Below are 57,671 nucleotides of genomic sequence, written 5' to 3' on the forward strand. Positions count from 1 at the left end.
TTGACCAAAGCCCAGAAATGTTCCAGGTATTGAGGACGTGCATTACGGTAATCGATGTAATATGCGTGCTCCCAAACATCAACAGTCAGAACTGGCTTATCTTCCCCGGTCAATGGGGTGGCTGCATTAGAAGTGTTAGCAATAGCCAAAGTGCCGTCAGCTTTCTTGACTAACCAAGTCCAACCAGAACCAAAGTTTTTCAGGGCTGCGTCAGTGAACTGTTGTTTGAACTCAGCAAAAGAACCGAACGCCTTGTTGATCGCGTCTGCTACTTTTCCGGTTGGTTCTCCGCCGCCATTGGGTGACAGGCTATGCCAGTAGAAAGTATGGTTCCAGATTTGTGCTGCGTTATTGAAGATGCCGCCTTCAGACGTGTTGATAATCTCTTCCAGAGATTTTCCGGCAAATTCAGTATCTTTAATCAGATTATTCAGGTTTACAACATAAGCGTTGTGATGTTTGCCGTGGTGGTATTCTAGCGTTTCTGCGGAAATGTGTGGTTCCAGGGCATCTTTAGCATAAGGTAATGCGGGTAATTCGAAAGACATTGCATGCTCCTTTTTAATATCGGGTTTTTGGCTCTGCAAACCATGACTTAGGTACGCATCATGGGCAGGGCAAATTTAAACTTATTATCGTGTTACTATTTTGATAATTATCTTAACAACATTTCTGCTAAATAACAGGGGAAAAGATGCGGCCAAACTGCGGACTGGTGCAGAACTGAACGGTAACATGGTTGGGTACAGTCAGTTAGCATGAAAATATCGAATGAACATTTGTTGCAGATCATGGTAAAAATTTGCTACATAAAGTTCACGGTAGAAAAATTAGCGTAGAAAGTGGTATTCTGAATCAATCTTTATCTTATGCTGATAAATAGCGCTTGCAGTTTTTAAGGAAGCAAAAATGACGAATATTAATACGAACACTAACACGGTGACTGATACAACGGTTGATGCAGTCATTGAAAAAATCGAACGCCAGCTCAGAGAAAACCCAATCCTGCTGTATATGAAAGGTTCCCCTAAATTGCCAAGCTGTGGCTTTTCTGCACAGGCAGTTCAGGCTTTATCAGCTTGTGGTGAACGTTTTGCTTATGTGGATATTTTGCAAAATCCAGATATCCGTGCCCAATTGCCTAAATATGCAAATTGGCCGACTTTTCCTCAGCTTTGGGTTGATGGTGAATTGGTGGGAGGTTGTGACATTCTTGTTGAAATGTATCAGCGTGGTGAGCTACAAACGCTGATCAAAGAAACCGCCGACAAGTACCGTGATCAGGAATAAGATCAGTCATTCATCTGAATGATGGAGACTTTTTATAGCCCCATACTTTTAATCGGTATGGGGTTAATATTTATGGCGTTAATTAAAGATAATGCTTGCTTTTTAAGACTCGCAATTAGCGGTATCAATAGAGGGTAATGGCCAGCCACCTAGCCGTTTCCAGCGATTAACGAGTTCACAAAAAAGCAGCGCAGTTCGATCAGTATCATAAAGGGCGCTGTGTGCCTGATTGCTGTCAAACGGGATCTCTGCTGTGATGCAGGCTTTGGCTAGAATTGTTTGGCCGAGAACCAAGCCACTAAGTGCCGCGGTATCAAAAGTCGCGAACGGATGGAAAGGATTACGTTTTAAACCCGCACGTTCAGCCGCTCTCATGACAAAACTGTGATCAAAATTGGCATTATGGGCGACCATAATTGCACGGTTACAATTCGCCTCTTTCATGCCCTTACGGATCATTTTGAAAATGGCATGCAAGGCAGTGTATTCACTGACAGCCCCCCGCAAAGGGTTGGTAGGATCAATACCGGTGAAAGCAAGAGCGGCAGGATCAAGGTTAGCCCCTTCAAAAGGCTCGATATGAAAATGCAATGTATCAGCGGGTGTTAGCCAGCCCTCATCATCCATTTTTAAGGTAATTGCAGCAATTTCAAGTAAAGCGTCTGTACGCGCATTAAAACCAGCGGTTTCGACATCAATGACAACGGGATAGTAGCCACGAAAGCGCCCGCTTAGCATATTTTGATCATTTTGATTAGACATCTGATTTTCAGTTCTTAGCTTCAGGATTCTGTTTTTGACTCTGGAATGGTAGATATTATGACAAAATTTGGTGTGTCTTGCAGAAGTAATGCTTATTGAGTGAGGAATTAAAGGGCGATATGCCCTTATGTACGGATATCAATAATTTCTATTTATAACTTGATATCTATTGACAAAGTTAGTTGCCTAATGCACTGCTGGCATCTGAATTTTCGATGAGTTCAATCTTATAGCCATCAGGATCTTCAACGAATGCAATCACCGTTGTGCCACCTTTAACCGGCCCTGCTTCACGAACGACTTTTCCGCCAGCAAGTTTGATGCGATCACACGTTGCCGCAACATCATCAACACCTAAAGCAATATGCCCAAAAGCGGTTCCCATTTCGTAGTTTTCAACATCCCAATTATAGGTTAGTTCAATAACTGCGCCCTGACTTTCATCGGTATAACCAACAAAGGCGAGAGAATATTTATACTCTGGATTTTCACTGGTGCGAAGTAAACGCATCCCCATTACCTGAGTATAAAAATCAATTGAGCGTTGCATGTTGCCAACACGGATCATAGTATGGAGTAAACGCATGATTACCTCTTGATATTTATAATCTTATTGAGAAACATAGCTTTATTACAAAACTCTGCTCACATATCTGTATATGCCAGATTAACTATACCGTGTATAGATCAACTAATTCAAATATCCGATTTATTGAGTTTTGGATTGTTACCATTTTGTTTTCAAATGTTATGGTTGAGGTTTATTCTGACCAGAAAATAATTTCACTATGGAAATAATTGGTAAGTCTAAGTGTCTATAGGGGGTCGAGATGGCTGAACAATTAGAATTCTTTGCTATTCCAAACCCTTGTCGAGGAATTTGTGAATCTGATCCCCGTGGTTTTTGCCGGGGGTGTTATCGTAGTAGGGAAGAGCGATTTACCTGGATGAAATTATCGGATAGTGAAAAAAGAAAAATATTGCGGTTATGTCACCAGAGGTATCTAAGAGGATTGAGAAAAAAGGCGATTGAAGAAGGTTTTATGCCAGAACAACCCGATTTATTTTAATTTTATTCTGAATTGTATAAAAATTATCACTTATGTGAGGTGTCGTTTAGGAACGTCGTAAAAATTAGAAATATCACCCGCAATAAAGAGTATATTAAATATGCTATATTTCTTTTATTTGACATAAGTCACTTTAAAATATCACTTATGTTGATTAATTCAGATATTTTAGTAAAAACCTCTTAATAAAGAATTATTTATTGAACAATAAAAGAGCTATTTGGTTATCTTATTGTTTTTTATATTATTTATTTTGATATTATTAATCTCTGTAAGAGAAAAATGATATTAATGTAAAAATATATAGATTAGTATTTGGATGGCGGTTATTCTTATAGAACTTTAACCGAATGGAAATGGATATATTTTGGGGGATTGTACTTTTTTTGTTGATATTTGAGCTTACAATAGTTTAGTTGGAAGATTATGTTATACAGTTTATATCGTTGGTGGATTAATGCGCGATTTTATTCGGTGAGCCGTACAATTTCGCTCTTTAGGGCGACGAAGATGTCAACGCTAAGTAACACGCCAACGCAACACTAATTAGGTAATTAGCGAAATTGCTGACCCTGCTAATGTAAGCATGATATAGAGTGCGTATCTATTATTCATATGAATAAACTGATTGGATAATTCATTAAGGTTATATGAGTCTCTAATTATAAGGAGGGGTAATTGGAATTGACATTGGGATCAGACCTGGCACGTTTAGTCCGTATTTGGCGCGCATTAATTGATCATCGTTTGAAACCGTTGAAATTAACTCAGACACATTGGGTTACTCTATACAATATTAGTCAACTGCCACCAGAGCAGTCACAGATACAGCTCGCAAAAGCGATTGGTATTGAGCAACCCTCTTTGGTGAGAACGCTTGATCAATTAGAAGAAAAGAGATTGATTACACGCCATACATGCGCCAATGATCGACGTGCAAAAAGAATCAAATTAACCACAGAATCGGAAAAATTTATTAAAGAAGTAGATAGTGTTATTGATTCGACAAGGAAAGAAATTTTGCAGGGAATTACTCATGATGAGTTAATTCTGCTTGCTTCTGTAATAAAGAAAATTGAAAAAAATATTAACCAATTGCACAAACAGGTAATATAAAAATTAAATTATAAAATCGCGGTCCAGATCTCATTACTGGTAAACCGCGATTTTTTTTGTGTTGTATTATTTGAACATGTTAGAGAGGTGATACAGTCAAAGAGTCTCCGCTGTTTGCAATTCTGACACGTTGCCCTTTGTTGAATACGAGGCTGTCTAACTTTTGTACTACGATGATGTTTCTTCCGCTATCCATACGAATTTCCAACTCAACACCTTTCGTTTGGTCTATAGCACCTTCGATTTTTTGGCCAGCCAGACCGCCAGCAAGAGCACCTGCGGCTGTGGCAAGCCTTTGACCAGAACCATCACCAACCGTATTACCTAGCAGGCCTCCCAAAACGGCACCACCAATGAGACCTAACATATTAGGATCGCCAGATTGTTTGCCTTTAATCGTGACAGGCCGTACAGACAAAATGGTGCCATAGGTTACAGTTTGGGCTTGTTTGGCTTGACCAACAGAGTAAGTATCACCAGAAAGTGCTCCCATGTCTGCACAGCCAGACAACGTGGTTACGACAACTGCGCCAACCAGGAAACGTTTTAACATAGTCACTCCTATTTTTAATGCCTGATAGGAAAGCCTGATAATAAACTTATAACCAAGCGTTCAGCTACTATTGTGAGCAGCAGATACTATTGCTAGTGGCAGAACCCATTAATTTGCCTGCCACCAATGATGCATCTCTACATAATATAATAAATGCTTACGGAGAACTCCGAAAGGAATAATTCCTGACCGAAAGCTTAGCATGTTTTGTGAAGAACTTTCCAAAACTCAGATTTTGTCACTGATAATGATCGTTAAAGATATATAGTCCAAATAGATGTGTTTTATAGTTTACGCAAGATTGAATGTAATCCACATGTTAAATGTAATCCATTAGTTAATAGGGGAGTGTTTATGAAGTCAGGACGTTATATTGGTGTGATGTCTGGCACCAGCATGGATGGGGTTGATGTTATTTTGGCGCAGATTAGTGATAACGCTGTGATTCAACAAGAGAGTTATAGCCACCCTTTTCCGTCAGATCTTAAGCAAAAATTACTTTCCATTTGTCAAGGGCAGCAGACGACATTATCAATGGTCGGGAGATTTGACTACGAGCTGGGTACGCTTTTTGCACAAGCTGTTCAAGGGTTGCTGAATAAAGCCGGGCTGACTGCAAAAGAAATTATAGCCATCGGCTGTCATGGGCAGACCGTATGGCATGAGCCGGATGGTGAAAAACCTTTTACCATGCAAATTGGTGACAATAACCGTGTAGCCGCATTGACCAATATTACAACAGTCGGTGATTTCAGACGGCGTGACATGGCTTATGGTGGTCAGGGTGCCCCTTTGGTGCCAGCATTCCATATGGCAGTGTTGGGGCATCCTACAGAAAGACGCATCATTTTAAACATTGGTGGAATAGCCAATATCTCCGCACTTCTGCCTAATTCTACCGTTAAAGGATATGATACCGGGCCAGGTAACATGCTGATGGATGCCTGGACATGGCGGCATAAGCAGTTGCCTTACGACAAAGATGCCCTGTGGGCCAGTGAAGGTGCTGTTGATGGATCTTTGTTACAAAAAATGCTTTCTGATCCCTATTTCGCACGTACTGCACCGAAGAGTACAGGGCGTGAATATTTTAATCTGGCATGGCTGGAAAAGCAGTTGGCGGATTTTCCAGATATTGCCCCAGTTGATGTTCAAGCAACATTGGCTGAATTAACGGCTGTGAGCATTGCCCAGCAAGTTATGTTAAATGATGGGTGTGATCGTCTTCTGGTCTGTGGCGGTGGGGCGCGTAATCCACTCGTGATGAGCCGGTTATCAGATTTATTGCCAGGTACTGAAGTCGCTACAACAGACAAATATGGACTGAGTGGTGACGATATGGAAGCGCTGGCATTTGCCTGGCTGGCATTTAGAACAATGTCTGGATTATCTGGTAATTTGCCATCAGTGACTGGTGCAGATAGGGAAACGATTTTAGGGGCAATTTACCCGGTCGTCAGATAATTGGTGGGATAATGGTCAATTAACAGATGATCATGATTAGAAGACAATTAGCTAACAGATAACAATGGTATGCTAATACTCATTAGAAAATCGAGAATTAGAAATGTCAGAAAATAATGAAACGGCTATCGCAGAGCTGCGCCGCGAATATATACGTGGTGGGTTAAGGCGAAAAGATCTTACTGAAGAACCGATTGAACTTTTTGAGCGTTGGTTAAAACAAGCCTGTGAAGCTAAGCTCAGCGATCCAACGGCAATGTGTATTGCGACAGTCGATGAACACGGGCAACCTTATCAGCGTATCGTTCTGTTAAAGCATTTTGATGCTGACAACCTGGTATTCTACACCAATCTTGGCAGTCGTAAGGCGAAACATCTGGCCCAGAATAATCGGATCAGTCTCCACTTTCCCTGGTATCAATTGGAACGTCAGGTTAGTTTTCTTGGCAAAGCTGAACGTTTGTCCCCACTTGAGGTTGTGAAATATTTTCATAGCCGTCCGAGGGACAGCCAAATCGCAGCCTGGGCCTCTGAGCAATCCGCAAAAATTTCTGCCAGAAGTATTTTGGAAGGGAAGTTTTTGGAATTGAAACAGAAATTCCAGAATGGTGAAGTTCCTCTCCCCAGTTTTTGGGGCGGATTCAAAGTTAAATTTGATTCAGTTGAATTTTGGCAGGGTGGTGCCCATCGTCTTCATGATCGTTTCCTGTATCAACGTGAAGGTGATAAGTGGCATGTTGACCGCTTAGCCCCTTAACAAAATGCTTAATACTTAGAGCCTCAAATTAGCAGAATCTAATCACTTGCAAATTACTACCAGTAGGCGGTGATTTGCAAAGTGAAGGGGATAATTACTGTTTTTAATACTGGCACTTATATTACCGGCGTTTTATGCTATAGCACTTGATTTATAACGAGATGCTTATATACCCAATAGGCTTCAAGTTGCAACGTAGCTAAGCAGCTAACAAAACAGCAACTTGCAAGAAGGGCATAGATATATAAGCAAAATATACAAACCGATGGAGTCATTAATGTCTAGCAATAACCTGATTAAACAACTGCAAGAGCGGGGCCTTGTTGCCCAGGTAACGGATGAAGAGGCGTTAGCGGAGAGACTGGCGCAAGGTCCGGTTTCTCTCTATTGTGGCTTCGATCCTACCGCTGACAGCTTGCATTTGGGCCATCTGGTTCCCTTGCTGTGTTTAAAACGATTCCAACTTGCTGGACATAAACCTATTGCGTTGGTTGGCGGAGCGACAGGTTTGATTGGCGATCCAAGTTTTAAAGCAACTGAGCGCAAATTGAACACAGAAGAAACTGTCAATGAGTGGGTTGAGAAAATTCGTAACCAGGTTTCACCGTTCCTTAGCTTTGAGGGGGAAAATGGTGCAGAGTTAGCCAATAACTACGAGTGGTTTGGTCAAATGGATGTGCTGACTTTCCTGCGTGATATTGGTAAACATTTCTCTGTCAATCAGATGATCAACAAAGAAGCGGTAAAACAGCGCCTTAACCGCGATGATGTTGGTATTTCATACACTGAGTTTTCTTATAACTTATTGCAGTCTTATGATTTTACAAACCTGAACAGAAAACAGGGTGTCGAATTGCAGATTGGCGGTTCCGACCAATGGGGCAACATTACTTCAGGTATTGATTTGACACGTCGCTTAAATCAGCAACAAGTGTTTGGCATGACTGTACCGCTGATCACCAAGTCAGATGGAACTAAATTTGGTAAGACCGAAGGTGGGGCAGTTTGGTTGGATCCGAAGAAAACCAGCCCGTACAAATTTTACCAGTTCTGGATTAACACAGCCGATGCAGATGTTTATCGTTTCCTGAAATTCTTTACTTTCATGAGCCTTGAAGAAATTGATGCATTGGAAGAAGAAGATAAGAACAGCGGTAAAGCCCCACGTGCTCAATATGTTTTGGCAGAACAAGTCACTGGTCTGGTGCATGGCGAAGAAGGTCTTGCCGCAGCGAAGCGTATCACCGAAAGTTTATTTTCAGGGGCTATTGCTGATTTGACCGAAGAAGATTTCGCCCAATTGGCGCAAGATGGAATGCCGGCCATTGAACTTGAAAAAGGCACAGATCTGCAACAAGCATTGGTCACGGCTGAATTTGTTCCTTCCCGTGGACAGGCTCGAACCATGATAAGCTCTAATGCAGTTTCTATTAACGGTGAAAAACAGTCCGAACCTATGTATGTATTTACGGATAGCGATCATTTGTTTGGCCGTTATAGCTTATTACGTCGTGGTAAGAAACATTATTGCCTTATTAATTGGAAGTAATTAACTAATGTTATTATTAAGGGCAACAAAAATGTTGCCCTTAATGTATCTGGTGTTTTTATAAATATTATCTATTCATAAATCAAAAAATAATAAACTAGGCCAAATCATGAATAACGTTCTTTCAATTCAGTCTCATGTTGTCTTTGGGCATGCAGGAAATAGTGCGGCTGTTTTTCCAATGCGTCGTATGGGAGTGAACGTATGGGCATTAAATACAGTTCAGTTTTCAAACCATACCCAATATCCTCAATGGCGTGGTTGTGTCATGCCGCCAGAACATTTGTCTGAAATCGTGCAGGGAATTGGTGAAATTAATAAACTGGCATCCTGTAATGCCATCCTGAGTGGTTATATTGGTTCCGCCGAGCAGGGTAATTATATTCTTGATATCGTCAAGCAGGTTAAAAAAGCTAACCCTGAAGCCTGGTATTTTTGTGACCCTGTCATGGGGCACCCGGAAAAAGGTTGTATCGTTGCGCCTGGGGTTGCTGAATTTTTATGTAATAACGCATTACCTGCTAGTGATATTATTGCACCTAATTTATTGGAGCTTGAAACATTGGCTATGCGGAAAATTGGTAGTGTAGAACAGGCAATCTCCGCAGCGCGTGAGTTATGTGAAAAAGGCCCTAAGATTGTATTGGTTAAACATTTGAGCCGTGCAGGTTATCAGGCAGATTGTTTTGAAATGCTTTTGGTGACGAAAGAGCATAGTTGGCACGTCAGTCGCCCATTAATTGATACAGGGGTGCGTCAACCGGTTGGTGTTGGTGACTTAACTAGCGGCCTGTTTCTCGCCAATTTATTAAAAAGCCCCTCCTTGACAAATGAAACATTGCAAGCTGCTTTAGAACATGTTGCGGCCGCAGTCTACGAAGTGATGCTGGAAACGCAAAAGCGTGAGGAATATGAATTACAAATTGTTGCAGCCCAAGATAAGATAGCCACGCCAGAACATCAATTTCACGCTGTAAAAATAGACTGACGCTGGAAATTATTTTTCTGGTATGTTAACCGCTACAGACTGACACAGTGTATTACCGGAAGGGATGCTTTGGTGACTTGGTCTAGCTTTAAACAAAAAAGCCCCTTCCATAATTTTATGGAAGGGGCTTTTTTTAACGTATTGGTGCGCGATTACTTTAATTCTAACTCATTCATGGCAGCAATGCTGAAACCGCCATCAACATGTAAGATCTCGCCAGTAATACCACCAGACAGATCTGAGCACAGGAAGGCAGCAGCATTACCGACATCTTCTGTTGTCACGGTGCGGCGAATAGGTGTCACTGCTTCACAGTGTGCCAGCATCTTACGGAAGTCTTTGATACCAGAAGCCGCCAGAGTACGGATTGGGCCAGCAGAGATACCATTAACACGAATGCCTTCCACACCCATTGCATTTGCCATATAACGCACGTTGGCTTCCAGAGAGGCTTTCGCCAAACCCATTACGTTATAGTTAGGAATTGCACGCTCGGCACCCAGATAGCTTAAGGTGAGCAGGGCGGAACCAGGATTTAGCATATTACGGCAGACTTTCGCCATTGCGACAAAGCTGTATGCGCTGATGTCATGTGCAATTTTGAAACCTTCGCGGCTGACAGCATTAACGTAATCACCATCAAGTTGGTCAGCCGGCGCATAACCGATAGAGTGAACAAAACCATCGAATTTAGGCCATACTTTGCCTAATTCAACGAACAATGCGTCGATACTTTCGTCTTCAGCCACATCACATGGCAGGACGATATCTGAATTCAGTGATGCAGCGAATTCTTCGACACGAGGTTTCAACTTGTCATTTTGGTAGGTAAAAGCCAGCTCTGCTCCTTGATCGTGCATTGCCTTGGCAATTCCATAAGCGATAGACAGTTTGCTGGCGACGCCAGTAATGAGAATGCGCTTGCCGGTCATGAAACCCATAGCAGTATCCTTATTGTTCTTTGTGATCAAAATTGTTCTTTGTGATCAAACACCAAAAGCCATGGGGAATAAACCTCTCACCATGACTACGGCATTTAGGGTGAATAAACGGGGATGATTCTACCACGCCAGAGGGACATTGTGGTGAGTTTCCCATTCTGTTCCGATCAGTGCTCAAAATACATCCAACCCCAACACATTAGTTAATGTCCTGTCGCCATGCTTCCGCAGACAGGGCTTCACCAAAGTGGCTGGCGATTAATTTGCGTGTAATATCATGCAGCGGAGAAGCCAGAACCTCCGCCGTATTGCCACGCTCGACAACTTCCCCTTGATGCATGACCAGTACTTGATCACTGATATGTTTCATCATACCGAGATGCTGGGTGACATAGATATACGAAATACCGTGTTTTTCCTGTAATTCCAGCATCAAGTTGATGATTTGGGAACGCATCGACATATCAAGAGAAGCCAGTGCCTCGTCTGCCACAATGATTTGTGGTTGCAATATTAAAGCCCGTGCTAACGCCACACGCTGCTTTTGTCCTGATGCAAGCATATGTGGATAATAATTGGCATGATCTGGCAATAAACCCACTTGCCGCAATGTTTGGTTGATACGTTTTTCCCGTTCAGGGGGGGATAACTCCGTATTCAAGATTAACGGCATATCCAGGATCTGGCCAATGCGCTGACGGGGATTCAGGGATGTACTGGGATCTTGGAAAATCATGCGAATGCGCTGGCTGCGATAGCTGTAATCCCCGTAAGACAGCTTATGGCTGTTAATCAGAATCTCACCTGATGTCGGTTCAATCACCCCTGATAACATTCTCGCTAATGTGGATTTACCGGAACCATTTGCACCAAGAATGGCGAGTGTTTTTTTCGGTTGCAAAGTAAAACTCACCGGTTTTACAGCGTCAAGCTGATGATGGCGGAATAGCCCAGTTCGATAGCGAAATGTTTTAGTCAGGTTTTTAACTTCCAGTAATGTCTCAACCAATTACGATTCCTCTATATTCAAAGGGAAATGACAGGCGAATGCATGGTTCTTAATCACCCGTAACCGTGGGGTTGCAATACAGGTTTTTTGTGCATAAGGACAACGTGGCCCCAAACGGCAACCTACCGGTAGATGTTCCAGTGAGGGGATCGCGCCAGATAGCGTATTTAACCGACCTTTATGTGGTAGCGGACTGCCAAAATCAGGAATTGAACGGATCAGTGCCTGAGTATAGGGATGATAAGGCTTCACCAGTAATTCGTCCGGTGTCGCACTTTCCACTGTCTGACCGCAATACAGCACATTGATACGTTTGACCAGCTTACTCATCATTTGCAGGTCATGGCTAATTAACAGGATAGTCATGTTGTTATTCTGATTGAGGCTTGATAGCAAACGGAATATTTGTGCTTGTGTCGTTGGCTCCATCGCATTGGTGGGTTCATCGGCAATCAACAATCGTGGCTGGTTGGCAAGCGCAATGGCGATCATCACTTTTTGACATTCACCTTCTGTCAATTCATAAGGGTAACTGTGCATGATGTCATCATGATCTTTAATGCCAACACGGTGCAGCAGCTCAATGGCACGACGTTTTCGCCAATGAAATCTTTGCCACCAACGACCCTTATACGTCCACCCAGGAATAGATTGAATAATCTGTTTGCCAATATTTTCGGATGGATCGAGACATGACTGTGGCTCCTGAAAAATCATTGAAATATTGTGGCCAATCACCTTACGACGTTGCCGTGGCGTCAGGCGCAATAAATCAATATCGTTAAAGCGGAAACGATCTGCGGTGACGTTGAGGTTATCTTTTGTCACGCCACAAATCGCTTTGGCAATCAAACTTTTACCTGAACCTGATTCGCCGGCTAAACCCAATATTTCACCCTCAGTCAGTGAAATACTCATGCGATCAACGGCTTTGACAGGGCCTTCTGCCGTCATAAATTCAATGGTGAGGTTTCGAATATCAAGTAATGGCATTATTCGACTCCTGCGTTAATAGCGCGGTGCAGGCCGTCACCCAATAAGTTAACCAGCAAGACGCTGAGCATAATTGCGGCTCCAGGTAACATAACAGTCCACGGTGCAGCATAGATCAACTCTAATGAATCGCCTAACATGGCTCCCCATTCAGGAGACGCCAGTTGTGCACCAAGATTGAGAAATCCCAGCGCGGCAATATCAAGAATAGCGATAGAGAGTGCGCGGGTTAGTTCACTGACTATCACCGCAGTGATATTGGGGAAAACGGCATAACGTAAAATATGGTAGCTTGACGCACCATCTAAACGCGCGGCGATAATGTATTCTTTATCCAGTTCATCATGTACAGCGCTATAAACGGTACGTACTATTCTTGGTAGCAATACCAGTGCAACGGCGATCATGGCGTGTTGCAGGCTGGCGCCAACAAAAGCAACCACAATGATAGCCAGTAGCAATGAAGGAATAGAGAGCAAGGTATCAAGAATATGGTTCAAAACCGCCGATCTCAAGCCATGCGTCATGCCGGCAAGGCTACCGATGATTAACCCTACAATGGCCGCTACCGCAGTGGCAACCAATGCGCTGCCAAAGGTGGAAGACGTGCCAATCAATAGACGGCTGAAAATATCACGGCCGAGATCGTCAGTTCCAAGGAAAAAAGCGACATTGCCGTAATGCGACCAGGAAGGTGGCATCAACTGGGCCGTAAATTGTTGATCAAGCCGATATGGGGAGAGATGATCGCCTAACAGGCTGAGTGCAATTAAAATTAATACCCCATAAAAACCCGTCATTGCCAAGATATCAGCAGAGAAAAATCGCCAGATAACCCTCAATGGCGAGGGCATTTTCTTTTCTTGGTAAAAATTATCTAAGGGCATACCATTCCTTATGCTTCAGGGGGTTAGCCATTGCCCCAATAATATCTGTCAGAATATTCACTGAAATAACCAGCGTGCCTATCACCATGACGCCCGCCGAAATGGCGGAATAATCCTGCTGGCGGATGGCACTAATGAGCCAACGCCCTAAACCTGGCCAGTTAAAGACTTGCTCTGTCACCATCGCCAATGTGAGCATGGTTGAAAATTGTAACCCCAACTTAGGAATGATGGGAGGCAAGGCATTATGCAATAAGTGGCGACGGATGATCGTTAGCCGTGATAAACCCCGTGTTGCTGCTGATTTGATGTAATTTGCACCTGAGACTTCTTCTGTACTATTGCGCATCAGACGGATAACTTCGGTAGTCGGGGCGACGGCCAACGTGATAACGGGCAAAATCATATGCAGAATAACGCTCATGATTATTTCATTGCGATAGGGAGCCTTTGACAGCCAGGCATCAATCAACGCAGAGCCGGTGACAGGCTCCATCCGATAGAGTAAATCAAACCGTCCTGAAACAGGCAGCCAACCCAAATAAAGTGAAAAAAACAGGATCAGCAGTAAAGCCAGCCAGAAAACGGGAATGGAAAAACCACACAAGGCAAAGGTGCTGATAATGATATCCGCTTTTTTGTTGCGCCAGACACCCGCAATAATCCCAAGAGGGATACCGATTAACAATGCCATAGAGAAAGAAAGGAGACAAAGTTCCATCGTGGCAGGGAGAACGGCATACAGTTGGTCAATAATCCGTTCCCCATTAATTCTGGAAATACCAAAATCCCACTGGAGCAGGCTACGGAAGTAGTAAACATAGGCGTCTGACAGTGATGCGCCACTCAATGCCCCCTGAGGGGTGAAATACATCAGGCTGAAACTGATTAATGAAAGAAAAAACAACGTCACAACCAGAAGCAGTAAACGACGCAAGATATAAATAATCATTTGCTTCCTTTTTTATTTTCCCCAGGAACGCGGGCGTCCTGTTCGCGGTAAACCGTGTCAAAGGCGCTATTGCCAAACGGACTCAGCACCAATCCCTTAATGTTATAACGGGAGATTTGCAAACGCATTGAATAGGCCAGTGGCAATACAGGTAATTGTTGCGCAAGAATTTCTTGTACGACATGATAATTTTTAATGCGTGAAGCAAGTTGTTGATTTAATAAGGCCTGATGCAGTGCTTCATCAAACGCTGAATGACACCAACGGCTTAGATTCGTTTGGGATGCAATGGCGGCACAACTCAATAATGGGCGGAAAAAACTATCGGGATCGTTGCTATCAGTAGACCAGCCTGCCAGCGTCATATCGTGGGTTTTATCCATGAGCTGGCTTTCCTGAAAACGGCCTTCGACGGGACGAATAGACATCTTGATACCCACTTGTGCCAAATCTGCCTGAATGAGCTCCGCCATTTTCAGCGGGCTTGGATTATAGGATTGTGAAGCGGTTGGAACCCATAAGGTTAATTCCAGTCCACTTAATCCCAGCTTGTTTAACATCTTCCGGGATTTTTCAGGATTGTATTCGGTGACTTCAGCACGATTATCATACGCCCATGATGCACGAGGCAAAATAGATGCCGCCGTCTCTGCCGTGCCATAGTAAATGGATTTCATCAGGCGTTGGTTATTGATGGCGTAAGCGATGGCTTGACGGACGGCTAGCTGATCCAGCGGCGGTTTACTGGTATTAAAAGCCAGATAGGCGATATTCATGCCTGAACGTAATGTCTGCCGCAGATTGGGATCATCATGCAAAATGTTCCATTGATTTGCATCGGGATAAGCCAGTACATCACATTCACCTGTGAGCAGTTTTGAGATCCTGCCTGTGCCGCCAGCGCCAGTATCGATAACGACCTGTTCCATGCGCGGTTTACCTTTCCAATAGTTATCATGGCGCACAAGGCGGATAAATTGGTCCATTTGATAATCTTCCAGCATGAAGGGACCTGTTCCGACAGGCTTCCAATCTATTTGCCCTTGTCGGTTTATTTTCTGCAATTTTTCCGCATATTCCTCAGACAATACAGGTGCATAGTGGGTTGCCAGGTGCCAGAGAAAAGAAGCATCGGGAGCATTGAGGCGAAATTCGACAGTATATTGGTTGATTTTCCGAATATCCTTGACTGAATCACCGAATTGCAAACTATCAAAATAGGGATAAGAGCCGCCGTTAACATCATGATAATAATGTGTTTTGTCAAAAACACGGCGGAAGCTGAAAACAACATCATCCGCGTCCATCGTGCGGGTTGGTGTAAACCACTCAGTTGTTTGGAAAGCAACATTATGGCGCAGGTAAAAGCGATAAGTTGCCCCGTTATCCCGAACTTCCCAGTTTGTAGCCAGTTCAGGAACCAAACGATAGGTAAAGGGATCAACACCCAACAGGCGATTATAAATCTGCGCAGCAAGCGTATCCACGGTCAGGCCGCTGATAGCCATTTGGGGATTAAAGGTATTCAAATTGCCATTAACGCAATAAATAAAGCCGTTGTGCCGTAAGCTTGTTGAAATATGGGACAGGCTTTCCGACGTGTTGTTCTGGCTCGATTTGGCCGGTTCTGGAATGGAAACCGCAACCGTTTCTGGCGTAGCGTCCTTGGCCGCCAGAGTCGGGGCAGAAGTCAATAATATAATCCAGTAAATCAAATAACGCATATAAAATGTCATTCATAAAAAGGAGTTTGGCTATTGTAACTTAATTAACGCTTTTTGCTCAAAAACAACGGCCAGATCACGATGGTGAGAAAAATGCGTAATAAAACACTTTACAAGTGAAATTGATAAGTATTATCATTCGCATGTGCTTTCAGGGAGACACCCTTGTAGTATCAAGTAGGTATCTCATAAAAGGCACGACATTGCTCACATTGCTTCCAGTATTTTTTATTAGCCGGCTCGGGTGCCGGCTATTTTTTTGTCTATCTACTCTATCTTGTCAGTCACATTGATACGATGTTTTTTGATTAACCCGCGGAGCTGGTGGTAAGTCAAGTTAAGTTTGTCCGCGGCCTTTCTCTGGTTAAATTGACTTTCTGTTAGAGCCTGTATGATTAAACGCTTTTCGCTGTCGTTTTGCCACTGCCTTAAATCGAGAGGTAATTGGGGAAGGGAAGAGTGACTCATGTCACACTCAATGGATGGTGGGGCAGATGGCTGGGATGGTGGAAAAGGGTTGATGGTGATCGTATTTAATTCATTTTCACTATTACCATGCCGGTAAATGGAGCGTTCGATGACATTCTTTAATTCGCGTACATTGCCGGGCCAGTGATAAGAAAGTAACTGGCGTCTGGCTTTCTCAGTAAATCCGGGGAAAAAGGGCAAATCCAACTCACGACACATCTGAATCGCAAAATTCTGTGCCAGTAGCATAATATCCTGTTGTCGTTGACGTAGTGGGGGAATGTGAACCACATCGAACGCGAGCCTGTCGAGCAAATCAGCCCTGAATTTCCCGCGCGCGGCCATAGCCGGCAAATCTTCGTTAGTGGCGCAGATCAAACGTACATCGACTTGTAATGACTGAGTGCCGCCTACACGCTCCAGATGACCATATTCAATCACACGCAGTAATTTTTCCTGTACTTGCATGGGCGCAGTGGCCAGTTCATCAAGAAACAAGGTTCCACCATCAGCCCGTTCAAAGCGTCCTTGGTGTTTTGAACGGGCGCCCGTGAATGCACCGGCTTCATGGCCAAACAGTTCTGAATCAAGCAGATTTTCATTGAGTGCAGCACAATTCAGGGAAACAAACGGGCCTTGCCAGCGCGGAGAAAGATAATGGAGTCGGCGGGCAATTAACTCCTTGCCGGTTCCTCGTTCTCCCAGAACTAAAACCGGTTTATTCAATTTTGCCAGCGTGGAAACTTGCTCCAAAACTTCAATAAAACAGTTTGCTTCACCTAATAGGTTATCAATAAACTGAGACATGGTATTTTTCGCCAAAAGTTGGTCAATTTGACCACATTAGCCAATTGCAATGAAAAAGCAAAGAAAAAATTATTTAAGCTATTTCAATTAGATAAGTAAAACAAGAAAGTTGGCATGTATCTTGTATTTAGTTAAGTGCCTTACCGTGTATCTTGTATCCAGATTTAACAATACACAGGCATAACATACATATATTTTAATGAAAGAGGTTTATAACTATGGGTATTTTTTCTCGTTTTGCTGATATCGTGAACGCCAATATCTCTTCTTTGCTGGATAAGGCTGAAGATCCACAGAAAATGGTTCGCTTAATGATCCAGGAAATGGAAGACACGCTGGTGGAAATTCGTTCGACTTCCGCTCGCACATTGGCAGAGAAAAAACAGCTTTCGCGTCGCATTGGCATCGGTGAAAACCAAGTCGATGGCTGGCAAGAAAAAGCGGAATTAGCGCTTAGCAAGGGCAAAGAAGATTTAGCGCGTGCAGCATTGATTGAAAAACAGAAAGTCAGTAGCTTAGTTGAAACGTTATCACACGAATTGTCTATTCTGGATGAAACGCTGGAACGCGTCAAAGGCGAAGTGATTGAACTGGAAAATAAATTGACAGAAGCGCGTGCGCGACAACAATCATTGGCATTGCGTCATCAGGCCGCGGCCTCTTCCCGCCAAGTCCGTCGTCAGTTGGATAGTGGTAAAATCGATGAGGCCATGGCGCGTTTCGAACAGTTTGAACGCCGGATAGACCACATGGAAGCAGAAGCAGAGGCTTTTGGATTGGGTAAACAGAAAACACTCGAACAGCAATTTGTAGAATTGAAAGCCGATGATGAAATCAGTGCCCAACTTGAGGCCTTGAAAGCTAAAATGAATATTAAAGATCCACAATGATGACATCTGTCATACATCACTAAGGAAAGATAATGGGCTATATATTTCTTGGGGTTCCGCTGATCATTTTTGTGCTTTTTGTCTTACCTATCTGGTTGTGGCTGCATTACAGTCACCGGAACGGCAATCGGGATCAGTTAGGGGGCAATGAAATTCAGCGTCTGGAACAGTTGACAGAGAACGCCAGGCGTATGCAAGAACGGATCAAAACGTTAGAAGATATCCTTGATGCAGAGCATCCAAATTGGAGACAGTCATAATGTCAAATCAATACCGCCGGAAACTTTACCGTCTGCCAGAGCAGGGGATGGTCAAAGGAGTTTGTGCTGGGCTGGCAGACTATTTTGACGTACCCGCTCCGCTTATTCGTACCATCACGGTATTATCGCTGTTCTTTGGGTTATTTGGCATAACGGTATTGGCCTATATTATCCTGACCTTTGTCATGGAGCCTGCCCCTGTGGGATATTCGGCAGAGGAAAAAAATAGGGGACCATCAGCACATAAGATGTTGGACGACATAGATGACCAATTGAGGGCAAGCGAAGCACGGTTGCGTCAAATGGAACGCTATGTGACTTCTGAGACTTACAATGTGCGTAGCCGTTTCCGCCAGCTTTAAGCGTGTAACCAGACAGCAAGGGCATAAGATCTGGTCAGTAACAATGAAAATAATATCAAATTTTGCGGGTGTTACTGACCGGATGAAACTGATCCACGCTATTCCCATTTAGGAGAAACATGAAACGGTTGCAAAATGAACTGACAGCGCTTGTTAATCGTGGAATGGACCGCCATTTGCGGCTGGCGGTAACAGGGTTAAGCCGCAGTGGAAAAACCGCCTTTATCACTTCTTTGGTAAACCAACTTCTGCATGTTCACAGTGGAGCCAGATTGCCGCTGTTTTCTGCCGTGCGCGATGGGCGTTTGCTGGGTGTAAAGCGAGTGCCCCAGCGAGATTTCGGGGTGCCGCGTTTTGCCTATGATGAAAACATCGCAGAATTACATGACACTCCTCCTAACTGGCCGACACCAACGCGCGGCGTGAGTGAAATACGTTTAGCATTGCGTTACCGTTGTGAAAATGCCCTGTTTCGTTATCTCAAGGAAACGACCACCCTGTATTTGGAAATTGTCGATTATCCGGGGGAATGGTTACTGGATTTACCCATGCTGGAACAAAATTATCTGGCGTGGTCACGGCATATGCACGGATTGCTGAAAGGGGAAAGGGCGAATTGGGCTAAACCGTGGTTAGCGTTATGCCAACAATGTGATCCATTGGCACCCGCGGATGAAAATTTATTGGGCAGGATCGCCCAGGCTTATACGGATTACCTGCATCAATGTAAACAGCAGGGTTTGCACTTTATCCAACCGGGTCGTTTTATTTTGCCTGGTGATTTGGCGGGAGCGCCTGCGCTGCAATTTTTCCCGTGGCCGGATATTGACAGGATCGGAGAGCCAAAACTGGCAAAGGCGGACAAACATACAAACATCGGCATGTTGCGTGAGCGTTTTGCCTATTATTGTGAGCATATTGTTAAGGCGTTCTATAAAGAGCATTTCCTGCGTTTTGATCGACAAATTGTGCTGGTGGATTGCTTGCAACCCTTAAATAGTGGCCCACAAGCCTTCAATGATATGCGACTTGCATTGGCGCAACTGATGCAGAGTTTTCATTATGGCAAGCGAACCCTGTTTCGTCGTTTATTCTCTCCTTGCATTGATAAATTGATGTTTGCTGCCAGCAAAGCGGATCATATTACAGCAGACCAGCATGCCAACCTGGTTTCCCTGTTACAGCAATTGGTTCAGGAAGCGTGGCAAAATGCGGCGTTTGAAGGGATTAGCATGGATTGCGTGGGGCTTGCCGCTGTTCAGGCAACAGAAAACGGCATCGTCATGCATAAGGGTGAAAAAATCCCGGCGATTAAAGGCAATCGCTTGTCAGACGATAAATTATTGACGTTTTTTCCGGGAGAAGTACCACAACGTTTGCCAAACAGTGAATTTTGGCAAAAACAGGGGTTCAATTTCGAGTCATTCCGGCCAAGGCAAGCCAATACTGATACAGCATTACCGCATATTCGCATGGATAGCGTGATGGAATTTCTATTGGGAGACAAATTAACATGACCGAACCTCTGAAACCGCGAATGGATTTTGACGATCTGGTACAAACCTCGTCCGAGCCACCACTCAGGGCAACAAAAGCATTCACTGGACAAGAAAAAGAATTTTATCCGGTGATGTCAGAGCGGGAAGCGGAAGAGAGGGAAGGGGAATTTGAAGGTGCAATGAATGCTGCACTAAAACCGAAACGCAGTTTTTGGCGAAAAATATTTTCCAGTGCGGTATTGTTGTTGGGGATTAGTGTTGTCGCACAATGTACCCAGTGGATATACCAGGCATGGCAGCAGCATGATTGGATTGCGCTGGGGATCGCGGCGGCGGGTGGCATGATTGTGTTTGCAGGGATAGGCAGCGTGATAAGGGAATGGCGGCGCCTTTCCCATTTGCGCCAGCGTACAGAAGAGCGGGATACGGCGAAAACGCTATTGCAAAGCCACGGCATTGGCAAGGGCAGGCAATTTTGTGAAAAATTGGCGGAACAAGCCGGAATTGGGCAACAACATCCGGCATTGCAGCGTTGGCAGGCCGCGGTGCACGAAACCCAAAACGATCGTGAAATTGTCATGTTATACAGCAAATTGGTTCAGCCGGTCGTGGATGCGCAGGCCAAACAAGCGATCAGCCGCTCTGCGGCGGAATCGGCCTTGATGATCGCTGTCAGCCCATTGGCTATCGTAGATATGGCCTTTATTGCGTGGAGAAACATTCGGCTCATTAATCGCATTGCCGCGCTTTATGGCATTGAGTTAGGTTATTTCAGCCGTATTCGCTTATTTCGGTTAGTATTGCTGAATATTGCTTTTGCAGGTGCATCAGAATTAGTCAGAGAAGTGGGTATAGATTGGTTGTCACAGGACATTGCGGCTCGTCTTTCTGCCCGCGCCGCACAAGGGATCGGTGCCGGGTTACTGACAGCCCGTTTGGGCATTAAGGCAATGGAGCTGTGCCGGCCTTTACCGTGGATTGATGGAGATAAACCGAAGTTAGGGGATTTTCGCCACCAGTTGCTTACCCAGCTTAAAAGCGCGTTACCAGTGAAAAACCAAGGTGCAGATAACAAAAAGTAGCCAGTTAATTCATCACGACTGTCATACCAGCTTGACAGCTTACTTTATTGTAAACTTTTGCTGACAAGGGCTTCATCTATTGGCAAGTAACGGGTAACATTTCAGACGGTTAAGAACATCGTGTCAATAAGGTCAGAAAAATGCGATTGGAAGTTACTTGTCAGGATCGAATTGGGTTAACCCGCGAATTACTTGATTTACTGGTTTTACGAAATATTGACCTGAAAGGAATTGAGATTTCTCCTGCATGTCGTATTTACCTTAATTTTACTCAAGTTGACTTCAATATCTTCCGTGAGTTAATGGCTGAAATTCGCCGTATCAATGGTGTTATTGATGTCAGGACTGTTGCCTTCATGCCATCAGAGAAAGAACACAGGGCAATGTGGACACTGTTGGAATCGGTTCCTGAGACTATCTTTTCTATTGACATGAAAGGTAATATCGAACTGGTCAACTCTGCGGCCTTGGCATTGTTTGGTTGCAGCAAAGAAAAAATACACCCCAAAAACATTGGTCATCTGATCAGCAATTACAATTTCCTTCGCTGGCTTGAAAGCGAGCACCATCAACCCCATTCAGCACAACTATCCATCAAAGGGCAAGCTTATGGGATGGATATTATCCCTATGCAATTAACGGATGAGAATCAAGAAATTCAGTGTGTCGGTGCTGTGATTATGTTGCGCCCTGACAAACATCGTTCAACCGTCCCTATTGAATCGTCACACAAGGCATTAGTCGTCAATGATGACAGTGCTTTTGCACAACTGATTGCTGTCAGCCCTAAAATGGTTCATGTTGTTGAGCAAGCGCGTAAAATGGCAATGCTTGATGCTCCCTTGCTGCTTATCGGTGAAACAGGAACAGGCAAAGATGAATTTGCTAAAGCCTGTCATTTGCGAAGCACCAGAGGACAACAGCCTTTTCTTGGCCTAAATTGTGCTTCCATGCCGGATGATGTGGTTGAAAGCGAATTGTTTGGTTATGCGGCAGGCGCCTATCCCAATGCGTTGGAAGGTAAAAAAGGTTTCTTTGAACAGGCGCATGGCGGTACGGTTCTGTTAGATGAAATTGGTGAAATGTCACCACAGATGCAGATTAAATTACTTCGTTTCTTAAATGATGGAACATTTCGCCGTGTAGGTGAAGAGAATGAAGTGAAAGTGAACGTCCGAATTATTTGTGCCACCCAGAAAAACTTAATTGAGTTGGTACAAAAAGGGGAATTTCGTGAAGATCTCTATTATCGGCTGAATGTTTTAACCATCACATTACCCCCGTTGCGGGAACGTCAGGCGGATATCATGCCCTTGACGGACTATTTTGTAACACGTTTTGCAAAAGAGCAGGGATTGCCTCAACCGAAATTTTCTGCTGACTTAGCGCAGTTTCTGTGTGGTTATCATTGGCCGGGAAATGTCAGGCAGCTTCGCAATGCGATATATCAGGCATTAACGCAACTTAAGGGTAACAAACTCAGCCCGCAGGATATCCAGCTACCTGAACTCGAAGCTGAAGTAACCTTTAATGAAGATATTCTGGTGGGGTCTTTGGATGAAATCAGCAAACGCTTTGAACGCTCGGTATTGACACGCCTTTACCGCCATTATCCCAGTACACGTAAGCTGGCAAAACGGCTTGGTGTTTCTCATACAGCAATAGCCAATAAATTGCGTGAATATGGCTTGAATGGTAAGAAACCGTTAGCTGAACATGAAGATGATGAGTAATCGTTAAGCGATTGCTGCGGTTAAAGAGCCAGCCAGGGGGTGATCCCTGGCTGGCTCTTCGCTATTATCACTGCCTCAATCTGCACAGGAAGTATAGGTTGTTAATCTGTTTGATTGTGTTTCCATCAGCCTATCCGGTAAGGCAATATTTGACCATGATGTGGCAACGGGAATTTTGAACAATGTTGCCAATTGGGCGATAGAGGCTGGGCGCTCTAACGGTGGAATAGCCAAAGCACGGTCAATGGCATGCAGGAAGGGGGCTGAGTAACCGGCCGGTTGGCGTTTGATTAAAGGGTGGTAATGATCCTCAAGATTACGCACAATGCTGACCGGTGGAGGAGAGCCGGTCATCAAAGTATGCAGCGTCGCGCCCAGTGCATAGATATCGGTCCAAGGACCTTGTGGTGTTTTTTCATCAGCAAGGTATTGCTCAATAGGCGTAAAACCCGGCCTGATCGTGATCTCAACATCATCCGACAACTGTTTTGTCATTTTTCGGGTTGAACCCAGATCAAGCAGGATCGGTGCGCCATTCTCCTGGATCAATATATTATCCAAGGCAATATCGCAGTGCAGATATCCGGCCTGGTGGAGGGTATTGATTGCATCAAACAAGGGATGCAGGATGTTACGGAGCCAGCATTCGTTGATGGTTTTCGGCCGGGTTGCCAGCACTGTTTTTAACGTCAGGCCATTGTAAAACGGTGTCGCAATATAAGCCGTGGCGTTTTTTTGCCAGAAACGGAGAAAAAGTGGCAGGCATGGATGGTTGAAACAACTCATAAAATGGGCTTCACGGATAAAATCATTTAGCCCATATTGAAATTTTTTTTTCAACGTTTTCCGGCGTAGCTTTAACTGCAAATTTTCAGCGCGTACCACCAAAGACGCCGGCATATATTCTTTGATGGCAATGCTTCGTTTCAATCGGTGATCCCAGGCTCGATACACAATACCGAATCCACCGTTGCCAATGACTTTTTCTATTTCAAACTCATCAAAGCAGTACCCAATGGGCAATGCACAGGAAGAAAAGAGATTGTTATTACCCGTACTTAGCATGATAGATATTCTCTTAATCGCAAGTTCACTCCATGAACTGGAACTGAAACTCACCTTGTCCGAGAGAGACCTGTAACTGATGATATTGCTGACCATTCGCGTTAGCAGAGAGCAAGAGTTGGCTGATCTGCGGCAGCAAGGAGTTGGTCAGGATAGCATCTACCATACGGCCACCTGATTCAATTTCTGTACATCGGCCAACGATATATTCAACCATAGGATCATCAAATGTGGCGACAATGTCATGGTTTTCCAGTAAACGTTTTTTGATCCTTGCCAATTGCAGATGAACAATGCTGGTCATCACATTATCACTCAATGGATAGTAAGGAATGACAATCAAACGTCCGAGTAAGGCAGCAGGGAAGACATGCAGCAAGGGTTTTCGCAATGCGGTACTCAGCTTTTCTGGCTCTGGAAGATGATCCGGTTGTAAACACAGCGAACTCACCAAATCAGCCCCAATATTGGATGTCAGGATAATAATGGTATTGCGAAAATCAATGTGGCGGCCTTCACCATCTTCCATCCACCCCTTGTCAAAGACTTGAAAAAAAATCTCATGGACATCAGAGTGGGCTTTTTCAATTTCATCCAGTAAGACCACACTGTAGGGACGCCGGCGCACTGCTTCGGTCAAGACTCCCCCTTCACCATAACCCACATACCCTGGCGGTGCCCCTTTTAAGGTGGATACCGTATGGGCTTCCTGAAATTCACTCATATTAATGGTGATCAGATTCTGTTCGCCACCATACAGCGTTTCCGCCAATGCCAGCGCGGTTTCAGTCTTACCGACACCGGAAGGGCCGCATAACATAAACACCCCCACCGGTTTATTGGGGTCATCCAGTTTTGCCCGTGAAGTGCGTACCCGTTTTGCGATCAATTCCAGAGCATGGTACTGCCCGATGACACGTTGGTTGAGTGTATCAGCCAAATGCAATACCGCATCAATTTCGTCTTTTACCATGCGGCTAAGAGGAACCCCCGTCCAGTCGGAGACAACAGTAGAAACAACATTGCTGTCTACCGAAGCAAAGATAAGGGGAATTTCCCCTTGCAACGTTTTTAATTGTTGTTGCAATGCGATCAGTTCTGCATGAAAGGCACTGGAATCATCATCTGGTTGTTGATGAAGGGGGTGTTCATAAAGTTGAGTTTGCAGATGAATAATTCTATTAATCAAGGCGAGTTCTTGCTGCCAGCGGCTTTCCAATTGAATACGTTGTTCTTCCAATAGGGACAGTTCATTGAGGATGATAGTTGACCGTTGCTGATCGCCTATCCCCATTTTTGCTTCTCGTTCAATAATTTCTAGCTCAATCTTTAAGGCATCAATTTTATGTCGGCAATTTTCCAATTGTGGGGGTTCGGCGTGTTGGCTAATGGCAACCCTGGCGCAAGCCGTATCTAACAGAGCCACGGCCTTATCGGGGAGTTGACGAGCGGGAATATAGCGATGGGAAAGACGTATGGCAGCTTCAACGGCCTCATCCAGTAGGAGAACACGGTGATGTTTTTCCAGCGTCCTGACTAAACTACGTAGCATCAAAAGTGCCTTGGTTTCATCGGGTTCATGAATTTGGACGACTTGAAAGCGACGGGTGAGAGCCGGATCTTTTTCAATATATTTCTTGTATTCTGACCAGGTGGTCGCGCCAAGCGTTCGTAACTGACCGCGTGCCAGTACGGGCTTAAGTAAATTGGCCGCATCACCCGTTCCCTGTTGCCCGCCTGCCCCGATTAAGGTATGGATTTCATCAATGAACAAAATGATCGGAATGGGACTGGATTGCACCTCGTCAATCACTTTGCGCAAGCGGGATTCAAATTCGCCTTTGATACCTGCCCCTGCTTGTAACATCCCAATATCCAGTAGCCAAAGTTGCACATTTTGCAGCGGTGGGGGCACTTCATTTGCGGCGATCCGCAGGGCTAACCCTTCAATGATAGCGGTTTTTCCTACCCCAGCTTCACCTGTCAGTAAGGGATTATTTTGGCGGCGGCGCATCAAGATATCGACAATCTGGCGTATCTCTTCATCGCGTCCTGATACGGGGTCAATATCACCATTGCGAGCCAGATCAGTCAGATTTTGCCCATATTGCCGCAGGGCACTTTCAGAGGATTGGGGTTCTGGTGATTGGGAACGATGAGAAGGTAATTCATTCTCCTGTCCTTCACTGCTGTTGCTACAGATAGCGTTGAAATTATCTATCAACGTATCTGCATTGATTTGTTCAAACTGTGGGGAAATGGCTTTCAGGGTATTGTACAGATTGAACGTCTTTAACATACCAATCAGCCAATGCGCCGTGCGGATCTTGTCAACACCAAATTTTAATGAGCCATATACCCAGGCACGCTCTACGGCACTATCAATATGTTCGGAAAGATCAGAAATAGCACTGGCCCCACGTGGCAGGCGATCCAGCGCTGCAATAATATCTTTTACCAGCTTGGTTTCATCTAATGCAAAGTAACGGATAACCGACTGTAAATCACAGTCTTGTTGCTGCATAAGCTGGTGCAGCCAATGGACTAATTCGACATAAGGATTACTGCGTAGTTTGCAGAAAGTTGTTGCATTTTCCAGTGAAGTGAAGAGTACACGATTGAGTTTACCAAAGAGTACAGAACGGCTGATTTCTGACATAAATATAACCCGCAGCAATATTGGAGTTGATGGAGGAATAGGTTTTAATGCGCCTTGCCGGATTTAAAGTTGTAGATTAAGTCATCATAATGGCTTGATTTATTCACCTTGCCCAGCCAGCTATTGAGTCCCAATTTCACCGTTTTTGACAGGCGCATTTCTGTGATGTCTGATTTATCAAGTATCAGCCTAATATCCCAGTCGTACTCAATACCCAAGTATTGGTAAACCCACTCGCGCATTTGCTGAGATTTCGGCTGACCAGGCAGAAACATGTCGTACTCTGCCTGAGTTAATGGCCCTAGCTCAATACGGAATTTATGTTGAATATCGTGTATTGCAATGCCCAAAATTGCGGACTTACCTAAACGGGGGACATGACGCCCTGCGGCCAATCGAGCCTGATCCTGCGTTTCGAGCGGCAACCATTGTGGGATATTTTGGATAACTTTTACGGGAACCCTGAAATAAAAAAGCATTATTTTTCTCAATCCTTCCGCGTTATGCCCCTGACGGGAAAGGTGGCCGGACAAGGCGTAACAGGCATGATTGTTGATAGGGTGACTGATAACGTTATCGTGATTAATCGGATTGGAATTCTGTTGGGCTGACAATCCCATTCCTATCAGGCAAGCCAGATAATGACAAAACTTTTGGTTGTCAGGTCGATCTAATGATGGGGTGGGTTGTGCATTGGCCCAGGCTCGGTAGAACAGGAGTATCAGCCGATGATGAAATAGATTGGTAAAGGCCGCCAATGTGGGATCTTGATAATTATATTCCCGTGAATAGGTATATTCAGTCAGGTGCAGGGGCAATGGGCCATTGGGACCAAATAATCCGAAACTGTAAATAAGTATTTCGTAGAGTTTTGAATTTTTCGGCTTATGGACGTTAGAAATGGTGGAAGGTGCGAATGCCATTGACGCTTTTTGCCCCAAGCGCAAAAGTTCATAGCGTGGTAATGGTGCTGTCCCTAATCGGTAATACCCTCCCGATTGGGCATCAATGCGACGCAGGGTCTGAAACAGATCAAATTGCCAGGGGGCTTGGGTGAGTTGTTGCCAAAAATACGCTGGCAAGCGGCATACACGATGAATGGCAGTAACATCTGTCTTCATATTCATATGGTTGTTATCCCCATCTTCTTGCACATTGTCGCTTTGTGGGCATCACTTATATTAACTTCTTGCTGCCCATGCGGGCCGGCCAAAAGCCAACCTGTCCACGTTGCTGGCTATACAGTGTCATTTCAGTAAAGGCGTTGATGGTGACCAAACGTGAGAATAATTTTTCCAGCACACTGCCTAAAAGCCACGGGCTGGCGCCGGCAAACTCCTGTTCATCGACTTCGAGTTTAATGCTGACACCACGGGCAAAGACGATAGGGCCAGTTTCGGGCACTCTACGATAGACTTCTTTTAATGAGCAGTGGCGTAGGCCATTAATCTGGCGTACGACTGCTGGTTCAGCAAGGTCGGCATAGAGACTTAATAGTTGTCGTAGTGCCTGGGTTCCTTCTTCTTGGTTTTGATCCATAAAATTCATGTAATTAATTTGAAGCTGGCTGATTAATTTCCATGATACCGCCCCCTCTGCCAAGGCCGGGCGAGGGATCGTTGGTCTTTTAATAAACTCAATTTTACTGATAGGGATGGAATCCAGCATGACAAAGCTATTGATATCTTTTTGCCGCATCATTGCGGGTAAATCTCGGTTAGTGCACATAACATCGGCACTCAGATATCTTAACGTATCAGGCCATGGGGAATGATGTTCATCCACAATAGAGATAAATGCTTCTGTTCCGATATAGCTAGTGCGGGTGCCATAATGATGGGCGTGTTCAGACAATATGCGTGGTTCCCGGCGCAATGAGAAATAGGCACCGTAATTACCAGGGTCATCGCTATTGGTTGACCAAAAAGGACGAAATATACATTCTTGTTTATGTTGTGCATCGACGCCGAGTAAGCGTTGCACGGAAAAAATTTCGTAATCCAATGGACGAATGTTATCGACGACCAGATGATATTCATTGGTACTTTGATCAACAGTCACCCGCTCGGTCATTTTGGGGAATAAATTGATCACGGGAGTACAGTTCAATGCCAGATAGGAAGTATCGATCAGACTCTCCAAACTGCTATCGGTCTTGTTTAAGAGCAGAATAAGTTCGAATTCAACGTCTTTTTTCGTCTCCTTGAGCAAAGATTGCATACCACAAATACTGAAAAAACGAAAACGTGCCGGAAAGGCAAAATACTCTTGAACCTGGCGGTATCCACTGAAATTACGTGGATCATTGGGTAAGAGCGCTTGCTCATCATCAAAACCCTCATGATGTGGCGCAATGTCAGGCAGTGCCAGGTATTGTGGGGTATCCCCCAAGGTTTGGCAGACCATCCCAACAGAGTGCTCCATAATCAGTTCCAGCAGTTTCTGGGATTGAATATCTGGCCCTGAAAGAAAAAATGTCAGTTTATTGAGATCCAAATCGTGGAGAAAGAACTTTCCCTTACAGGCAAGGCGGATACTCAATGCACTGACTGCACCATATTGATGAAGGTTTAAACCCACCAGAGGAATATTGGCGGGGATCTTGCCAAGCTCCACTTTTTGTAGTTGCAGCGGTTGTAAGATGACATCCTGAGCCGTGGAATATTGCAACGTAATGCCGTCGTTCTCCAGTGATTGGCAGCGCATAATCGTGCCGTGTGGCACCAGAAAACCGTGGCTGATGTCTCCCTTACTCATGTCGGGTTGGAGTTCTGTAATGGCCATGGAGGGGGTGGGAGACAGATAATTGGGATAGAGCATTTCCAGTAAATGCTGGGAAAAATGCTGAAATTCGGCATCCATTTTTAACTGGATGCGGGAAGTCAAGAAAGCAAACCCTTCCATCAGGCGTTCAACATAGGGATCGGCGATTTCAATGCCGTGCATTCCTAACCGATTGGCAATTTTGGGGTAGCGTTCAGCAAATTCTTTACCCATTTCACGTAAGTACACCAACTCTCGATTATAGTATTCCAGCAGTTTGCTATCCATGATTCTTCTCTCCTGTTTTTTATCCCGCTTCTTTCATGGTGAAATAACCGTGTTCCAGATCGATGTCACTGCGAAACAGGAATTCTATTGGCCAGGGGATACACCACAAAAATCCTTTTATTTCGATGGACAACATATTGTATAGAGATAGTGAATGAATATTGGAAATGCAATTAACTTGCAATTCATTGGGGATAATACGGGGTTCAAAAATATGAATCGCGTTAATAATTTTATTTTGGATATTACTCCATTCAATATCTGACATATTTTTACCCGCCAGGGGGGCTATGCCAAAGTTATAAGTCGAGTTCTGTATTTCAGGGAAGCAAGAAAGATCTTGATTAGATTCTTTATTAATGCTGTTGAGTAACCATTGTAAATCCCGTAATACATTTTGCCGAAAGGTTCTGTGTGATAATAAATAATTGCTCGTGCTTTCTTTTATTTTATCAGGTTCGTTGTCAGTCAGCCTGTCAAGCAAAGAAGACTGCATCCTGTCCCTGACAGTGATGCGCGCAGGAGGTTTTCGAAAATGATAACCGCCATGTAATAAAGTCATATTATCTTTCATTATTAGTTATCTATTAATTGTCGGGTATCTATACCAATCCAACTTCAAGTTGCAGTTTGCAAACCAATGGAAGTGCTTATATCTCCCCGCGCAGCGGGGAGAGACCCGATGCATCTTGAGAGGCGACGGGTATATTCAGTGTCGTAATGGTACGGGTATTATTTTTTATCTTTATTTTTTAATTTATCTTGCGAGTGTTTATATCGAATAATTTCTGACTCATAGGATTGTCGAAAGTGCTCACCGAATACAGAATGATCCTGTTCAATTTTTTCCATGGTTTTCTGATAATGCTTGATGAAATAATCCCATAACGAGGCTTTATAAGTTGATGATAAAGCCAAACGCGGCAGGCTACCGGTTTCTTGTGCTTTTTGTTTAATTATTAAGGGATCAAATCGTTGTAAAATATCCGTCGTAATCGTGCGTAAACCTGCAATCATCCCTAATTGATGAGCTTGTAACTCGATTAAGATATCTCGTGTTGCCTGTTCTGCTGACATAAATCCTGGCATAGGGTCGCCAAGCATTTGGATCAGCACAGCTTGACCCGAAGGAAGAAGTGCAAATGGATTGTTGCCATCCACCAGAACCTGGACGACTTCGGTATCAATTTCATATTTCAACTGCGTGCGTGAAGCATTTAACGCGATAATGCCTTGCGATAACTGGCTAAGTAATTTCCCCAGTTTATACAGGGTATGTTCATCAAATTGTAGGTTTTGGAGATGATTAAGCCCCATGCCGTCCAATAAAGCGGCTAAGAGTTTGCCCTCTAATTTAATCCCCTCTTCGACCTGATCGGGTTGGTGGGGATTAGGGGGATAGGTCATTGGATCGATATTCAAGCGTTCATTGTTGGTATTACTGTGGAAAGGCGGATCTTTGGCATCATATTGATGATCAGAAGTGCCTGTATTATCCAGTGCTACCAAAGATTCAGCATTATCCATCACTAAGTTTAGCGGCTCATCATGCTTAATCCCCCGCAGATGCTTATCGGAGAATAAAATCAGGGGATCAATTTCTTGTTTATCGCGCTGATTGCCCTGCTGCAATAAGGTACTGGGAGTACTGTCATTGAGAATATTTTCTTGCTGGATATCCGTATTTGCATTAAACATCGTGATTGGATCAGTGGCACGGAGTTGCAGGGAATCCAGGTCAATCATGGTTTCCATTTGTTCGAGAGGGTTTATTGGATTACGTTCCTGCTGTGGCTGAGGTTTTATGAGTGGATGATTGTCATTAAGCTCCTTGGCAAATTGTTGGGGAGTTTGAGGCATTCTTTCATCGGGCGTAAAGGTGTTCTCCAATCCATCCCAAATTTCATTAGGGATGTCTTTGCGAATTGTTGCCAACGGTGGCGCATTCGCATTATTCGCACCTTGGTTAATATTAATGACTTGGATTTGGTAGTCGCCGATATTTAATGTATCACCATCGCATATTTCAATCTTCCGGTCGGGCGCGATGGGGATGGTATTTAACAAAATATCAGAGGCCGCGCCCCGATTAGTAATACGACATTCTCCATCGATAGAAACCGATACAGTGGCCTGTAAACGCGCTATAGCCTGCCCTTCATCGGGCAAAACCCAGTGATTATCTGGGGAGCGACCAATTGTGCCACCGGGTGGCATAAAATCATAACTCAATTGTTGCGGCTGGTTTGTACCCATATTTTTAACAATGGTGAATCGCATAATGATAGATGCCTGTTGTCGGTGTAAAATAACCTCCCCGAAGGGAGGTTATTGGTCTTATTATACGAGCAAATAAAATAGGTAATTAATATTATTCGACGACGTTTTGTTCAAGATCCCAGGTCCAACTAACTTCAGCTTGTTTTTGACCTTCATAATCTGCTGGTGTGTAATTGAACTGGATTTTTTGCATTTTTAGGCCAACCGTGATGATATTATCGGAAGGTTGCCCACTACCGATTTCAGAAATATAGGTATTGGTAAGTTCATATTTAGTCCATAATTTGGGTTCGTTATCGCCAGTGAAACGAAGTGTATGAATTTTTGTTGTCTTAATATGTTTGCCGGTGACAGCATATTTTTCCAAGGCGCTTATTGCCTTGTCATAATTAATATGAAGCATGAAATGGCTTAAAACACCTTTACCTGAACCCCAGCTTCCTATATCGGTTGAGCCACTAACAGGGTTAATTATGGCACGGCTAATAAATTGGACACCGATCCATTTTTCATAACCTTTAGTTTTCGTTTCACCTTCAATGCCATCGAATTGAACGTAAGAGAAATTAGTATAATTATTGGTATTTGGAATATCAGACATGGTTACACCTCAAATTCTATTTATTAGAACAACAGTGATCAATAAATAATGTTGAATGCAGAATAATGGCTTTAATTCATGTGGTAACATTTATATATTGATGGGAAATTAAAGATGAAAGGCAATAATATTATGGTCGATAATGTCTCTCCTAATATTAGAGAACTAAGCGCTTTTTAATGAAGGTAATCTTGATACCAGACGTAAAGAAACGGTTAATCCTTCTAATTGATAATGCGGGCGTAGGAAAAATTTAGCGTGATAATATCCTGGATTACTTGGGATTTCTTCTACTTGTACTTCTGCGGCAGCCAACGGTTTTCGTGCTTTGGTTCCTGGGGAAGAGTTTACAGGATCACCGTCAACATAATTTATTATCCAGTCATTGAGCCATCTCTCCATATCATTACGTTCCTGAAATGTCCCGATTTTATCGCGGACAATACATTTTAAATAGTGAGCGAAACGACAGCAGGCGAATAAATAGGGTAGGCGAGCTGAAAGATTTGCATTAGCCGTGGCATCGTGGTCGTAATATTCAGCAGGTTTCTGCAATGATTGTGCCCCAATAAATGCGGCCATATCGGTATTTTTACGATGCAATAGTGGAATAAAGCCATTTTTAGCCAATTCAGCCTCACGGCGATCACTAATGGCGATTTCGGTGGGGCATTTCATATCAACCCCGCCATCATCGGATGGAAAAGTATAGCAAGGCAAATTTTCTACAGTACCCCCGGATTCTACACCCCGGATAGAAGTACACCAGCCATATAATTTGAATGAGCGGTTGATATTAACAGCCATAGCATAAGCCGCATTGGCCCATGTATAGTTGCTGTGGGTAGGGCCTTCGGTATCCTCCTCAAAATTAAAAGCATCGACAGGATTTGTTTTATTACCATAAGGCAGGCGGGAGAGAAAACGTGGCAAAGTCAATCCCAGGTAACGAACATCTTCTGATTCACGCAAACTATGCCAAGGGGCATATTCCGTATTTTGAAAAATTTTGGTGAGATCCCGTGGATTAGATAACTCTTGCCAGCATTCCATTTGCATCACACTCGGCGCTGCCCCCGAAAAAAATGGGCAATGTGCTGCGGCACTAATTTGAGCCATCTCACGTAAGAGTTCAACATCGGGTGCGGTGTGATCGAAATAATAATCCCCGATCATACAGCCATAAGGCTCACCACCAAACTGGCCATATTCCGCTTCATAGATCTTTTTAAAGATAGGGCTTTGATCCCAGCTCACACCTTTGAAACGTTTTAGCGTACCGCCCAGTTCTTTTTTGGAGATACACATAACACGGATTTTTAACATCTCATCGGTTTCCGTGTTATTGACGAGATAATGCAACCCACGCCATGCCCCTTCCAGCGTTTGGAATTCATCATGATGCAGAATATGATTAATTTGTTGTGATAGTTTTTTATCGATTTCAGTAATTAGGGCTTGAATAGTATGGTAGGTATCATTGGAGATGGTGACCGTACTTTCCAGTGCCTGTTGTGCTAATGTTGTCACTGCGCTTTCAACAGCGCTTCGTGCTTGGTCGCTTTGCGGACGAAATTCTTTATTCAGCAATACACTCAATTCATCAGGGGTATATTCTTTCGGGAGTTGCTCTTGCTGAAATTCAGTTTCTTGTTCAGTTGTACTCATGAATTACTCCTTATTTTCAGCCTCGTCTGTGTTGGCCGTACTCTCTGTATCAGCAACACTTTCGGTGGGTTTTGGGGCATCGGCCAGTGATTTCAGCAGGGCAGGATTTTGCAGGATATCGGCGATTAATTGTTCTGCGCCGCTTTTGCCATCCATATAGGATAATAGGTTTGCCAGTTGGGTTCGTGACTCCAGTAGCTTAGCCAGAGGTTCTACTTTTTTAGCAATAGCATCAGGCTGAAAATCTTCCATCTTTTCAAAGATTAATTCGACATTCAGTTTTCCATCATTTGTTAGGGTATTGTCCACCTGAAAAGCAACGCGGGGTTGTGTTGATTTCATGCGCTCATCAAAGTTATCAACATCAATTTCCATGAATTTGCGGTCACTCACTTCCGGTAAGGCTTCTAATGGTTTTCCTGCTAAGTCGCTCATCACCCCCATTACAAACGGCAATTGAATTTTTTGTTCTGAACCGTAAAGCTCGACATCATATTCAATTTGTACGCGTGGAGGACGATTTCGAGCAATAAACTTTTGTCCACTGGATTTCATGACAAATTCTCCATTACTGGCTAATAATTAGCTGATTAAATAGAATATACCCGTCGCCTTTCATGATGCGTCTGATATCTCCTCGCTGCGCGGGGAGATATAAATACTCTCATTGGTTTGCAAACTGCAACTTGAAGTTGGATTGGTATATAAACGACAAATTGTTTGATAGGTTATTGAGAATACGACGATTAATTCGAGTCAAAATTGTCTGGGCGACCAAAAATGATTTCGAGCTGGTTGAGTCCATCTGGAGCAAGGTCATAAACAATGTCAACGAAGTCACGATCAATCAACCGCTGAATGCGAGTGATCATCAGCGGAGCGGGGTGACTGGGTTCATAGATGGCAAAATAGTTTTTAGCCTTTTCTAATAACATACGTGCTTCATCACGGTTGCTGGCTTCAATTGCATGCCAGGAAGCAGATATTTCATGGGTTGAATGTGTCGATGCCGGCGCTTTCTGTTCCGAAAATGCTGTTGATTTAAAAATAGCTTGGTGGTCTGGCTCCTTATCGCTATCCCTTATTTCTGGGGAGTGAGGGCAAAATTCCATCACTTTATTTAATTGTTTTAGTAACAAGGATAATTCAGGAACATAGTCTTCTGAAAATGTCTGGCGAATAATGTCGCGTATTGCAATCAGGTGACCTCGAATACGGATCACGGCCAGAACTTCAGGGCTACTGGCTTGCTGCTTTAACTCTTTTTGTAATCGGGAACGCCCGCCTGTATAGCCGCTGATTTCGCTTATCGTGCCATCCAGTAATGAACAAACTTCCAGCAAGGACAATCCCTTTGACGCGTTTTTCAACAGAGTGGAACATTGCGCTTGCACCGAAAGCGGGGAGTTGTCCTCAATAGCAGCAAGGATGTTGAGGCGAAATAGGGGATCATATTCCTCCTCAAACTCTAATCTCGGCCAAACTTCTTCCCAATAGCGTTCCAGTGTCTGCTGGAGTAAATTCAGGCCGTCTGCGTAGCCACATAACCCTCGCATTTGCAACCATGATAGTGTGAGTGCCATGACGACACGCAGATCTTTGGTACGCCTTAGTAGGCTAATGGCTTGTTTCTCGGCCTGTATCCAGTCAGGTGGCTCTGCTGGAATAGTGATATCACCAAACTGCTGCTCTATTTTTCCGAGCAAAGATTGCTCTAACGTCATAAATTCAGGATCGTATTCCAGATTTTCCCCACACGGAGATTCGATGCTGACGGGTTCGAGTAAGGCTTCGATGTTCATAATATTGTTTACTTTTTCTGATAGTTGAAAGTATTGATGGTTGAATAGGCCATCTATTTTATGAATTAATCAGTTTGGGACAGATGAAATGGGGCAATTGAAACGGGCTAAGAATACTGTTTGGAATAAATTCCAATGAGACATGATGGCCTCTGATATTAAATGTCACACGTTGGTTGGCATGATTATTTGTGGTTGGTTTCCCTGTCGCATCTTTCTCATGATCGATTAAGCGATTTAATGCCCACGGACCGGAAGTGATCAGGCTCGCTGTTGTGCCATCGTCTAAATTTAACTGGATACGCACCTGATTGGCACCATTTGGGCCAGGCCAATTGAGTGACTGTGAAACTTGTGGACCGTGGCTATATTGCAACTGTTGACCATCAACATCCAGTATCATACTTAATATCTCTTTATCCATATTAATTGTGCGGACGATGACCCGAAATGACGGGATAGGCGAGCCGTTGCTGAACAAGGTATCCCGAATGATCTGGGCTTGTTGGAATGGCAGGAGTAACTTGTTACTTTCCGGTAATGCCTTGCTATCCGTCCCCAGTATAAGGCGCCAATTTTCGCGAGACGTATCGACTTTTCCCACCAGGTTTTTCTGGAAAAAGCTATCCATGATCCCCGTTTGCGGCGCAAACATTCGAGCCATATCATCCGGTTTGATATCATCCAGCGCCCACTGCGTCAGCGGATAGCGGTTGGCAATAGCCTGTTGGCAAAAATTTTGGACTTCTGTACTCAGTTGCTTATTGAGATTCTTTACGTTACTGGACTGTGTATCACTGCTGGCTCCCATTGCCAACGAGGAAATGATGCCCTTGAATGGGATCGGCAACCGCTCCGCCGTGGCCTGTAGTTGTGTGATAATTTCATCCGATGGCGCGGGCATTCCCATATTGGCCGCATTTTGTACCGAATCCAGGTATCCATGTAATTTGGCAATTTGGCTGAGAATAGGATCAAAGGGAATTTGCTTATTTTTACCGTCTGGACTGTTTGCCAATGCAATAATTTGTGCAAAATGTTCTTTCAGTTCTTGTTCTGGGGTGGGTTGGTTATCTTCTGGCATGAATTGATGAGGGACGACTTTTGCCAATGAACCTGCCTTATGGCTTACCAACCCACCGATTTTTTTATCAAGTGTGCTATTACTTAACCCCTCAGCCAGATCGACATTCTTACTGATATTAATCAGCAGATTGCGCATGGGAGAAGAATTTGAAGCCAGCAACTGGGCGATATTGGAACGTTGCTCCAGGCTATCAATATTGTTTAGCCGGATGTCGAACAGAAATTTGTCCCACTGTTCAATATAATCATGGACATAAAATTGTCGTACTAAAAAGGCAATCTCTTTTGGGGTTGATGTTTCTGCATACTGGCCGAGTATCCATGCCTTTTGGCTGTATAACTTATCGATAAGGGTAGTCAGGTTTTTACCCGTCCCCATTTGGTATCCTGCCGGCGTAAACATCCCCGCGATATTAAGGGTAATCGGTGTACCGTTGATGCGCGAGAAAACCAATCCAGCTTCTGGGCCAGCAAGCGCGGTTAAGCCGACGGGAGATAAATTGGGATCATCCAATAACCCCTGTTTTAAATGGCTATAAACGAGTCGTGCTGGTGGGATCTTGCTAAGTAATATCTGTTTCTGTTTTATCAGTGGGTTATCACAAACATAAGGAGAAGTAACGACCTGATATTCCAATAATTGGCGCAGATGCCCCTCAATTTGGTGCAATTGTGTCAGTGAAATATTGGGTGGCAAATGTGCCTGTAAATATTGCATCATCCAGAGATGTAAGAACTTACCGTCATAATGTTGGGACTGGCATAACATTTGATACGCTTTCAACGTATTGTAAGTGTCATCGATATTATCGCCGCTGGTTTGGCGCAATTGGGACGTTATTAACAGTGCGACTTGTGGTAGCAATAATGTTTGTAATGTTTTTGTGTACAGTGTCAAACTGGCATCATTGATTTGCTCACCACGATACAACCCCATTTGGTATGACAAAGGGGGATCATCAGGAGAAAAATCTTTACTTTTTCCCAAATCAGCCACTTTATTCAAAATAGGCAGTAGGGCATAAATATCGATATCGTTGCTGCTCTTTTTTAATGCTGTGCTTTGGCTCAGAATAGGAAAAATTTTATTCTGGACTTCCGTCAGGTAATTTTTATTGTTGTTATAACTGGTAAAAAATAAGGTGATTATTAACCCCATGATCGCTGCCAGAATAATATAACCTAACCCCTTTAATAGACGGTTTTTGTACACCCACCAACGATTTTGACCAGCAAGGCCAGCTTCCTGAAAGATCGTTTCCAGCAAATTTTTCAGGAAATACACTTGATGCGTGGACTCTTCCTGTACCCCGCTAGTGAAATAAAGCCCACGTGGTGAATAAGGAATATCAAATCCTGATTTAGCGAATGCAATTTCAAGATGCTGTGCAATCAATGGCCGCAGCGCGGCAAATTCTTGTGGAAACCGGTAACTATCCGCACACTGCTGAAGGTCATTCAGATGCAATAAAATATGGGGTAACTCTGCATCTAATCGTGTTTGCAACAGCCCATATTGTTGTGTAAAAACGTCCTTCAGAACCCAGCTTGTTTTGTTCCACGGAAAGTTGAAACCCCATATTTGATCGCGCTGTGTTTTGTCAAAATGGGCAAAATAAGCCCCAAATCCTTTCAGTAAATCAATCTTGGTAATGATGACGTAGATTGGAAATTGGATCTTGAACTGCGTATGTAATTCTGACAATCGCCTACGTAATAAATAAGCGTGTTGATCACGTACTTTCTTTGAGGGGTTTAATAAATCCTCTACGCTAATGGTAAGAATGACGCCATTGAGTGGCTGGCGTGTGCGATATTTTTTCAGCAAATTGACAAAACATTTCCATTCACGGGCATCTTGTTCGTGCTGTGTGTCCTGAGTGGTATAGCGTCCAGTCGTATCCAGCAAAACAGCATGGTTGGTGAACCACCAGTTACAATTAGCTGTTTCTTTTATTTCGTTCGAGGAAAGTGTTTCGAAATGCTCTGATAATGGAAAGTGCAAGCCAGAATTTGCCAGGATGGTTGTTTTCCCTGAGTTGGGGGCACCAATCAGGACATACCAAGGTAATTGATAGAGATATCGACGATCGAAAAAAGGTTTCCATTTCGGCTTATACTGGCTTTCTGGACCATAAAAATAGGCATCTTTCAATAGTCGTAAAGCATCAGAAAAGTGTTCTGATAATGTTGTATATTGTGAATTTTGTAATTGTTCATTTTCGTCATTGCCCCGGTTTAATTGGGCAGAAAGTTTTTTATTCAGCCAAACCTGATATAAGCGAGACGCTAACTGGATAAAGAACCAGACAAGATATAATACGACCATGATAATTATTCGTACCGTGCTTGATTCAAGCGGTACGGCGTTGCCGATAGAAGTAATAGGACCAATAAACCAGATAATAAAAGAGATGGCGGTTATTCCGAGGAAACTCCAGATTAATCGGCTGGTAAAAATAGCAACAATGGCACTCAACATATTTCCGTATTCTCACGTTGTCTGATTTGTAGGGGAAACCAACAGGATGATTTCAACCCGTCTGTTTTTAGCTCGATGACTTGGCGTGTCGTTTGGAAATAGGGGATCACTTTCTCCTCTTCCTTCTGTTCTTACCCGTTCAGGGTGATCCAGATATTTTTCGAATTCCCTTTTTACTGATTTGGCTCTGGCGAGTGACAAGGCATAATTGGATGAGAAGCTGGGGCTATTAATGGGAACATCATCGGTGTAGCCGATAACTAAAATTCCCCCCTTGATGTTGTTCATTGTCTCAGCAATATGTTTGATGACGGGAAGATAATTGTTTTTAATTTGAGTGGAACCCGTATTGAACAAACCATCGCCTCTTAATGTGACGATACTTTTATCAGCCAAATCCGTTACATTTAATAATCCCGCCGCACTTTCACGTCTGAGCATATCCTGTAGATTTAAAATCGGCGGCAGGAAAGAAGAAACACGATCATTCACTGACACATTGGGCAAATTGACTTGATATATTTTCGTCAATATTGGGCTGGTTATATTATCTAACTGCCAATTCAGCCCGATATACAGAATACACGCAATAAAACAGGTTACAGCGATATAAGACCAAATAGGGAAGGAAGATTGCCAGGGGCTATTTGGTGCTACGATTTTTTGCAATGCAGGTGACAATTCAGGCGGATAATTGCCACGGATTGAATGAATTAATTGGAACAGGCGCTGTTTCAAGGTTTCCAACTGGGATCGCCCATTATCAATGACACGATAACGTCCTTCAAACCCAAGCTGGAGACAAAAGTTAATGAGTTCTAACAACAACAGATTTTTTTGGGGATTTTGGGATAGCGTCGCTAATAATTGGAAAAATTTTTCCCCTCCCCACGTTTCGTTATGAAACGTGACCAGCAATCCACTGCCGGACCAGACACTGCGAATTCCCCAGGGAGTCAGTGCTGCCGCTTCATCCAATGCGGTGCAGAGACAGTAACGTGCACCGATAATGACTTCATAAGGCAATTTGGCATATTGGCATTTCAGTTCAAAGTTGCGAATTTCATCGATCAGTTTTTGCCGTAGATCGGTTGGATTCGGGGGCTCGGTACAATGGCGGATCTGGGGAATGCTATTTAATAGAGGGTTAGCGGCAGTGACTAATGGATTATCCCAAGTGTCGCCAGAAAGCACCGCATGCCTATTTAGGGTGTCTTGAGTCATATGAGTAGTGACCTCTGTTAATTTTGATTTTTGAGGCGTTAACTCTTGGACTGATTTCTGACAGCCCAAAATTCCATGTGCAGACCGGGAAATTCACCCGCCAGGTGTAACGCAAAACCACCGGATTTTTCCATCTGGCTCCAGAGTTCACCCTCTTTTTCTAACTCAAAATAGAGGTAACCGGAATGCCAGGGAATTTGTCTGGGAACAGAGGGCATTGCTCTGATCGGGATGCCTGGCAACTGTAACTGAACCAATTCACGTATGCGGCCAACAGGGGCAATCTTCATCTGTGCCGGAAAACGGGATAAGAATATTTCTTTCGGAGTATCTGTATAAACGGCCAATACAAAGCTGAAGGTATTTAGCATATTGGCGTCAGTTAAGGTAGCCACATTCAGCCCATGAGAATATTCAGTCAAAGGCAACTGGATCGCATGTTCTTCCAGAATGATTGATAACCCCTGGCGCAATAAAAGCATGAGGTGGTTGAAACAGACTTTTAAATTGTCATGGTCATAAATCGGAAGTTTCTCTTCTGGTATGCGTGATTGGGAAAAACTTGCCAGTTCGGTGGCAAATTGCAGCCATTCGCTGAATAACCGTTCTGGATGCAGTAAAGAGATGTTCCGTGTATGGCTCACTTGGCCGCTATAACGATTGACTACTGACAAGAGAAGAAAATACATGATTTCCGAACTATTCTGCTGCCCCAATTGTCGCAAACACTGGCTTATCTGTTGGCGACGTTGCTCCAGCAATCCCTGTAAATCATTAATGAAACCGACAAGTTGTGGATGTGCATGGCAGTTGAGTAAGGGGGGAATAAAGTGCGAATCAAGAAGCAATTTATTATCACGAGTTCTACTAATAACATGCACAATACTGAGTGAAGTCCATTCCGGTGTCAGATCTGATTCCAACATCAGTCGCAGGCGCATTCGCCCAAATTGCACGGTGGTACTTCCGACTGACATGGCATTAAAGTCATTGACCTCAGTGTCAACGCTGACAAAACGCGCCATAGAGTCTTTTCTTTCCTGGAAAATGATCTCTTCTCTTCCTCCGCGTAAGATCGGCAGTGCCAATACGACATTCTCGCCAGTTTGATTTTCCGCAAGTTGCAATGGCACAGGGGCGTGCGCTTCGGTGAAATTAAAGGGGGTTCCGTCAGGAAAAATCCCACTGGCTGATGCAACCATGACCTTACCCTGTTCGAGGAATGATTGATCTAACTTTAACGTTGAAAAACCCCAATAATATGGCCTTTGGGCCATACCCCAATCGCGAACATAAGCCTCCAGGTAGTTTTCGGCCTGTTGAAAGTGGTGAGGACGTAAGAACATGCCTTCTGTCCAGATAACTTTTTCTGATCTGCTCATGTAGTTCCTTCTCTTACGGCATAACGTTAATGGCATTTATCGATGAAATTTAGGCCATTGGCGGTGACTTGAATGCATATGTCTAATGTGTCTGGCGGTGATGCCCAAAACTGATAGAAAGCGGAAGGCTTAAGGGTGGGAACGGGTAATGAAATACGCCATTTTTTCCCATCCAATTGCTTGTATTCAGCAAGAATGCCGATATAGCTGGCTTCTGGTATGTTTTTCTCCAACAAAAAACGTTTGTGTTGAAAGGGCAGTAAAAAAAGTTGTTCAGAGTTAACCAATTGATTACCCAATACAGCCTGGGCATTACCTTGCAGTGAAAAAAAATCAGCAGACATAAACCCTGAAGTCGATTTCAACAAAATAACGTGTATTTTCAGCGGCGCTGAGTCATTCACATTATTGGTGGCATGGAAAATCAATTGATAAGGGGGCGATTTTTTCTGCTCTGATGATGAACACCCTGTCAATACGAGTATGTTAAATACTATGATGTTAAATACTACGACGTGAAGAAACAGTAATGCCAGCATTGCCCACTTGGAACTTAATCGATATCTGATAGAGAATCTATTGCCAATTATCTCGCGAGAAAATGTCTTATCACTGCAAGGTGGGTTTGTGTGGCTGGCACTTTTTGTATTGACCATGATTTCCCCCATCTTTATAAGATGCAGGGGATATCATGCCCCTGAAATATCGACCTTTGTCTGGCTGGGGACGGTACGTGATCCTACAGCATTGGTTGAATTTTGCATGGTAGGGCTTGATAGTCGGGTTGCCGGTGCTCCCTTAATCAAGACGCTATTGGCACCAAGCGTATGGCGGGAGGGTCCCATCACGGTCCCGGACGCGACGCCCAAATTGACCCCCGGATTATCCCCATTCGTCATGGCAATCATTGTCGCCATATTATGGGCTGGACTTCCCATAAAGAGAATATTGGTCGTACTGGCACTAATGCCGCTCGTACCTTGTGCAATATTGGGATAAACCATCGGTACTGGGGCACCTGGAGGACATGGCGTCAGGCAGATATCTGGGGTGGCCAGATCTGTGCCACCGCCTTGGGTATTGGCAAACATAACGTCTCCTTTTTTATTCTTTATCCAATGTGAATCTGTTCAGCATCTATTTTGGTGATTGCTTTGGCGGTTATCACGGTATTTTGGGCATGTAGCCGCATGTAGTTCTCCGCTTGCATATCTAATTGCCCTGCGTGCACTTGTTCTGTTTGCGTCGTATGGCGAAAAAGACGGTGGCTCAACTGGGTTACAGTTTGCCAAACGGATTCAAATTGATTGCCTATCATCTTCGAGACGGAGACCCAGGCAGATAAGGATTCGCCACTGTATTGCATTTCATTGATATGGCAATTTCCATTTTCGGCGGTGATATTCAATCCATTACTGCTCAGGTTCAAGTTCCCCTGAGCAGTGATGGATAAATCGCCTGCCACCTTGATTACAGCCGGATCTTGTTGCTCTGCCCGTTCTAATATCGCCAGTATCCAGAGTTGTTCATCGGCTTCTACAAGTAGCACCCTGTCTCCCACGGCAGGCGCCAATAGGCAACTGGCTGCTTGTCGACAATGCCAACCATGATTTTGGTTTTTAACCATTAACTTGCCGTCCTGAAAAATATTGACGACTTGGCCGACAATCTGTTGCGAGGGTGGTGTATTGGGTTGTTCCGTATACCGTTGTTCCGTAACAAGAGTCGATGAAGAAAGAGCGTAAGAAGATTTCACCATATTGATTCTCCAGCTTAAATCTTACGTTGACGTTGTTGTGTACTCCACTCTTCAGCAGCAAACAGTTCAGGATCATTTTCCAATATGCCCTGACGGTCAGAGAATTGTGCTCCAACCTGTTGAGTACGATGAAAAAGCGTTCTCATAAAATGGGCTGCACGAAAATCGCTGTGATTAATGTTGGCATAAGAGAGATCAGCATAGGTCATATCACAACGAACAAATTGTGCGTTGACAGCCCGTACTTTTTGCATGATGGCTTGTTGTAGTTGACTTTGCCGAAAATCTGTCCACTCAAGGCAAGCGCCAATAAAAATGGCTTCATTAAACAGACTGTTATGGCAGCATGCACGAGTTAAATCGGCATTGATGAATAACGCTTGGGTTGCATTGACATTCGAAAGTTGGGCATCTTGCAGCGAGCTTCCCTTAAAGTTGCACTGGGTCAAATTTGATTGATTAAAATTGACTGCATCCAGTTGATTATCTGTAAATTGACAGGCTTTAAATTGCAATTTTCGATAATCCTGACCGCGCTGATCACATTCAAAAAAAAGGGTTTTAATGAACTGACTGGCATAAAAATCCGTTTTTCTTAAGTCCTGGCGAAAAAAGGTGACCAGAAAAAAGTGACTATTGCGTAATGTTGCGTCATTCAATCCTGAGTTGATAAATGTGACGCGATCAAATTCATTTTCGATAAAATCAGCATATTGCAATTGGCAGGATGAAAACTGGGTACTATTTTGTTTTGTGACTTTAAATTGTGTTTTTTTTAAGACACATTGGTCGAACACACTGGCGCTCAATATGGCCTTATTGAACATAGCGCGTACCATATTACACTGTTCAAACAAGGTCTTTTCACACTTGACTGAATGGAAGACCGTTTCTTCAAACAGGCATTCAGTAAAGACCGACTCTTCAAGAATGGTATGGGAGAAGTTGGCATCTGAAAAGTCTACAGACCAGAACCTGCCTCCTGATAAATTGAGTCCAACTAACGAGATCCCCTGCAAATTGACTTTTTCAATGACGTCACCCTGTTTGATTTTGGCCATGATCTCATTCGCCGTCATCATACTCATATCACTTCCTGATCACGTTTGGGTAAGGTTTTGATACGTTGTGTATAGGCATGATGAATCAAGGTGGAGTCGTCTATGATGGACTGGGACATATCCGCACGGAACAGATTAGCTTCGCGTAAGTCAGTGCTACAAAAAGTACATTTCTGCATAAAAGCGCCGATCAGGTTGGCGTTATTCAGCAATGCATGCTTAAAATTTGTTCTGATAAATATACTTTGGGCGGTATTTAAATACTGCATATCGGCCAATTGGCAGTTGGCTTCGCTTAGGTCACTGTTATTCAGTGTGGCCGAGCGGAAAGAAGCCTGAACCAAAGGTGCTTGGCGTAAATTACATTCCGTTAATGTGGCATAACCGAAATCAGCTTGGTTAAGTACACTTTTCATGGTAAACACGCAGTTTAGCAGTTTGGCTGATCGAAATCGGATGGCCTCTGCTTTGGTTTCTATCCATGAACAGCTTTCGAGTACAGCATGATCAAAAATGGCGTTTTCCAGCAGGCAATTGATAAAGGAAACTTTATTTAAGCGGGCATAGTTAAATTTTAGTGCAGGTAGCATCATCTCAAGAAAAGTACAGCCTTGCCATTGCGAATGTTGGAAACGACAGCGTTTGATGAAGGTTTTTTGCAAAAACAGATCCGTGAAGACCGCATTGTTAAATCGGCAATGGTTGAACAACGTTTCTTGTAATTGTGTTTCTTTAAAACTTGCCGCTGAAAAATCGCTTTGTTCACATTTTGCCTGTGCCAGACTGGCGTTATCCAGTTTTGCGCCATATAGGGAGGCATGGCATATCTCGGTTCTGGCTAACATGGCTTCACTGAAATCTGCGCCATCCAATTGGCTGTTATTGAAACAGGCACTTTCCAGCAAACTACGGGAAAAATTGGCACCGCGTAGATCCATTCCTGATAAGTCTGCTCCGGTAAAATCCATTGCACGGAAATCTCCCCCTTCCCGCATAATACGCTGGACTTGCTTGCGAATAATTTGTGACAGGTTCCCCGTTAACCGCAGGGCTGGCGGTTGTGTTTGTGCCGAGGCCAGATACATTTTATGCAGGGATTGTTCAACCTGTGTCAGTTTTTTATCGTTAAGTTCGATTGATTTTGGCTGAGCTTGTTTTTGACTTTCTTGCTGTTGGTACAAGATATCCCGTATTTGATGGAAGTTTTGTGGCCCTCTGGGAAGATTTTGCATCGCGATCTGTTCCACCTTCACGCCTTGCTCTTGCGCCCTTGTGCGAATTTTTTCCCGTTGCTGCTCGGCTTCAATCTGTTTTTGGGCCGCTTCTTGCTCTATTTTGTGTACAAATTCAGGTAATTCATCCGCTTTGGGATTGGAAGGTTGCTCAATGCAGGGGGTCATTAGCGTGTTGATATCTTTTCCATATTTCGCCATGCGCTCCTTATGTTGTTCACGCAGACGTTCCTCGCGATTTTGCAAATTCTCTCTCAAAGGACTGCCATTTTCCGATTGTTCTGTATCTACCCACGGGCCAATAATGCTTTCAGGGATCAGGTCTTTTTCTCGCAAGGCATATAATGCGCCTTTTGCTTTCTCTGTACGCTGGTTAAGTACCTGAAGATAGTCATTTTCAGAGCGTGCTTCGCTATTCAACTCTATTGCGGAGAGCATTTGTAAAACATCAGTCGCATCATCTTCATTGACACGTGTGCAGCCATGCCAAATCAGGATCATCTGTTCCCGGTGAGGGAAAAACCACACCGTCGTATTGCGCATTGCGATCTCTTCGAAAATCTCTTCGTCTGCACGTAGCCGTTTGATGAAGCAACGGGCTTGCCAGGGCGGCAGTTTTCCTTCTTGTATGGGTTTTTCAGGATGCATATTCCAGACGCTCCATGCCGCATTTTCTGGCAGCGCCTGATAGTGTTCCCACCATTGATCGCGGGGAGCAGAATTAAATAATCGCCAATCGATATCACGGGAAAAACCAGGGAATTCATTTTCCAGCCACTCTTTGTCATATTTTTTCCCTATACGAGTGAAACGGCGCGGCCACCCAAATTCCAGGGGACAAAAACTCGCGGGATTAGGGGTATCCCGTGGTGACAAAAGTTGCCTGTTTTGGGCTTCTACATTAGGTAATCGATGAATTTCAAGACCGTTTTCCTGTATTTCTGGCGTAAAGCCGATACCATATGGATTTTCTTCATAACTTTTCCCCCCAAAAGCACGGCTCCAATCCAGCCGCATCTGTTCAAATGCCTGAGGAGGGGATGGTTTATCCCCAATCCAATGACGATCTCCTGAGACAATCAGTGTCTTATCCAATTGCTCTATCTGGATGCGTGCAGAACACGTGGTCTTATCAGACTGGTGATGAGTATAGGCATAACCGGTTGCAAGAAATTCAGCGGCAGATTTAGGCATGGCGAGATCGATCACACCATTAGCGGTTTGCAGTTCAGCTTCTGCAAGTTGCCAAAGCTCAGGCTCAGGTCGCAGGCGAGGGGAGGCGCCCATATCAGTTAAGGCCATAATGGAGACCCCAAGATAGTGATGTTGCAGACAGTGATAAGGGCGATGCAGCAGACTTAAGCGCAGAGGTTTGATGATTTTCATTGAAAGCCCCGAATAAATCTTTTTAATGGGGTACTTAACCCAATAGGATGAGTCCCGCCGTTATGGAAACCTTTGCAGCGCCGTTAATATCTAATGTGGAACTCGATGCCAGGGACAACTTGCTGGCTTTGACTTCGGCGCTTCCTGTCACTGATTCACTCTTATTCCCCGTCACATTCAGGTTGTAATTTCCACTGATGCTGTTAGCAAAATTACGCCCAATATCTAACTGATAAGCGCCGCTGATTTTTTCTGATTTATCACCCGTGATATCGGCTTTATATCCGTCAGAAATTTTATATTGGATCCCGCCACTGGTGACTTCGATTTCCTTGCCATTGGTCACGGTGGTCTGTTGTTTGTTTTTGATTGTTGTGGTGGAGGCACCCTCAATGGAAACGGTTTGATCGTGTTCCACAGAGATTTGCATGTCTTTCTCGGCATGGATTTCGAAGGACTCTTTGCCTTGGGCATCATCAATCAACAAATAACTGGCGTTATCTTTTCCCCCCTCCAAACTGCGTGACATTATCCCCATTTTGGTGGCTTCTGCGGGTAATTCCCAGGGAGGCATATTATTTTGGTTGAAATTACGTCCCACGACGAGCGGCTCGTCTGGGTTGTTATTAATGAAATTGACAATAACTTCTTCGCCCACTCTGGGCACCTGTATCGCCCCAAATTTTGCGCCCGCCCAATTATTGGATACCCGTACCCAACAGGAACTTTTATCGTCTTTTGTATCGCTTCTGTCCCAGTGAAACTTGAGCTTGACTCTGCCATGTTCATCGGTCCAAATGGTCTTGCCGCTTGCCCCGACAACGGTGGCTCGTTCAGTACCGGCTATGGGCCATGACGTTGTGCGAGGGGCGCGCCAGTTGACTTTAGCGGGGATGGCTGTGAACTCGGTGAGCATTTTGTTTATGTTGTCGTCATCAGCCGCATTGTCTCCCAGAATATAGGGGTTTTCATGAAGCTCATAATTGGCACTGACAATAAGGTAGTCGCCGTTATCTCCATCCCGCAGGGCTTTTGATAATGTAAAGGTGTAACCTGGAGCAATGCCGGATTCTATGCTTTTCGCTTTTATATACTGATCTTGCGCGGTATAGGATTGTTGTAGTATTCGGACATAAAATTGTCCTTGCGCATTTTCGGTATAATTCCCCGGCCACTCAAACAGTTCTGTTTTTGGTGCTGTTGGATCTGGATTTTGCTGGGTTTCTTTTAGCTGTGCATTGGGCTTAAGGAAATTATAGTCACTCAGGGTATAGAGCTTGGGATTGATTGAATAACTGACCATCCAGTCGTACAGATAACTTTTGTCTTTGTCTCTCGGTGGAAAATGGCTTGGATAATATTCAATAGCAGCATGCTCTGGTAACGCTGAATGGGATTGGGGGGAATCAGCCAATATAAGCGTGTGATCATTCTTATCGTGCTGGAAATAGTAATAAATTCCTTCACGTTCCATTAACCGGCTCAAAAAATCGAAATCAGTTTCTTTATATTGGGTGCAATATTCTAATGGCTGGTATTTTGCATTGAGTTCATTTTTAAACTTTATTTTATATTTATTAAGAACATCCTGAATAATTTCAGGAACCGTCTTTTTCTGCCAGATTCTGAAATCTTTGTTTAAAGTGAGAATGAATAACGCAGGTTGGATAATGACCTTATATAAATAGTGGTAATTGTCATAATAACCACAGATAGTGGCTTCGCGGACAATTCCACTTAGAAAACGCGGTTTTTCTGAAATATTGGCAGGGTTCTTTATCTCTATTGAAATAGGTTTGTTTCGTAACTCTTTGATATCAAGATCCTTTTTTTCACTGAAAAGCTCCACTTCAAAACTATAAATGGTTGATAGTTTTTCTTTTCCTTTCAATGATTTAAAAATCAATGAGTCATCGCCTAATGAGGAGTGAGCTATAATGTTCCTTTCCATTGAAATCTCCTTGTGAGACCAAAGCTACCGCATGAGCCTTTAAGTTAAGGTTCAGAAAACAAATCAAAATACCTTGTCTACTGATTGCTACGATTAACCCAGTCAGCAATGAATTTGATCACTGTTGTTATTAATCGATATGCAATATTCCATATAGAAAATTATTTTGCAACAAGATTATAACCAATGTTTCTTTTTGGTTATTGGCAATGTGAATTTGTGAATATAAAGAGAGGAGTTGTAAAACAGGTTACCGTTAGCGTAATAATGAAGACAATTTTTTGATTTAAAAATGTTTTTCAATTGAAAAGAAAAAGAGAGTTTTTGGCACTGGTTAATTATTCTTAACCGTTAGGTGAGGTGATACAAAATAAATTGGCGACGATAAAATCACAATGAATAATTTTATCGTCGCCAGATATAAACTTTAAAAACAATATGTTGCTGTGTTAAAGCACAAAAGCAATATAACTATTAATAATAAAACAATTATTTTAATGCTGCCAATGCGCTGTCATAGTCAGGTTCGTTGGTAATTTCATCGACCAACTGGCTATAAATAACCTGGTTATTTTCATCCAGAACAACGACAGCACGTGCAGTCAGTCCACCCAATGGGCCTTCGCTTATTGCAACGCCGTAATCTTCCTGAAAGTTCCCGCCACGCAGCGTAGAAAGGGTGACAACATTGGACAGGCCTTCAGAGCCACAAAAACGAGACTGAGCAAAAGGTAAATCGGCTGAAATGCACAATACAACAGTATTATCCAATTCACTGGCGAGTTGGTTAAATTTACGGACAGATGTGGCACAAACACCGGTATCAATGCTTGGGAAGATATTAAGCACTTTACGTTTACCCGCGTAGTGGCTTAATGTTACATCAGCAAGATCTTTAGCGACTAGCGTAAACTCTTTTGCTGCTTGACCTGCCTGTGGAAAATCTCCGCTAACGGTGATATCACCACCTTGAAACTTGACTGTTTGTGTCATGGTTTAATCCCTCTATAAAGTAAACTGCGTCGTCAGTGTAAAGGAATAGTGCGATCTTGCCCACAAAAATAGATGCAATATTCATGAAATCCCCTTCCTTCCTTTAATTAACAATGTCTTATAATTTATTTTTAGGGTGAATATGAGATGCACAAGGCAAAAATCATGCATAATTTTACGTTACTTCCCTCAGTATTGTTGCTGGTGGGCGTTTCTTTTTCTGTCTCTGCGGCCTACGTTCCTGATGGCACTCAACTTGATCCCCGTCAGGAATTGGTTCGTCAGTTAAAAGATGAACCTGCATCGCTGGATCCAATAAAATCTTTTGGCTTAACAGAGGCGCAGGTACTACGTGATCTGTTTGAAGGTTTGGTCAATCAAGATGCTGACGGCCAACCCGTTCCAGGTGTTGCGATTGATTGGAAGACCGAGGATAACAAAGTATGGATATTCACATTACGTCAGGATGCTCGCTGGTCTAGTGGTGACAATGTCACGGCCTCTGACTTTGTTTATAGCTGGCAAAGATTAGTCAATCCGGCAAACGCCTCGACTTTTTCTTGGTTTGCTGCCTTGTCGGGCATTGAGAATGCCCAGGAAATTATTGATGGAAAGCTATCGCCAGAAAAATTGGGGGTAGAGGCTCCCGATCCTTACACACTGAAAGTCACCCTGAATCGTCCTGTGCCTTATTTCCCTAGCATGGCTACCAACTTTAGCCTTTATCCCGTCAACAAACAATGTATTGAAAAATACGGTAAAAATTGGACACGGTTAGGGAATTTGATGGGTAATGGGGCGTTTACGCTAACCGGGCGCGTTGTGAATGAAAAAATTGTCCTGACACCGAATCCGCATTACTGGGATCACCAAAACACCATACTGACAAAAGTCACTTTTATGCCGATTAACCAGGAATCTCATGCAACCAAGCGTTATTTGGCGGGAGATCTGGATATCACGGAATCTTTTCCTAAAAATAGGTATCAGAAATTGCTGAAAACGCTTCCTGGCCAAGTCTTTACGCCAGATCAATTGGGAACATACTACTATGCTTTTAATATCCAGCGGGCACCAACGAATGATATTCGGGTCAGGCAAGCGCTTTCAATGACCATAGACAGAAATTTGATTGCGAAAAAAATAGTCGGGACAGGGGAAAAGCCTGCCTGGCATTTCACCCCAGATGTTACAGCGGGGTTCAAGCCAGAGAAAAGCCGACTGGAAACTTTGGCTCAACAAGCGTTGGATGCCCAGGCAAGGGAATTACTGACAGCCGCGGGATATGGCCCTGAAAATCCGTTAAAGATCTCATTGCTTTATAACAAATTAGAAAACAACCAGCGAATAGCGATTGCAATTAGTTCCGAATGGAAGAAAAAACTGGGTGTGGAGGTCAAACTGGTTAACCAAGAATGGAAGACCTATGTGGATAGCCGTAATACGGGGAATTTCGATGTGGTGAGAGCCTCCTGGACGGGGGATTATAATGAACCATCAAGTTTTCTGTCTCTTTTGACATCTGCCCACAGTGGCAATATCGCGAAGTTCCATAATGCTGACTATGATGCACTGCTGAAGGCTGCCAGCTATGAAACTGATGATGCAACCAGAAACCGTGCTTACAACCAGGCAGAAAAAATGATCGCCGAACACGTACCCATCGCGCCCATTTATCAATACACCAATGGGCGATTGATCAAACCGTGGTTAAAAGGATACCCGATCACCAATCCTGAAGATGTCGCCTATAGTCATACCATGTATATCATTAAGAAACCCGATTAAGCATAAAAGTTAGGCGCGAAATTTAGCTACAAACAAGGAGCAGATGTGGAAACGATCTATGGCTCGGTATTTAAAGATTCAAATGCAATTTATGCCTGTCAGTTAAACGGTAAGGGCGGTATTACGGCATTTGGGGAAGATTCACTCGTAACAGCAGAGCAGCCAGTTTGGCAACATCTTGATTATAAAAATCCAGATAGCCATCAATGGCTCATGAATACAACCTTGCTACCGCTTCCGGTAAAGGACGGGCTAGTCAGTGATAATATTCGTCCAAAGATCCTGCGTACCGGTGAAGGCACTTTGATTACCTTGAGGTCGGTGAACCGTAATGACAATGCGCGTCCCGATCATCTGGTTTCGTTTCGCATCTATATTAATGACAAAGTTATCATCTCCAGCCGACACCGAAAAATTCATTCCATCGATCAAGTTTTGGATGATCTGCACAACGGCGTTGGGGCAAAAAGCACAGGCAATTGGCTGGTGGAAATCGCGGGAGCCATTACTGATGAAGCCAATGATTTTATTGAAGAGCTGCATGACAACCTGATTGAATTTGAAGACGATATCTTGGAGCAGAAAGTTCCTGGTCGCGGGGAATTGGTCTTGCTGCGTAAACAACTAATCGTTTTGCGCCGATATATGGCACCGCAGCGGGATATTTTTATCCGTTTGGCCAGTGAAAAATTGCCTTGGATGAGTGATGAAGAACGCAGTTTGATGCAGGAAATTGCGGATCGGTTGAGCAGGGGAATCGATGATCTTGATGGTTGCATTGCCCGCACTGCGGTTCTTGCGGATGAGATCACGTCCATGATGGCGGATGCCATGAACCGTCGTACTTACATGATGTCCCTATTGGCAATGGTATTCTTGCCAACCACTTTTTTAACGGGATTATTCGGTGTCAACTTGGGCGGAATTCCGGGCAATGCGTACCCGTTTGGATTCGGCTTATTTACGCTTTTGTTATCACTATTGATGGTGATTTTCGCGTGGTGGTTAAGGCGAAGTAATTGGCTGTAGGGAAGAATAATGTTATCGGGTTTGAGATATATCAATAATCGACGCCCATAATTAAGGCACTATAGATCCCGCAGGTGAATACAACGTTGGTGATACACGTTGTGCTCCATAAATTGTCGTTTTTCTCATATTGAGTTTTGTACAGAATAATTGCTCATTAATTATGCCGATACTTGTTTTAGTATCGGCTATTTTTTTGCTGCTATTGGGGATATCCGGTTTCTGCTGGATACTGATTTTTAAATGTTTGTCACATCGATAAACAGGGATTCATCAATGTTAGTTGACGATACCACGGCTTCGTTAAAAGCATACTCTTCCCTTTCCCCCTCGCGATGCAATGGCAAGTTAACAAAATCAAAAATAGTTTTGTCTGCCAATTGGCTTGGGCTAACATTTTGAATAGATTTGAAAATATTTTCTACCCGGCCTGGTGTCTTCTTATCCCAGTCTACCAACATTGCTTTGATCGCTTGCCGTTGTAGGTTCTCTTGGGAACCGCATAGATTGCAGGGAATGATCGGGAATTTTTTGTTTTCCGCATAGTCAATCAGGTCTGCTTCCCGGCAATAGGCCAGCGGCCTTATAACGACATTGCGGCCATCGTCAGAACGTAACTTTGGCGGCATAGCTTTCATGCGTGCGCCATGGAACATATTCAGGAACAGCGTTTCAACGATGTCATCAAGATGATGCCCAAGTGCAATCTTTGTTGCCCCGATTTTTTCTGCAAAAGAGTAGAGGGTGCCGCGACGTAACCTTGAACACAACCCACAGGTCGTTTTGCCTTCAGGGACTTTTTCTTTAACCACAGAGTAGGTATCTTTATCGACAATGTAGTATGGAATATCCAGGCTTTCAAAATATTGGGGTAAAATGTGCTCAGGAAAGCCCGGCTGCTTTTGATCCAGGTTCACTGCAACGACTTTGAATTTTATTGGTGCCGCTTTTTGCAGATTCAACAAGATATCCAACATCGCGAATGAATCTTTGCCACCACTGATACATGCCATTACAACATCATTATTTTCAATCATATTGTAATCAATGATGGCATTACCAACGTTTCTCCTCAGGCGTTTCTGGAGTTTGTTGAATTCAAGTGTCTCTTTTCTCGTATCTTTTTGATTCATTGCGACTTCTCACATTGCCGATTGTATCGACTGTAGATTCTTATATGGATTTTTTGCAGGCAAAGGATTATACGGATTTTTCTTTTTGTTTGAAACATATCTGTGCCTGGACAGAGTTATAAATCCTTTTTGAGCGAGATCCCTGATTCCTTGCGATATGGAGAGTCAGGACGTGCCCGACAATTTTGAATTGTTATTTAGCCTATACCCTATGGATTTCAAGATGCAGCCAACAAAGCGGCAACTTGAAAGACGACGGGTATATACTAAAATTTAGGGGAAAGGGAGTCATAAAATATACAGCCAACAATTAAGATAGCTGGTTTTGATATATTGTCTTTTATTGATAGCGCATTAATTATTTTTATATTGGCAATGAAAGCTGATTAAATCATATTGCATAATGTATTGTTTTTTTGGTTGTTTTTACAGGGATGATTAACGGTGATGATTATTTATCTATAGTGGATAACTTTATAGGCTGAATTATTTTTTAGTTGGTAAATGTACTTACGTTGTTAATCAGGAACCTTGGTTATTTTTATTTTGGTTCCTGATGTTAAGGGAGGTGAATAAATGATTATTTTCTTTCCCATTGGCTTGTATTGTTTATTTTTCAATAATCAATATAATCTCTGTTTAACTCTATTCTTCCATCTGGATATTCAACCCTGGCGGGTTCTTTAGTTGCTGGGATAATAATTTTAGTTACTTTTGTTTCATCTAACTTTGGATTATAATAAATATACCTATTCATTTTTTTTGATAAGGAAATGATTGGGTCTCTTTCACCATTGGGTTTGATGAAAAATACCCGGGTATATTCTTCTTTAAACTTTTTATATACCAATCTAACTTCAAAATGCGTGTGATTTCTCCCCGCTTCGCGGGGAGAAATCAGGTTTCATATCGTGTTGTAAATTGCAACTTGAAGTTTAATGCGTATAGACGGGATAAAGTGTAGAGGTATAGTTAATAGTATTATTTAATTTACCTTGTTTAATTTTGTTGTTTTTTTGTCTTCCATGTTTTCTATATAGAATGTAACCATTTTCCCAGAGCTGATCTGAAGATTTTTATCACTGATTTTTTTTCATCATATTCAAGTCCCATTTGAATTGTGTTTAATTTCCAGTCACACCATCCTCGTCCATTAATGGGGATGCTTGTTTCTAATTTATTGTTTTTATTTAATTTTATGTCCATTCAATTTCTCTTTTCCTATATTTTTCCCGCTTGGGAAAAAATCCGAATCTAATTGAATTGTTGTGCATTTACTAGAAAAGTATTCAGCTAAAATTCTTGGCTCGGTATTATGTGGTGGAATGCTGGATATTATAATAGATTGGCCATCATATTGTGGATTGATTGGTAAATGTTTATCGATTTGGGAATCAATAATTTCACCACATCCTGATAGGAATGGCGTAATTGTCGTTATAAAGATAAATTTTATTTTATTCATGCCGATAACCCCTTATTCTATTTTTCATTTTATCCTGGCTTTTGATGTTCAGAGGGAGTTAATAAATTGTCTGTACATTCACTCCGATTAAAACATTGTGAGTATAGTCTAAATAATAACACGGTTAATTATCTCAGGGCAATACGGATGAAAAACACGAGATATATCACACTATTTAATATCAGCATCAGGAACCTTGATAGCCACTCTTACTTGGTTCCTGATGTTAGTGGAAAATTAATAAATGATTATTTCTTTTCCCATTGGCTTGTATTGTTTATTTTCCAATAATCAATATAATCTCTGTTTAACTCGATTCTTCCATCTGGATATTCAACCCTGGCGGGTTCTTTAGTTGCTGGGATAATAATTTTAGTTACTTTTGTTTCATCTAACTTTGGATTATAATAAATATACCCATTCATTTTTTTTGATAGAGAAATGATTGGCTCTCTTTCACCATTGGGTTTGATGAAAAATACCCTGGTATATTCCCCTTCAAGTTCTTTATAAATGGGATAAAGTGTAGAGGTATAGTTAATAGTATTATTTAATTTGTTTTGTTCGGTTTTATTATTTTTTTCGTCATCTATATTTTTTATATGGACAGTAAGTGTGTCACCTGTATTAATTTTGATGTTTTTATAGGTGAATTTTTTTTCATTGTAAGAGAGCCCTATTATAATTTTGCTTAGTTCCCAGTTACACCAACCCCTTCCATTTATAGGAATTTTTGTTTCTAATTTATCATTTTTATTAATTTTTATGTCCCATTCAATTTCTCTTTTTCTATATTTTTTCCCGCTTGGAAAAAAATCTGAATCTAATTGAATTGTTGTGCATTTACTAGATAAATACTCTGCAAAAATCCTTGGTTCGGTATTATGTGGTGGAATACTGGATATTATAATAGATTGGCCATCGTATTGTGGATTGATTGGAAAATGTTTATCGATTTGGGAATCAATAATTTCACCACATCCTGATAGGAATGGCGTAATTGTCGTTATAAAGATAAATTTCATTTTATTCATGCCGATTAGTCCTGATTAGCTTTCTCGTTATATGAAAAATAAGCAAGTGCCCGTTTTCCTGATTCACTTTCTTGACTAAAAGATAAGCGCAATCCAATTTGTTGTTCCAATTTTAAAAAATACTGATAATTAAAATATTCCTCTTTCAATGCATTTTTTTGTTGATTCATCTTATCTTCAAAAATTTTCATGTTTTCTTTGTAAAGTACATTATGCTCAGGAGTGCATAATGAAATAAGTTTTTCTTTTATAAAATCCATGTAAACCCCGCTGAAATGGTGGAATATATTTTGTGAGGTTGATTTATTGGGTTGTTTATTATTTGGGAAAAATTTTTCGATGGCAGAGTCGTTGGGTAATAGTGATGGAACCAAATAGAAATTA

The 57,671-nt window shown here is 43.1% G+C and carries 51 protein-coding genes (2 of these 51 cut by a window edge); 15 read left to right on the plus strand and 36 right to left on the minus strand.

All coding sequences use genetic code 11. The features are described from left to right. On the minus strand, nt 1-548 hold the 5' portion of the coding sequence (sodB, locus tag Xkoz_RS12050; RefSeq protein WP_099142392.1) for a superoxide dismutase [Fe]. 31 nt of this gene lie to the left of the window's left edge; 548 of the gene's 579 nt are visible here — the first part of the coding sequence; its start codon is at nt 546-548; its stop codon lies off the left edge, out of view. Nucleotides 549-909: 361 nt separating this feature from the next. On the opposite strand from sodB, the gene Xkoz_RS12055 reads away from it, so the two are divergent. Further along, on the plus strand, nt 910-1,290 hold the full coding sequence (locus Xkoz_RS12055; protein WP_099142393.1) for a Grx4 family monothiol glutaredoxin: 381 nt from the start codon (nt 910-912) through the stop codon (nt 1,288-1,290). A 102-nt stretch (nt 1,291-1,392) separates the two neighbouring features. Here Xkoz_RS12055 and rnt read toward each other — a convergent pair whose 3' ends face one another. Next, nucleotides 1,393-2,052, minus strand: a complete 660-nt coding sequence (rnt, locus tag Xkoz_RS12060) for a ribonuclease T (protein ID WP_099142394.1) — start codon at nt 2,050-2,052, stop codon at nt 1,393-1,395. Between the two features lie 178 nt (nt 2,053-2,230). Then, nucleotides 2,231-2,638, minus strand: coding sequence for a lactoylglutathione lyase (gloA, locus tag Xkoz_RS12065; RefSeq protein WP_099142395.1), 408 nt, complete (start codon nt 2,636-2,638; stop codon nt 2,231-2,233). A 244-nt stretch (nt 2,639-2,882) separates the two neighbouring features. On the opposite strand from gloA, the gene Xkoz_RS12070 reads away from it, so the two are divergent. Together Xkoz_RS12070 and slyA are read left to right on the plus strand one after the other, a co-directional pair. Further along, entirely contained in the window at nt 2,883-3,122 is a 240-nt protein-coding gene (locus Xkoz_RS12070; protein WP_099142396.1) for a DUF1289 domain-containing protein, read from the plus strand. Between the two features lie 678 nt (nt 3,123-3,800). Continuing rightward, nucleotides 3,801-4,238 carry a transcriptional regulator SlyA gene (slyA, locus tag Xkoz_RS12075; protein WP_099142397.1) on the plus strand — a complete coding sequence of 146 codons (438 nt, stop codon included), beginning with the start codon at nt 3,801-3,803 and terminating at the stop codon, nt 4,236-4,238. Between the two features lie 79 nt (nt 4,239-4,317). On the opposite strand, the gene Xkoz_RS12080 is transcribed toward slyA, so the two are convergent. Further along, nucleotides 4,318-4,791, minus strand: a complete 474-nt coding sequence (locus Xkoz_RS12080) for an outer membrane lipoprotein (RefSeq protein WP_099142398.1) — start codon at nt 4,789-4,791, stop codon at nt 4,318-4,320. Between the two features lie 354 nt (nt 4,792-5,145). Between Xkoz_RS12080 and anmK the strand changes: the two genes are divergently transcribed. From anmK to pdxY, 4 genes are all read left to right on the plus strand, one after another. Continuing rightward, nucleotides 5,146-6,255 carry an anhydro-N-acetylmuramic acid kinase gene (anmK, locus tag Xkoz_RS12085; RefSeq protein WP_099142399.1) on the plus strand — a complete coding sequence of 370 codons (1,110 nt, stop codon included), beginning with the start codon at nt 5,146-5,148 and terminating at the stop codon, nt 6,253-6,255. Between the two features lie 103 nt (nt 6,256-6,358). After that, nucleotides 6,359-7,012 carry a pyridoxamine 5'-phosphate oxidase gene (gene pdxH, locus Xkoz_RS12090; protein WP_099142400.1) on the plus strand — a complete coding sequence of 218 codons (654 nt, stop codon included), beginning with the start codon at nt 6,359-6,361 and terminating at the stop codon, nt 7,010-7,012. A gap of 277 nt (nt 7,013-7,289) precedes the next feature. Next, nucleotides 7,290-8,561: a tyrosine--tRNA ligase gene (gene tyrS, locus Xkoz_RS12095; RefSeq protein WP_099142401.1), complete on the plus strand. Its 1,272-nt coding sequence runs from the start codon at nt 7,290-7,292 to the stop codon at nt 8,559-8,561. 109 nt (nt 8,562-8,670) lie between these two features. Continuing rightward, complete coding sequence (pdxY, locus tag Xkoz_RS12100) at nt 8,671-9,549, plus strand: pyridoxal kinase PdxY (RefSeq protein ID WP_099142402.1); 879 nt, start codon at nt 8,671-8,673, stop codon at nt 9,547-9,549. Nucleotides 9,550-9,701: 152 nt separating this feature from the next. Here the strand turns inward: pdxY and fabI are convergent, their stop codons facing one another. The 7 genes from fabI to pspF form a co-directional block, all read right to left on the minus strand. After that, nucleotides 9,702-10,490, minus strand: coding sequence for an enoyl-ACP reductase FabI (fabI, locus tag Xkoz_RS12105; protein WP_099142403.1), 789 nt, complete (start codon nt 10,488-10,490; stop codon nt 9,702-9,704). A gap of 199 nt (nt 10,491-10,689) precedes the next feature. Next, the gene (sapF, locus tag Xkoz_RS12110) at nt 10,690-11,499 is read right to left on the minus strand and encodes a putrescine export ABC transporter ATP-binding protein SapF (RefSeq protein ID WP_099142404.1); all 810 of its coding nucleotides are present in this window, start codon (nt 11,497-11,499) and stop codon (nt 10,690-10,692) included. Further along, entirely contained in the window at nt 11,500-12,492 is a 993-nt protein-coding gene (sapD, locus tag Xkoz_RS12115) for a putrescine export ABC transporter ATP-binding protein SapD (RefSeq protein WP_099142405.1), read from the minus strand. Next, the gene (gene sapC, locus Xkoz_RS12120; RefSeq protein ID WP_099142406.1) at nt 12,492-13,379 is read right to left on the minus strand and encodes a putrescine export ABC transporter permease SapC; all 888 of its coding nucleotides are present in this window, start codon (nt 13,377-13,379) and stop codon (nt 12,492-12,494) included. Before sapC ends, sapD begins: the two co-directional genes overlap by 1 nt. Then, a complete protein-coding gene (gene sapB, locus Xkoz_RS12125; RefSeq protein ID WP_099142407.1) occupies nt 13,366-14,331 on the minus strand; it encodes a putrescine export ABC transporter permease SapB in 966 nt (321 codons plus the stop codon). The genes sapC and sapB overlap by 14 nt, the downstream gene beginning before the upstream one ends. Further along, a complete protein-coding gene (gene sapA, locus Xkoz_RS12130) occupies nt 14,328-16,055 on the minus strand; it encodes an ABC transporter substrate-binding protein SapA (RefSeq protein WP_099142408.1) in 1,728 nt (575 codons plus the stop codon). The genes sapB and sapA overlap by 4 nt, the downstream gene beginning before the upstream one ends. Before the next feature lie 267 nt (nt 16,056-16,322). Next, complete coding sequence (gene pspF / locus Xkoz_RS12135; RefSeq protein WP_099142409.1) at nt 16,323-17,330, minus strand: phage shock protein operon transcriptional activator; 1,008 nt, start codon at nt 17,328-17,330, stop codon at nt 16,323-16,325. Nucleotides 17,331-17,548: 218 nt separating this feature from the next. On the opposite strand from pspF, the gene pspA reads away from it, so the two are divergent. The 6 genes from pspA to tyrR all read left to right on the plus strand — a co-directional run bounded on the left by pspA (nt 17,549) and on the right by tyrR (nt 23,156). Next, a complete protein-coding gene (gene pspA / locus Xkoz_RS12140; RefSeq protein ID WP_099142410.1) occupies nt 17,549-18,220 on the plus strand; it encodes a phage shock protein PspA in 672 nt (223 codons plus the stop codon). A 32-nt stretch (nt 18,221-18,252) separates the two neighbouring features. Continuing rightward, nucleotides 18,253-18,480, plus strand: a complete 228-nt coding sequence (gene pspB, locus Xkoz_RS12145; RefSeq protein ID WP_099142411.1) for an envelope stress response membrane protein PspB — start codon at nt 18,253-18,255, stop codon at nt 18,478-18,480. Beyond that, entirely contained in the window at nt 18,480-18,842 is a 363-nt protein-coding gene (gene pspC / locus Xkoz_RS12150; RefSeq protein ID WP_099142412.1) for an envelope stress response membrane protein PspC, read from the plus strand. Before pspB ends, pspC begins: the two co-directional genes overlap by 1 nt. A gap of 119 nt (nt 18,843-18,961) precedes the next feature. Then, nucleotides 18,962-20,359 carry a YcjX family GTP-binding protein gene (locus Xkoz_RS12155; protein ID WP_099142413.1) on the plus strand — a complete coding sequence of 466 codons (1,398 nt, stop codon included), beginning with the start codon at nt 18,962-18,964 and terminating at the stop codon, nt 20,357-20,359. Continuing rightward, nucleotides 20,356-21,423, plus strand: coding sequence for a YcjF family protein (locus Xkoz_RS12160; RefSeq protein ID WP_099142414.1), 1,068 nt, complete (start codon nt 20,356-20,358; stop codon nt 21,421-21,423). The genes Xkoz_RS12155 and Xkoz_RS12160 overlap by 4 nt, the downstream gene beginning before the upstream one ends. Before the next feature lie 140 nt (nt 21,424-21,563). Continuing rightward, nucleotides 21,564-23,156, plus strand: a complete 1,593-nt coding sequence (gene tyrR / locus Xkoz_RS12165) for a transcriptional regulator TyrR (protein ID WP_099142415.1) — start codon at nt 21,564-21,566, stop codon at nt 23,154-23,156. Nucleotides 23,157-23,231: 75 nt separating this feature from the next. Here tyrR and Xkoz_RS12170 read toward each other — a convergent pair whose 3' ends face one another. The 20 genes from Xkoz_RS12170 to tpx all read right to left on the minus strand — a co-directional run bounded on the left by Xkoz_RS12170 (nt 23,232) and on the right by tpx (nt 50,838). After that, entirely contained in the window at nt 23,232-24,221 is a 990-nt protein-coding gene (locus Xkoz_RS12170) for a serine/threonine-protein kinase (RefSeq protein WP_099142416.1), read from the minus strand. A 25-nt stretch (nt 24,222-24,246) separates the two neighbouring features. Then, nucleotides 24,247-26,880, minus strand: a complete 2,634-nt coding sequence (tssH, locus tag Xkoz_RS12175; RefSeq protein WP_099142417.1) for a type VI secretion system ATPase TssH — start codon at nt 26,878-26,880, stop codon at nt 24,247-24,249. A gap of 44 nt (nt 26,881-26,924) precedes the next feature. Further along, nucleotides 26,925-28,007 carry a type VI secretion system baseplate subunit TssG gene (gene tssG / locus Xkoz_RS12180; protein WP_099142418.1) on the minus strand — a complete coding sequence of 361 codons (1,083 nt, stop codon included), beginning with the start codon at nt 28,005-28,007 and terminating at the stop codon, nt 26,925-26,927. Nucleotides 28,008-28,056: 49 nt separating this feature from the next. Further along, entirely contained in the window at nt 28,057-29,931 is a 1,875-nt protein-coding gene (gene tssF / locus Xkoz_RS12185; protein ID WP_099142419.1) for a type VI secretion system baseplate subunit TssF, read from the minus strand. Between the two features lie 19 nt (nt 29,932-29,950). Next, nucleotides 29,951-30,505 (minus strand): type VI secretion system baseplate subunit TssE, encoded by a 555-nt coding sequence (locus Xkoz_RS12190; RefSeq protein WP_099142420.1) that lies wholly within the window; start codon nt 30,503-30,505, stop codon nt 29,951-29,953. 158 nt (nt 30,506-30,663) lie between these two features. Continuing rightward, on the minus strand, nt 30,664-32,211 hold the full coding sequence (locus tag Xkoz_RS12195) for a type VI secretion system-associated FHA domain protein (RefSeq protein WP_244183465.1): 1,548 nt from the start codon (nt 32,209-32,211) through the stop codon (nt 30,664-30,666). Nucleotides 32,212-32,302: 91 nt separating this feature from the next. Then, the gene (locus tag Xkoz_RS12200; RefSeq protein ID WP_099142422.1) at nt 32,303-32,812 is read right to left on the minus strand and encodes an Hcp family type VI secretion system effector; all 510 of its coding nucleotides are present in this window, start codon (nt 32,810-32,812) and stop codon (nt 32,303-32,305) included. A gap of 165 nt (nt 32,813-32,977) precedes the next feature. Beyond that, the gene (gene tssC / locus Xkoz_RS12205) at nt 32,978-34,480 is read right to left on the minus strand and encodes a type VI secretion system contractile sheath large subunit (protein ID WP_099142423.1); all 1,503 of its coding nucleotides are present in this window, start codon (nt 34,478-34,480) and stop codon (nt 32,978-32,980) included. A 3-nt stretch (nt 34,481-34,483) separates the two neighbouring features. Beyond that, a complete protein-coding gene (gene tssB, locus Xkoz_RS12210) occupies nt 34,484-35,035 on the minus strand; it encodes a type VI secretion system contractile sheath small subunit (RefSeq protein ID WP_099142424.1) in 552 nt (183 codons plus the stop codon). 191 nt (nt 35,036-35,226) lie between these two features. Then, complete coding sequence (tssA, locus tag Xkoz_RS12215; protein ID WP_099142425.1) at nt 35,227-36,282, minus strand: type VI secretion system protein TssA; 1,056 nt, start codon at nt 36,280-36,282, stop codon at nt 35,227-35,229. 58 nt (nt 36,283-36,340) lie between these two features. Continuing rightward, nucleotides 36,341-39,850, minus strand: coding sequence for a type VI secretion system membrane subunit TssM (gene tssM, locus Xkoz_RS12220; RefSeq protein ID WP_099142426.1), 3,510 nt, complete (start codon nt 39,848-39,850; stop codon nt 36,341-36,343). A 12-nt stretch (nt 39,851-39,862) separates the two neighbouring features. After that, nucleotides 39,863-41,143, minus strand: a complete 1,281-nt coding sequence (locus tag Xkoz_RS12225; RefSeq protein WP_279627406.1) for a DotU family type VI secretion system protein — start codon at nt 41,141-41,143, stop codon at nt 39,863-39,865. After that, nucleotides 41,113-42,456, minus strand: coding sequence for a type VI secretion system baseplate subunit TssK (gene tssK, locus Xkoz_RS12230; RefSeq protein WP_099142428.1), 1,344 nt, complete (start codon nt 42,454-42,456; stop codon nt 41,113-41,115). The genes Xkoz_RS12225 and tssK overlap by 31 nt, the downstream gene beginning before the upstream one ends. Nucleotides 42,457-42,482: 26 nt before the next feature. Next, the gene (gene tssJ, locus Xkoz_RS12235) at nt 42,483-43,112 is read right to left on the minus strand and encodes a type VI secretion system lipoprotein TssJ (RefSeq protein WP_244183466.1); all 630 of its coding nucleotides are present in this window, start codon (nt 43,110-43,112) and stop codon (nt 42,483-42,485) included. Between the two features lie 33 nt (nt 43,113-43,145). Continuing rightward, the gene (locus Xkoz_RS12240; protein WP_099142429.1) at nt 43,146-43,547 is read right to left on the minus strand and encodes a DUF4150 domain-containing protein; all 402 of its coding nucleotides are present in this window, start codon (nt 43,545-43,547) and stop codon (nt 43,146-43,148) included. A gap of 20 nt (nt 43,548-43,567) precedes the next feature. Then, on the minus strand, nt 43,568-44,215 hold the full coding sequence (locus tag Xkoz_RS12245) for a DUF3540 domain-containing protein (protein ID WP_099142430.1): 648 nt from the start codon (nt 44,213-44,215) through the stop codon (nt 43,568-43,570). A gap of 14 nt (nt 44,216-44,229) precedes the next feature. Next, nucleotides 44,230-45,303: a pentapeptide repeat-containing protein gene (locus tag Xkoz_RS12250; RefSeq protein WP_099142431.1), complete on the minus strand. Its 1,074-nt coding sequence runs from the start codon at nt 45,301-45,303 to the stop codon at nt 44,230-44,232. Continuing rightward, nucleotides 45,300-47,894, minus strand: coding sequence for a DUF2169 family type VI secretion system accessory protein (locus Xkoz_RS12255; RefSeq protein WP_099142432.1), 2,595 nt, complete (start codon nt 47,892-47,894; stop codon nt 45,300-45,302). The genes Xkoz_RS12250 and Xkoz_RS12255 overlap by 4 nt, the downstream gene beginning before the upstream one ends. A 34-nt stretch (nt 47,895-47,928) precedes the next feature. Further along, on the minus strand, nt 47,929-49,845 hold the full coding sequence (locus Xkoz_RS12260) for a type VI secretion system Vgr family protein (RefSeq protein WP_099142433.1): 1,917 nt from the start codon (nt 49,843-49,845) through the stop codon (nt 47,929-47,931). A gap of 489 nt (nt 49,846-50,334) precedes the next feature. Further along, entirely contained in the window at nt 50,335-50,838 is a 504-nt protein-coding gene (tpx, locus tag Xkoz_RS12265) for a thiol peroxidase (protein WP_099142434.1), read from the minus strand. 147 nt (nt 50,839-50,985) lie between these two features. On the opposite strand from tpx, the gene Xkoz_RS12270 reads away from it, so the two are divergent. Together Xkoz_RS12270 and zntB are read left to right on the plus strand one after the other, a co-directional pair. Further along, nucleotides 50,986-52,626, plus strand: coding sequence for a peptide ABC transporter substrate-binding protein (locus Xkoz_RS12270; RefSeq protein ID WP_208615254.1), 1,641 nt, complete (start codon nt 50,986-50,988; stop codon nt 52,624-52,626). Nucleotides 52,627-52,671: 45 nt separating this feature from the next. Then, nucleotides 52,672-53,655, plus strand: coding sequence for a zinc transporter ZntB (gene zntB, locus Xkoz_RS12275; protein ID WP_099142436.1), 984 nt, complete (start codon nt 52,672-52,674; stop codon nt 53,653-53,655). Between the two features lie 239 nt (nt 53,656-53,894). Here the strand turns inward: zntB and ttcA are convergent, their stop codons facing one another. The 5 genes from ttcA to Xkoz_RS12300 all read right to left on the minus strand — a co-directional run. Then, a complete protein-coding gene (ttcA, locus tag Xkoz_RS12280) occupies nt 53,895-54,788 on the minus strand; it encodes a tRNA 2-thiocytidine(32) synthetase TtcA (protein ID WP_099142437.1) in 894 nt (297 codons plus the stop codon). A 616-nt stretch (nt 54,789-55,404) separates the two neighbouring features. Continuing rightward, on the minus strand, nt 55,405-55,638 hold the full coding sequence (locus Xkoz_RS12285; protein WP_099142438.1) for a hypothetical protein: 234 nt from the start codon (nt 55,636-55,638) through the stop codon (nt 55,405-55,407). A gap of 336 nt (nt 55,639-55,974) precedes the next feature. Next, nucleotides 55,975-56,253, minus strand: a complete 279-nt coding sequence (locus Xkoz_RS12290) for a hypothetical protein (RefSeq protein WP_099142439.1) — start codon at nt 56,251-56,253, stop codon at nt 55,975-55,977. A 248-nt stretch (nt 56,254-56,501) separates the two neighbouring features. Beyond that, nucleotides 56,502-57,287, minus strand: a complete 786-nt coding sequence (locus Xkoz_RS12295) for a hypothetical protein (protein WP_099142440.1) — start codon at nt 57,285-57,287, stop codon at nt 56,502-56,504. Nucleotides 57,288-57,292: 5 nt separating this feature from the next. Continuing rightward, nucleotides 57,293-57,671, minus strand: the 3' end of a protein-coding gene (locus Xkoz_RS12300) for a lipase family protein (RefSeq protein WP_099142441.1). 1,487 nt of this gene lie beyond the right edge of the window; only the last 379 of its 1,866 coding nucleotides appear in the window; its start codon lies beyond the right edge, outside the window — the gene reads right to left on this strand; the stop codon is at nt 57,293-57,295.

This window comes from Xenorhabdus kozodoii (assembly GCF_002632875.1).
In the GTDB taxonomy this organism is placed as follows: domain Bacteria; phylum Pseudomonadota; class Gammaproteobacteria; order Enterobacterales; family Enterobacteriaceae; genus Xenorhabdus; species Xenorhabdus kozodoii.

What these genes read in the sequence shown, in the direction of transcription:
- Xkoz_RS12155 (WP_099142413.1), top strand. Translation starts at nt 18,962, where the DNA reads ATGAAACGGTTGCAAAATGAACTGACAGCGCTTGTTAATCGTGGAATG.
- Xkoz_RS12080 (WP_099142398.1), bottom strand. Translation starts at nt 4,791, where the DNA reads ATGTTAAAACGTTTCCTGGTTGGCGCAGTTGTCGTAACCACGTTGTCT.
- Xkoz_RS12290 (WP_099142439.1), bottom strand. Translation starts at nt 56,253, where the DNA reads ATGAATAAAATAAAATTTATCTTTATAACGACAATTACGCCATTCCTA.
- ttcA (WP_099142437.1), bottom strand. Translation starts at nt 54,788, where the DNA reads ATGAATCAAAAAGATACGAGAAAAGAGACACTTGAATTCAACAAACTC.
- sapB (WP_099142407.1), bottom strand. Translation starts at nt 14,331, where the DNA reads ATGATTATTTATATCTTGCGTCGTTTACTGCTTCTGGTTGTGACGTTG.
- Xkoz_RS12250 (WP_099142431.1), bottom strand. Translation starts at nt 45,303, where the DNA reads ATGAGTATGATGACGGCGAATGAGATCATGGCCAAAATCAAACAGGGT.
- tyrR (WP_099142415.1), top strand. Translation starts at nt 21,564, where the DNA reads ATGCGATTGGAAGTTACTTGTCAGGATCGAATTGGGTTAACCCGCGAA.
- pdxH (WP_099142400.1), top strand. Translation starts at nt 6,359, where the DNA reads ATGTCAGAAAATAATGAAACGGCTATCGCAGAGCTGCGCCGCGAATAT.
- tyrS (WP_099142401.1), top strand. Translation starts at nt 7,290, where the DNA reads ATGTCTAGCAATAACCTGATTAAACAACTGCAAGAGCGGGGCCTTGTT.
- tpx (WP_099142434.1), bottom strand. Translation starts at nt 50,838, where the DNA reads ATGACACAAACAGTCAAGTTTCAAGGTGGTGATATCACCGTTAGCGGA.
- tssK (WP_099142428.1), bottom strand. Translation starts at nt 42,456, where the DNA reads ATGAGCAGATCAGAAAAAGTTATCTGGACAGAAGGCATGTTCTTACGT.
- Xkoz_RS12245 (WP_099142430.1), bottom strand. Translation starts at nt 44,215, where the DNA reads ATGGTGAAATCTTCTTACGCTCTTTCTTCATCGACTCTTGTTACGGAA.
- rnt (WP_099142394.1), bottom strand. Translation starts at nt 2,052, where the DNA reads ATGTCTAATCAAAATGATCAAAATATGCTAAGCGGGCGCTTTCGTGGC.
- pspB (WP_099142411.1), top strand. Translation starts at nt 18,253, where the DNA reads ATGGGCTATATATTTCTTGGGGTTCCGCTGATCATTTTTGTGCTTTTT.
- tssC (WP_099142423.1), bottom strand. Translation starts at nt 34,480, where the DNA reads ATGAGTACAACTGAACAAGAAACTGAATTTCAGCAAGAGCAACTCCCG.
- Xkoz_RS12260 (WP_099142433.1), bottom strand. Translation starts at nt 49,845, where the DNA reads ATGGAAAGGAACATTATAGCTCACTCCTCATTAGGCGATGACTCATTG.
- Xkoz_RS12055 (WP_099142393.1), top strand. Translation starts at nt 910, where the DNA reads ATGACGAATATTAATACGAACACTAACACGGTGACTGATACAACGGTT.
- sapA (WP_099142408.1), bottom strand. Translation starts at nt 16,055, where the DNA reads ATGCGTTATTTGATTTACTGGATTATATTATTGACTTCTGCCCCGACT.
- tssG (WP_099142418.1), bottom strand. Translation starts at nt 28,007, where the DNA reads ATGAATATGAAGACAGATGTTACTGCCATTCATCGTGTATGCCGCTTG.
- tssF (WP_099142419.1), bottom strand. Translation starts at nt 29,931, where the DNA reads ATGGATAGCAAACTGCTGGAATACTATAATCGAGAGTTGGTGTACTTA.
- pdxY (WP_099142402.1), top strand. Translation starts at nt 8,671, where the DNA reads ATGAATAACGTTCTTTCAATTCAGTCTCATGTTGTCTTTGGGCATGCA.
- Xkoz_RS12295 (WP_099142440.1), bottom strand. Translation starts at nt 57,287, where the DNA reads ATGAATAAAATGAAATTTATCTTTATAACGACAATTACGCCATTCCTA.
- pspF (WP_099142409.1), bottom strand. Translation starts at nt 17,330, where the DNA reads ATGTCTCAGTTTATTGATAACCTATTAGGTGAAGCAAACTGTTTTATT.
- sapC (WP_099142406.1), bottom strand. Translation starts at nt 13,379, where the DNA reads ATGCCCTTAGATAATTTTTACCAAGAAAAGAAAATGCCCTCGCCATTG.
- gloA (WP_099142395.1), bottom strand. Translation starts at nt 2,638, where the DNA reads ATGCGTTTACTCCATACTATGATCCGTGTTGGCAACATGCAACGCTCA.
- tssB (WP_099142424.1), bottom strand. Translation starts at nt 35,035, where the DNA reads ATGAAATCCAGTGGACAAAAGTTTATTGCTCGAAATCGTCCTCCACGC.
- Xkoz_RS12195 (WP_244183465.1), bottom strand. Translation starts at nt 32,211, where the DNA reads ATGCGATTCACCATTGTTAAAAATATGGGTACAAACCAGCCGCAACAA.
- anmK (WP_099142399.1), top strand. Translation starts at nt 5,146, where the DNA reads ATGAAGTCAGGACGTTATATTGGTGTGATGTCTGGCACCAGCATGGAT.
- sapD (WP_099142405.1), bottom strand. Translation starts at nt 12,492, where the DNA reads ATGCCATTACTTGATATTCGAAACCTCACCATTGAATTTATGACGGCA.
- Xkoz_RS12160 (WP_099142414.1), top strand. Translation starts at nt 20,356, where the DNA reads ATGACCGAACCTCTGAAACCGCGAATGGATTTTGACGATCTGGTACAA.
- Xkoz_RS12270 (WP_208615254.1), top strand. Translation starts at nt 50,986, where the DNA reads ATGCACAAGGCAAAAATCATGCATAATTTTACGTTACTTCCCTCAGTA.
- pspA (WP_099142410.1), top strand. Translation starts at nt 17,549, where the DNA reads ATGGGTATTTTTTCTCGTTTTGCTGATATCGTGAACGCCAATATCTCT.
- tssA (WP_099142425.1), bottom strand. Translation starts at nt 36,282, where the DNA reads ATGAACATCGAAGCCTTACTCGAACCCGTCAGCATCGAATCTCCGTGT.
- tssJ (WP_244183466.1), bottom strand. Translation starts at nt 43,112, where the DNA reads ATGGTCAATACAAAAAGTGCCAGCCACACAAACCCACCTTGCAGTGAT.
- fabI (WP_099142403.1), bottom strand. Translation starts at nt 10,490, where the DNA reads ATGGGTTTCATGACCGGCAAGCGCATTCTCATTACTGGCGTCGCCAGC.
- tssH (WP_099142417.1), bottom strand. Translation starts at nt 26,880, where the DNA reads ATGTCAGAAATCAGCCGTTCTGTACTCTTTGGTAAACTCAATCGTGTA.
- Xkoz_RS12170 (WP_099142416.1), bottom strand. Translation starts at nt 24,221, where the DNA reads ATGCTAAGTACGGGTAATAACAATCTCTTTTCTTCCTGTGCATTGCCC.
- Xkoz_RS12190 (WP_099142420.1), bottom strand. Translation starts at nt 30,505, where the DNA reads ATGAAAGATAATATGACTTTATTACATGGCGGTTATCATTTTCGAAAA.
- tssM (WP_099142426.1), bottom strand. Translation starts at nt 39,850, where the DNA reads ATGTTGAGTGCCATTGTTGCTATTTTTACCAGCCGATTAATCTGGAGT.
- Xkoz_RS12255 (WP_099142432.1), bottom strand. Translation starts at nt 47,894, where the DNA reads ATGAAAATCATCAAACCTCTGCGCTTAAGTCTGCTGCATCGCCCTTAT.
- pspC (WP_099142412.1), top strand. Translation starts at nt 18,480, where the DNA reads ATGTCAAATCAATACCGCCGGAAACTTTACCGTCTGCCAGAGCAGGGG.
- Xkoz_RS12070 (WP_099142396.1), top strand. Translation starts at nt 2,883, where the DNA reads ATGGCTGAACAATTAGAATTCTTTGCTATTCCAAACCCTTGTCGAGGA.
- Xkoz_RS12240 (WP_099142429.1), bottom strand. Translation starts at nt 43,547, where the DNA reads ATGTTTGCCAATACCCAAGGCGGTGGCACAGATCTGGCCACCCCAGAT.
- Xkoz_RS12200 (WP_099142422.1), bottom strand. Translation starts at nt 32,812, where the DNA reads ATGTCTGATATTCCAAATACCAATAATTATACTAATTTCTCTTACGTT.